At 72.3% G+C, this 54,591-nt stretch carries 59 protein-coding genes (2 of these 59 cut by a window edge); 25 read left to right on the top strand and 34 right to left on the bottom strand.

Annotated features, from left to right (window positions below; translation table 11 throughout):
- On the bottom strand, positions 1–327 hold the beginning of the coding sequence (locus tag ABFX46_RS32590) for an SDR family oxidoreductase (RefSeq protein WP_346047759.1). It extends 576 nt beyond the left edge of the window; only the first 327 of its 903 coding nucleotides appear in the window; the start codon lies at positions 325–327; its stop codon lies off the left edge, out of view.
- Positions 328–538: 211 nt separating this feature from the next.
- Between ABFX46_RS32590 and ABFX46_RS32585 the strand changes: the two genes are divergently transcribed.
- Positions 539–1,606, top strand: coding sequence for an NAD(P)H-dependent amine dehydrogenase family protein (locus ABFX46_RS32585; RefSeq protein WP_346047758.1), 1,068 nt, complete (start codon positions 539–541; stop codon positions 1,604–1,606).
- A gap of 13 nt (positions 1,607–1,619) precedes the next feature.
- Here the strand turns inward: ABFX46_RS32585 and ABFX46_RS32580 are convergent, their stop codons facing one another.
- Positions 1,620–2,285, bottom strand: a complete 666-nt coding sequence (locus ABFX46_RS32580; RefSeq protein WP_346047757.1) for a DedA family protein — start codon at positions 2,283–2,285, stop codon at positions 1,620–1,622.
- Positions 2,286–2,437: 152 nt separating this feature from the next.
- Here ABFX46_RS32580 and ABFX46_RS32575 point away from each other — a divergent pair, with 152 nt between their 5' ends.
- From ABFX46_RS32575 to ABFX46_RS32550, 6 genes are all read left to right on the top strand, one after another.
- Positions 2,438–3,346 (top strand): glutathione S-transferase family protein, encoded by a 909-nt coding sequence (locus ABFX46_RS32575; protein WP_346047756.1) that lies wholly within the window; start codon positions 2,438–2,440, stop codon positions 3,344–3,346.
- 99 nt (positions 3,347–3,445) lie between these two features.
- Positions 3,446–4,117, top strand: a complete 672-nt coding sequence (locus ABFX46_RS32570; RefSeq protein WP_131941859.1) for an AIM24 family protein — start codon at positions 3,446–3,448, stop codon at positions 4,115–4,117.
- Positions 4,118–4,237: 120 nt separating this feature from the next.
- A complete protein-coding gene (locus ABFX46_RS32565; protein WP_346047755.1) occupies positions 4,238–7,951 on the top strand; it encodes a multifunctional oxoglutarate decarboxylase/oxoglutarate dehydrogenase thiamine pyrophosphate-binding subunit/dihydrolipoyllysine-residue succinyltransferase subunit in 3,714 nt (1,237 codons plus the stop codon).
- 100 nt (positions 7,952–8,051) lie between these two features.
- A complete protein-coding gene (locus ABFX46_RS32560; protein WP_138638061.1) occupies positions 8,052–8,231 on the top strand; it encodes a DUF6104 family protein in 180 nt (59 codons plus the stop codon).
- Positions 8,232–8,291: 60 nt separating this feature from the next.
- Positions 8,292–9,155: a DUF4097 family beta strand repeat-containing protein gene (locus ABFX46_RS32555; RefSeq protein ID WP_346047754.1), complete on the top strand. Its 864-nt coding sequence runs from the start codon at positions 8,292–8,294 to the stop codon at positions 9,153–9,155.
- A gap of 3 nt (positions 9,156–9,158) precedes the next feature.
- Positions 9,159–9,881 carry a PadR family transcriptional regulator gene (locus ABFX46_RS32550; protein WP_346047753.1) on the top strand — a complete coding sequence of 241 codons (723 nt, stop codon included), beginning with the start codon at positions 9,159–9,161 and terminating at the stop codon, positions 9,879–9,881.
- A 31-nt stretch (positions 9,882–9,912) separates the two neighbouring features.
- Here the strand turns inward: ABFX46_RS32550 and ABFX46_RS32545 are convergent, their stop codons facing one another.
- A complete protein-coding gene (locus ABFX46_RS32545; RefSeq protein WP_346047752.1) occupies positions 9,913–10,881 on the bottom strand; it encodes a zinc-binding dehydrogenase in 969 nt (322 codons plus the stop codon).
- 88 nt (positions 10,882–10,969) lie between these two features.
- On the opposite strand from ABFX46_RS32545, the gene ABFX46_RS32540 reads away from it, so the two are divergent.
- Positions 10,970–11,533 (top strand): hypothetical protein, encoded by a 564-nt coding sequence (locus tag ABFX46_RS32540; protein WP_346047751.1) that lies wholly within the window; start codon positions 10,970–10,972, stop codon positions 11,531–11,533.
- Positions 11,534–11,546: 13 nt separating this feature from the next.
- Here the strand turns inward: ABFX46_RS32540 and ABFX46_RS32535 are convergent, their stop codons facing one another.
- Genes ABFX46_RS32535 through ABFX46_RS32525 form a run of 3 tightly spaced genes read right to left on the bottom strand, consistent with a single transcriptional unit; the run spans position 11,547 to position 14,204 of the window.
- A complete protein-coding gene (locus ABFX46_RS32535; RefSeq protein WP_428831333.1) occupies positions 11,547–12,368 on the bottom strand; it encodes an amino acid ABC transporter ATP-binding protein in 822 nt (273 codons plus the stop codon).
- Positions 12,365–13,288 (bottom strand): amino acid ABC transporter permease, encoded by a 924-nt coding sequence (locus ABFX46_RS32530; RefSeq protein WP_346047749.1) that lies wholly within the window; start codon positions 13,286–13,288, stop codon positions 12,365–12,367. The genes ABFX46_RS32535 and ABFX46_RS32530 overlap by 4 nt, the downstream gene beginning before the upstream one ends.
- A gap of 4 nt (positions 13,289–13,292) precedes the next feature.
- Positions 13,293–14,204, bottom strand: coding sequence for an ABC transporter substrate-binding protein (locus tag ABFX46_RS32525; protein ID WP_346047748.1), 912 nt, complete (start codon positions 14,202–14,204; stop codon positions 13,293–13,295).
- A gap of 359 nt (positions 14,205–14,563) precedes the next feature.
- Between ABFX46_RS32525 and ABFX46_RS32520 the strand changes: the two genes are divergently transcribed.
- The 3 genes from ABFX46_RS32520 (at position 14,564) to ABFX46_RS32510 (ending at position 17,098) form a co-directional block, all read left to right on the top strand.
- Positions 14,564–15,754 (top strand): NAD(P)-dependent malic enzyme, encoded by a 1,191-nt coding sequence (locus ABFX46_RS32520; protein ID WP_346047747.1) that lies wholly within the window; start codon positions 14,564–14,566, stop codon positions 15,752–15,754.
- Positions 15,755–15,968: 214 nt separating this feature from the next.
- Complete coding sequence (locus ABFX46_RS32515) at positions 15,969–16,532, top strand: CGNR zinc finger domain-containing protein (protein WP_346047746.1); 564 nt, start codon at positions 15,969–15,971, stop codon at positions 16,530–16,532.
- Between the two features lie 41 nt (positions 16,533–16,573).
- Positions 16,574–17,098, top strand: a complete 525-nt coding sequence (locus ABFX46_RS32510; RefSeq protein ID WP_346047745.1) for a GNAT family N-acetyltransferase — start codon at positions 16,574–16,576, stop codon at positions 17,096–17,098.
- Positions 17,099–17,161: 63 nt separating this feature from the next.
- Here the strand turns inward: ABFX46_RS32510 and ABFX46_RS32505 are convergent, their stop codons facing one another.
- A complete protein-coding gene (locus ABFX46_RS32505; protein ID WP_346047744.1) occupies positions 17,162–17,452 on the bottom strand; it encodes a hypothetical protein in 291 nt (96 codons plus the stop codon).
- A gap of 203 nt (positions 17,453–17,655) precedes the next feature.
- On the opposite strand from ABFX46_RS32505, the gene ABFX46_RS32500 reads away from it, so the two are divergent.
- Both ABFX46_RS32500 and ABFX46_RS32495 read left to right on the top strand, forming a co-directional pair.
- Entirely contained in the window at positions 17,656–18,510 is an 855-nt protein-coding gene (locus ABFX46_RS32500) for a helix-turn-helix domain-containing protein (RefSeq protein WP_346047743.1), read from the top strand.
- Entirely contained in the window at positions 18,507–18,755 is a 249-nt protein-coding gene (locus ABFX46_RS32495; RefSeq protein ID WP_346047742.1) for a DUF397 domain-containing protein, read from the top strand. Before ABFX46_RS32500 ends, ABFX46_RS32495 begins: the two co-directional genes overlap by 4 nt.
- A 14-nt stretch (positions 18,756–18,769) precedes the next feature.
- Here ABFX46_RS32495 and ABFX46_RS32490 read toward each other — a convergent pair whose 3' ends face one another.
- The 6 genes from ABFX46_RS32490 to sodX all read right to left on the bottom strand — a co-directional run bounded on the left by ABFX46_RS32490 (position 18,770) and on the right by sodX (position 23,474).
- A complete protein-coding gene (locus tag ABFX46_RS32490; RefSeq protein WP_346047741.1) occupies positions 18,770–19,423 on the bottom strand; it encodes a response regulator transcription factor in 654 nt (217 codons plus the stop codon).
- Complete coding sequence (locus ABFX46_RS32485; RefSeq protein WP_346047740.1) at positions 19,420–20,556, bottom strand: sensor histidine kinase; 1,137 nt, start codon at positions 20,554–20,556, stop codon at positions 19,420–19,422. The genes ABFX46_RS32490 and ABFX46_RS32485 overlap by 4 nt, the downstream gene beginning before the upstream one ends.
- The gene (locus ABFX46_RS32480) at positions 20,553–21,059 is read right to left on the bottom strand and encodes a hypothetical protein (protein WP_346047739.1); all 507 of its coding nucleotides are present in this window, start codon (positions 21,057–21,059) and stop codon (positions 20,553–20,555) included. Before ABFX46_RS32480 ends, ABFX46_RS32485 begins: the two co-directional genes overlap by 4 nt.
- A gap of 7 nt (positions 21,060–21,066) precedes the next feature.
- Positions 21,067–22,086: an ABC transporter permease subunit gene (locus tag ABFX46_RS32475; RefSeq protein ID WP_346047738.1), complete on the bottom strand. Its 1,020-nt coding sequence runs from the start codon at positions 22,084–22,086 to the stop codon at positions 21,067–21,069.
- Entirely contained in the window at positions 22,083–22,979 is an 897-nt protein-coding gene (locus ABFX46_RS32470; RefSeq protein ID WP_346047737.1) for an ABC transporter ATP-binding protein, read from the bottom strand. The genes ABFX46_RS32475 and ABFX46_RS32470 overlap by 4 nt, the downstream gene beginning before the upstream one ends.
- A gap of 84 nt (positions 22,980–23,063) precedes the next feature.
- Positions 23,064–23,474, bottom strand: coding sequence for a nickel-type superoxide dismutase maturation protease (gene sodX / locus ABFX46_RS32465; RefSeq protein ID WP_346047736.1), 411 nt, complete (start codon positions 23,472–23,474; stop codon positions 23,064–23,066).
- A gap of 184 nt (positions 23,475–23,658) precedes the next feature.
- Between sodX and sodN the strand changes: the two genes are divergently transcribed.
- Positions 23,659–24,060 (top strand): superoxide dismutase, Ni, encoded by a 402-nt coding sequence (gene sodN / locus ABFX46_RS32460; RefSeq protein WP_346047735.1) that lies wholly within the window; start codon positions 23,659–23,661, stop codon positions 24,058–24,060.
- A gap of 50 nt (positions 24,061–24,110) precedes the next feature.
- On the opposite strand, the gene ABFX46_RS32455 is transcribed toward sodN, so the two are convergent.
- Positions 24,111–24,581, bottom strand: coding sequence for a GNAT family N-acetyltransferase (locus ABFX46_RS32455; protein ID WP_346047734.1), 471 nt, complete (start codon positions 24,579–24,581; stop codon positions 24,111–24,113).
- A gap of 211 nt (positions 24,582–24,792) precedes the next feature.
- Between ABFX46_RS32455 and ABFX46_RS32450 the strand changes: the two genes are divergently transcribed.
- Positions 24,793–25,221, top strand: a complete 429-nt coding sequence (locus ABFX46_RS32450) for an ATP-binding protein (protein WP_163062446.1) — start codon at positions 24,793–24,795, stop codon at positions 25,219–25,221.
- A gap of 68 nt (positions 25,222–25,289) precedes the next feature.
- Positions 25,290–26,048, top strand: a complete 759-nt coding sequence (locus ABFX46_RS32445) for an RNA polymerase sigma factor SigF (protein WP_026401215.1) — start codon at positions 25,290–25,292, stop codon at positions 26,046–26,048.
- A 107-nt stretch (positions 26,049–26,155) separates the two neighbouring features.
- On the opposite strand, the gene ABFX46_RS32440 is transcribed toward ABFX46_RS32445, so the two are convergent.
- The gene (locus ABFX46_RS32440) at positions 26,156–26,668 is read right to left on the bottom strand and encodes a hypothetical protein (protein ID WP_346047733.1); all 513 of its coding nucleotides are present in this window, start codon (positions 26,666–26,668) and stop codon (positions 26,156–26,158) included.
- Positions 26,669–26,738: 70 nt separating this feature from the next.
- Here ABFX46_RS32440 and ABFX46_RS32435 point away from each other — a divergent pair, with 70 nt between their 5' ends.
- A complete protein-coding gene (locus ABFX46_RS32435) occupies positions 26,739–27,680 on the top strand; it encodes a diacylglycerol/lipid kinase family protein (protein WP_346047732.1) in 942 nt (313 codons plus the stop codon).
- 326 nt (positions 27,681–28,006) lie between these two features.
- The gene (locus ABFX46_RS32430; RefSeq protein ID WP_131940243.1) at positions 28,007–28,267 is read left to right on the top strand and encodes a WhiB family transcriptional regulator; all 261 of its coding nucleotides are present in this window, start codon (positions 28,007–28,009) and stop codon (positions 28,265–28,267) included.
- An 85-nt stretch (positions 28,268–28,352) separates the two neighbouring features.
- Here the strand turns inward: ABFX46_RS32430 and ABFX46_RS32425 are convergent, their stop codons facing one another.
- Positions 28,353–30,017 carry a sensor histidine kinase gene (locus ABFX46_RS32425; RefSeq protein WP_346047731.1) on the bottom strand — a complete coding sequence of 555 codons (1,665 nt, stop codon included), beginning with the start codon at positions 30,015–30,017 and terminating at the stop codon, positions 28,353–28,355.
- Positions 30,018–30,093: 76 nt separating this feature from the next.
- On the opposite strand from ABFX46_RS32425, the gene ABFX46_RS32420 reads away from it, so the two are divergent.
- The 3 genes from ABFX46_RS32420 to ABFX46_RS32410 all read left to right on the top strand — a co-directional run bounded on the left by ABFX46_RS32420 (position 30,094) and on the right by ABFX46_RS32410 (position 32,881).
- A complete protein-coding gene (locus tag ABFX46_RS32420) occupies positions 30,094–31,257 on the top strand; it encodes an 8-amino-7-oxononanoate synthase (protein ID WP_346047730.1) in 1,164 nt (387 codons plus the stop codon).
- Between the two features lie 112 nt (positions 31,258–31,369).
- Entirely contained in the window at positions 31,370–32,098 is a 729-nt protein-coding gene (locus ABFX46_RS32415; RefSeq protein ID WP_131940268.1) for a GntR family transcriptional regulator, read from the top strand.
- A 123-nt stretch (positions 32,099–32,221) separates the two neighbouring features.
- Positions 32,222–32,881 carry a Uma2 family endonuclease gene (locus ABFX46_RS32410; protein WP_346047729.1) on the top strand — a complete coding sequence of 220 codons (660 nt, stop codon included), beginning with the start codon at positions 32,222–32,224 and terminating at the stop codon, positions 32,879–32,881.
- Between the two features lie 94 nt (positions 32,882–32,975).
- On the opposite strand, the gene bioB is transcribed toward ABFX46_RS32410, so the two are convergent.
- Complete coding sequence (gene bioB, locus ABFX46_RS32405; RefSeq protein ID WP_346047728.1) at positions 32,976–33,971, bottom strand: biotin synthase BioB; 996 nt, start codon at positions 33,969–33,971, stop codon at positions 32,976–32,978.
- On the bottom strand, positions 33,968–34,699 hold the full coding sequence (gene bioD, locus ABFX46_RS32400; RefSeq protein WP_346047727.1) for a dethiobiotin synthase: 732 nt from the start codon (positions 34,697–34,699) through the stop codon (positions 33,968–33,970). The genes bioB and bioD overlap by 4 nt, the downstream gene beginning before the upstream one ends.
- A gap of 145 nt (positions 34,700–34,844) precedes the next feature.
- On the opposite strand from bioD, the gene ABFX46_RS32395 reads away from it, so the two are divergent.
- Positions 34,845–35,600, top strand: coding sequence for a hypothetical protein (locus ABFX46_RS32395; RefSeq protein WP_346047726.1), 756 nt, complete (start codon positions 34,845–34,847; stop codon positions 35,598–35,600).
- Here ABFX46_RS32395 and ABFX46_RS32390 read toward each other — a convergent pair.
- Complete coding sequence (locus ABFX46_RS32390) at positions 35,597–37,261, bottom strand: carotenoid oxygenase family protein (protein WP_346047725.1); 1,665 nt, start codon at positions 37,259–37,261, stop codon at positions 35,597–35,599. The genes ABFX46_RS32395 and ABFX46_RS32390 overlap by 4 nt on opposite strands.
- A gap of 172 nt (positions 37,262–37,433) precedes the next feature.
- On the opposite strand from ABFX46_RS32390, the gene ABFX46_RS32385 reads away from it, so the two are divergent.
- Positions 37,434–37,946, top strand: a complete 513-nt coding sequence (locus ABFX46_RS32385; protein WP_346047724.1) for a GNAT family N-acetyltransferase — start codon at positions 37,434–37,436, stop codon at positions 37,944–37,946.
- On the opposite strand, the gene bsaP is transcribed toward ABFX46_RS32385, so the two are convergent.
- From bsaP to ABFX46_RS32350, 7 genes are all read right to left on the bottom strand, one after another.
- Complete coding sequence (gene bsaP, locus ABFX46_RS32380; RefSeq protein ID WP_346047723.1) at positions 37,928–38,113, bottom strand: biotin synthase auxiliary protein BsaP; 186 nt, start codon at positions 38,111–38,113, stop codon at positions 37,928–37,930. The genes ABFX46_RS32385 and bsaP overlap by 19 nt on opposite strands.
- A 21-nt stretch (positions 38,114–38,134) precedes the next feature.
- Positions 38,135–39,475, bottom strand: coding sequence for an acetyl-CoA carboxylase biotin carboxylase subunit (locus ABFX46_RS32375; protein WP_346047722.1), 1,341 nt, complete (start codon positions 39,473–39,475; stop codon positions 38,135–38,137).
- Positions 39,476–39,621: 146 nt separating this feature from the next.
- On the bottom strand, positions 39,622–40,443 hold the full coding sequence (locus ABFX46_RS32370; RefSeq protein ID WP_346047721.1) for an SCO6745 family protein: 822 nt from the start codon (positions 40,441–40,443) through the stop codon (positions 39,622–39,624).
- 69 nt (positions 40,444–40,512) lie between these two features.
- Positions 40,513–41,247 (bottom strand): XdhC family protein, encoded by a 735-nt coding sequence (locus tag ABFX46_RS32365; RefSeq protein WP_346047720.1) that lies wholly within the window; start codon positions 41,245–41,247, stop codon positions 40,513–40,515.
- Positions 41,244–43,607 (bottom strand): aerobic carbon-monoxide dehydrogenase large subunit, encoded by a 2,364-nt coding sequence (locus ABFX46_RS32360; RefSeq protein WP_346047719.1) that lies wholly within the window; start codon positions 43,605–43,607, stop codon positions 41,244–41,246. Before ABFX46_RS32360 ends, ABFX46_RS32365 begins: the two co-directional genes overlap by 4 nt.
- Positions 43,604–44,092: a (2Fe-2S)-binding protein gene (locus tag ABFX46_RS32355; protein ID WP_346047718.1), complete on the bottom strand. Its 489-nt coding sequence runs from the start codon at positions 44,090–44,092 to the stop codon at positions 43,604–43,606. Before ABFX46_RS32355 ends, ABFX46_RS32360 begins: the two co-directional genes overlap by 4 nt.
- A complete protein-coding gene (locus ABFX46_RS32350) occupies positions 44,089–44,955 on the bottom strand; it encodes an FAD binding domain-containing protein (protein ID WP_346047717.1) in 867 nt (288 codons plus the stop codon). Before ABFX46_RS32350 ends, ABFX46_RS32355 begins: the two co-directional genes overlap by 4 nt.
- 115 nt (positions 44,956–45,070) lie before the next feature.
- On the opposite strand from ABFX46_RS32350, the gene ABFX46_RS32345 reads away from it, so the two are divergent.
- Complete coding sequence (locus ABFX46_RS32345; RefSeq protein WP_346047716.1) at positions 45,071–45,994, top strand: LysR family transcriptional regulator; 924 nt, start codon at positions 45,071–45,073, stop codon at positions 45,992–45,994.
- 40 nt (positions 45,995–46,034) lie between these two features.
- Here ABFX46_RS32345 and fusA read toward each other — a convergent pair whose 3' ends face one another.
- Positions 46,035–48,053, bottom strand: a complete 2,019-nt coding sequence (gene fusA / locus ABFX46_RS32340) for an elongation factor G (RefSeq protein WP_346047715.1) — start codon at positions 48,051–48,053, stop codon at positions 46,035–46,037.
- 107 nt (positions 48,054–48,160) lie between these two features.
- Positions 48,161–48,793, bottom strand: coding sequence for a GntR family transcriptional regulator (locus ABFX46_RS32335; protein WP_346047714.1), 633 nt, complete (start codon positions 48,791–48,793; stop codon positions 48,161–48,163).
- An 80-nt stretch (positions 48,794–48,873) separates the two neighbouring features.
- On the opposite strand from ABFX46_RS32335, the gene ABFX46_RS32330 reads away from it, so the two are divergent.
- Positions 48,874–49,635 carry an NAD(P)-dependent oxidoreductase gene (locus ABFX46_RS32330; RefSeq protein ID WP_346047713.1) on the top strand — a complete coding sequence of 254 codons (762 nt, stop codon included), beginning with the start codon at positions 48,874–48,876 and terminating at the stop codon, positions 49,633–49,635.
- A 10-nt stretch (positions 49,636–49,645) separates the two neighbouring features.
- On the opposite strand, the gene ABFX46_RS32325 is transcribed toward ABFX46_RS32330, so the two are convergent.
- The 6 genes from ABFX46_RS32325 to ABFX46_RS32300 all read right to left on the bottom strand — a co-directional run.
- The gene (locus tag ABFX46_RS32325; protein ID WP_346047712.1) at positions 49,646–50,593 is read right to left on the bottom strand and encodes a catechol 2,3-dioxygenase; all 948 of its coding nucleotides are present in this window, start codon (positions 50,591–50,593) and stop codon (positions 49,646–49,648) included.
- Positions 50,590–51,633: a 4-oxalomesaconate tautomerase gene (locus tag ABFX46_RS32320; protein WP_346047711.1), complete on the bottom strand. Its 1,044-nt coding sequence runs from the start codon at positions 51,631–51,633 to the stop codon at positions 50,590–50,592. Before ABFX46_RS32320 ends, ABFX46_RS32325 begins: the two co-directional genes overlap by 4 nt.
- Positions 51,630–52,328 (bottom strand): 4-carboxy-4-hydroxy-2-oxoadipate aldolase/oxaloacetate decarboxylase, encoded by a 699-nt coding sequence (locus ABFX46_RS32315; protein WP_346047710.1) that lies wholly within the window; start codon positions 52,326–52,328, stop codon positions 51,630–51,632. The genes ABFX46_RS32320 and ABFX46_RS32315 overlap by 4 nt, the downstream gene beginning before the upstream one ends.
- Positions 52,325–53,065, bottom strand: a complete 741-nt coding sequence (locus ABFX46_RS32310; RefSeq protein WP_346047709.1) for a PIG-L deacetylase family protein — start codon at positions 53,063–53,065, stop codon at positions 52,325–52,327. The genes ABFX46_RS32315 and ABFX46_RS32310 overlap by 4 nt, the downstream gene beginning before the upstream one ends.
- Before the next feature lie 51 nt (positions 53,066–53,116).
- Positions 53,117–54,217: an FUSC family protein gene (locus tag ABFX46_RS32305; protein ID WP_346047708.1), complete on the bottom strand. Its 1,101-nt coding sequence runs from the start codon at positions 54,215–54,217 to the stop codon at positions 53,117–53,119.
- A 133-nt stretch (positions 54,218–54,350) separates the two neighbouring features.
- Positions 54,351–54,591: the final stretch of a YncE family protein gene (locus tag ABFX46_RS32300; protein ID WP_346047707.1), read on the bottom strand. Its footprint extends 980 nt past the window's final position; the window shows 241 of its 1,221 coding nt (coding positions 981–1,221); its start codon lies beyond the right edge, outside the window; the stop codon is at positions 54,351–54,353.

Below are 54,591 nucleotides of genomic sequence, written 5' to 3'. Positions count from 1 at the left end.
CGACCTGTCGCGCAGGATGCCCGCGTTGTTGATGACGATGTCGACCTTGCCGAACGCGTCCAGCGCGCTCTGGATCACGGCCTGCGCGCCCTCGGGCGTCGCGACGTTGTCGGGGTTCGCGACGGCCTCGCCGCCGTTCTTCTTGATCTCGTCCACGACCTCCTGGGCGGGGCCGGCGGAGGCGCCGACACCGGACCGGTCGCCGCCGAGGTCGTTGACGACGACCTTGGCGCCGCGCGCGGCGAGCTCCAGGGCGTGCTGCCGGCCGAGGCCGTGGCCGGCCCCGGTCACGACCGCGACCCGGCCGTCGTAGCGCAGTTCCGACATTCCTTCTCCTCACATCGTGGGGCCCGCACCCCAGGAAATCATCCGGGGCTACCGAGTGGTACCACTAAACCGAATCTCGCTCGGGCGCGCGCCACCGGGGTCCGTCCCGCGTACGATGGAGCACGAGGGAAGTTGCGCCGAATGCCGCAAATGGCCGGGGCTGCCGCGTAGTCTCGGGCGAACCGCGAGGAGCAACGGAGGTCCCGCCCCGATGATCGCCGCCGACGTCCCGGCCGCCGGCCGCCGCCCGTACCGCGTCGTGCAGTGGGCGACGGGCGCGCTCGGACGCAGCGCGATCAGGGGCGTGCTCGACCGCGACGACATGGAGCTCGCCGGCGTCTGGGTGCACACCCCCGCCAAGGAGGGCGCCGACGCCGGGGCCCTCGCCGGCCGCGAGCCGATCGGGGTCGCCGCCACCCGCGACATCGCCGACATCCTCGCCCTGGACGCCGACTGCGTGATCTACGCGCCGAGCCCCGTCCACGACCGGCTCCGCGAACTCGACACGATCTGCGCGCTACTGGCGTCCGGCAAGAACCTGATCTCCCTCAGCGGGCTCGTCTACCCGTACGCGCACGGCCCGCAGTTCGCCGGCGAGCTGGAGCAGGCGTGCAAGCGGGGCGGGACGAGCGTGCACGGCAGCGGCGTCAGCGGCGGCTTCATGGCCGACGTCATGCCGCTCGTGCTGTCGCGGCTGTCCCGGCGGATCACCCACGTCTACGCCCGCGAGTGCACCGACTTCGCCCGGCACCCGTCCTGGCGGATGGTCCACGAGATGATCGGCTTCGGCAAGACCGAGGAGGCCTACCGGCGCGCGCTGCGGCCCAACCGCGCCGCGATGCGCGCGATGTTCGCCGAGAGCCTGCACCTCATCGCGGCGGGGCTCGGCGTCGACCTCGACGAGATCGACATGGACGTCGACTACCGGCTCGCCGGCACCGACCTCGTCACCGCCGCCGGGCCGATCCCGCACGGCACCGTCGCGGCGGCGCGCTGGACGTTCAGCGGGCTCGCCGCCGGGCGCCCCGTCATCACCGTCGAGGTGGTGCACAAGGCCAACGCCGCGCGGATGTCGGAGGAGTGGGGGCGCCCCGGGTACTCGCTCCGCGTGGACGGCCGCCCGTCGCTGACCCTCTCCGCCGACGAGGGCTGGGTGTCCGACGTGATCTCGGCGGCGTCCGCGCACGCGCTGAACTCCGTCCCGGCCGTGTGCGCCGCCGCCCCCGGGATCCGCACCTACCTCGACCTGCCGATGGTCAGCGGCCGCATGCACGTGTGACCGCCCGCGACCGCTACGGCAGGGTCCGCGCGGGCTCCCCCTCGGCGCCGGTCTCCGCCTCCGCCTCCTCGCGGGCCTCCCGGCGGCGCTTGCGGACGCTCCACACCACCAGCCCGGCGACCGCCGCCACCGCGAGCCCGATCGCGAGGCCCCGGCCCGCGAGCTTCGCCGCGTGCTCGAACGCCGTGCCCGCGAAGTAGCCGCCGAGCGTGAACGTCACCACCCAGGTCACGCCGCCGATGACGTTGAACACCAGGAACTTCGGATACGGCAGCCGGGAACTGCCCGCCAGCGCCGGCATCAGCGCCCGCAGCAGCGCGGTGAACCGCCCGATGAACACCGCGAACGCGCCCCGCCGCCGGATGAGGTCCTGCGCGCCGGCGACCTTGGCGCGGTGCTTGCGCATCACCCCGACGTCCAGCAGCCGCGGCCCGTACTTGCGGCCGATCTCGTAGCCGACGGAGTCGCCCGCGACCGCCGCGACGACCGCGATGGCGAGCAGCAGCGGCAGCGACAGGACGTCCTGGCTGGCGAGCACGCCGCCGACCACGATCGCGGTCTCGCCGGGGAAGACGAACCCGACGAACAGCGCGGCCTCGGCGAACACCAGCGCCGCGATGACGAGGTAGATCATCGCGGGTGGCAGCCCGTCCACCAGCGCGTTGAACTGTTCGAGCATGGACCCCCGCCATCTCGTTCCGGCCGGGACCGCCTCCGCGGCCGTTTCACCGTAGCTACCGACGGTTATGGTAGCCGCGAGGTTCCCTTGCCCGGATCGGCCGTTCGGACGATCATCGGGAGGGTCGGCGGAGTGACCGCGGGAGGCACGGCATGAGCGTCCAGGAGGTCGAGGGAGGCCGGTTCGTCCGGCAGGCGAACCGGTTCACCGACCGGATCACCGCCGACGGGTCGTCCGGGTTCCCCGCGGAGGCGGGCCGGTACCGGCTGTTCGTCTCCTACGCGTGCCCGTGGGCGCACCGCACGCTGATCGTGCGGCGCCTGCTCGGCCTGGAGGACGCGATCAGCGTCGCCGTGGTCGACCCCATCCGCGACGAGAAGGGCTGGCGGTTCCCCGACCGCGACCCCGTCACCGGCGCGGAGTTCCTGTCCGAGCTGTACCTCGCCACCGACCCGTCGTTCCAGGGCCGCTACACCGTCCCGTCCATCTGGGACACCGAGACCGGGCGCCTGGTCACCAACGACTTCCCGAACATCACCACGACGTTCGAGACGGAGTTCACCGCCCACCACCGGCCGGGCGCGCCCGACCTGTACCCGGAGGCCCTCCGCCCCGAGATCGACGAGCTGAACGACCTCGTCTACCGGACCGTCAACAACGGCGTCTACAAGGCCGGGTTCGCCACGTCCCAGGACGCCTACGAGGAGGCGTTCGACGCGCTCTTCGACACCCTCGACCGGCTCGAGGAGCGCCTCGCCGGCCGCCGCTACCTGTTCGGCGACGAGATCACCGAGGCCGACGTCCGCCTCTACCCGACGCTGGCGCGCTTCGACGCCGTCTACCACGGCCACTTCAAGTGCAACCTGCGGCGGCTGGCCGACTACGACAACCTCTGGGCCTACGCCCGCGACTTGTACGCGATCCCCGCGTTCGGCGAGACGACGAACTTCGACCACATCAAGCGCCACTACTACGTGACGCAGCGGAACATCAATCCGTCCGGCGTGGTCGCCAAGGGCCCCGCCGTCGACTGGACCGTCCCGCACGGCCGGGGCCGCTGACGGCGCCCGCCCGCGACGTCCGCCGACCGCGCCGACTGACGGTGACCCTCGTTATGCTGGCGCATCTCCATCAATCGGCACGAAAGGCATGACCCGACCATGCGCAGCCAGTTCTTCGGCAACCTCGACCAGGGCCAGCAGCTTCCCGGCCACTTCGCCCTCCAGAACTCCAAGATGCTCCGGGTCCATCTGAACGGGGACGTCCTGGCCCGGCAGGGCTCCATGGTCGCCTTCCAGGGCCAGATGGAGTTCGACTACGAGGGCTCGGGCGGCATCGGCAAGTTCATGAAGAAGGCGCTGACGGGCGAGGGCGTGCCGCTGATGCGCGTCAAGGGCCAGGGCCTGCTGTTCGTCGCGAACGACGCCGACGACATCCACCTCTTCTACCTGGAGAACGAGGGCCTCACCGTCAACGGCAAGAACATCCTCGCCTACGACTCGACGCTCCAGTCCGACATCCAGCGCGTCCAGGGCGCGGGCATCGCCGCCGGCGGCCTGTTCAACACCACCCTGCAGGGCACCGGCTGGGTGGCGCTCACCACGCACGGGACGCCCGTCATGCTCGACTGCGGCCGCGCCCCCACGTTCGCGGACGGCCAGTCCGCCGTGGCGTGGAGCACCAGCCTCCAGGTCGGCGTCAACCGCACCTTCAAGGCCGGCGCCCTGATCGGCCGCGGCAGCGGCGAGGCCATGCAGCTCGCCTACCAGGGGCAGGGCTTCGTGCTCGTCCAGGCCAGCGAGGGCCCGACCGTCCCGCAGCACACCCACTGATCTAGGAACCGGGCCCGGCGGCACTCTGCCGCATGCCGCCGAGCGCGGGGCGATAAACACGGTAGCCTGGGGTTCGTCTCAGAACTCACCTGCGAGCAGCGGAAGAGGGCGATCTCCGCCGTGTCGACAGAGTCGTCGCAAACAAGTGCCGACCCCAAGATCACAGATTTCGGCGCCAACGAGTGGCTGGTCGACGAGCTGTACCAGAAGTACCTCGAAGACCCGAACTCCGTTGACGAAGCCTGGTGGAACTTCTTCGCGGACTACCAGCCGGACAGCCGGCCGTCGTCCGTGACCCCCGCGTCCCCCCAGGCCACCACCGAGGGCGCGGCCCCGGCCGCGAACGGCACCGCGGCCGCCCCGCCGACATCGCAGCGGCCGACCGCGCCGCCGCCGGCGCCCGCGAAGGCGCCGAAGCCCGCCCCGAAGGCGGCGGAGAGGCCCGCTCCGCCGCCGGTGCCGGCGGGCGCCGAGGAGGTCCGGCTGCGCGGCGTCGCCGCCCGGACGGCCACCAACATGGAGGCCAGCCTCGGCGTGCCGACGGCGACGAGCGTGCGGGCCGTCCCGGCGAAGCTGCTGATCGACAACCGCATCGTCATCAACAACCACCTGAAGCGCGGGCGGGGCGGCAAGGTCTCGTTCACGCACCTCATCGGGTACGCGATCGTCAAGGCGCTCGCCGCCATGCCGGAGATGAACGCCGCGTTCACCGAGGTGGACGGCAAGCCGGTGCTGGTCCGGCCCGAGCACGTCAACTTCGGGCTGGCGATCGACCTGCAGAAGGGCGACGGCTCCCGGCAGCTCGTCGTGCCGAGCATCAAGGCCGCCGAGACGCTGGACTTCCGCCAGTTCTGGGCCGCCTACGAGGAGATCGTCCGCAAGGCCCGCGGCGGCAAGCTCACCCTGGAGGACTTCCAGGGCACCACGATCAGCCTGACGAACCCGGGCACCATCGGCACCGTCCACTCGGTGCCGCGGCTGATGCCCGGCCAGGGCACGATCATCGGCGTGGGCGCGATGGAGTACCCGGCCGAGTTCGCGGGCGCGTCCGGCGAGACGCTGTCGCGGATGGGGATCAGCAAGGTCATGACGCTGACCTCCACCTACGACCACCGCATCATCCAGGGCGCGCAGTCCGGCGACTTCCTGCGCCGCATCCACGAGCTGCTGCTCGGCGAGGACGGCTTCTACGACGAGATCTTCGAGGCGCTGCGCATCCCGTACGAGCCGGTGCGCTGGGTCAAGGACATCTCCGCGAGCCATGACGACGACGTCGCCAAGGTCGCCCGCGTCCACGAGCTGATCCACGCCTACCGGGTCCGCGGCCACCTCATGGCCGACACCGACCCGCTGGAGTACAAGCAGCGCCGCCACCCCGACCTCGACATCCTCAAGCACGGCCTCACCCTGTGGGACCTGGAGCGCGAGTTCGCGACCGGCGGGTTCGGCGGCAAGCCGACGATGAAGCTGCGCGACATCCTCGGCGTGCTGCGGATGGCGTACTGCCGGACGGTCGGCATCGAGTACATGCACATCCAGGACCCGGAGGAGCGCGCCTGGATCCAGGAGCGCGTGGAGGTCCCGCACGACAAGCCGTCGCGCGAGGAGCAGCTGCACGTGCTGCGCCGCCTGAACAGCGCCGAGGCGTTCGAGACGTTCCTGCAGACGAAGTTCGTCGGGCAGAAGCGGTTCTCGCTGGAGGGCGGCGAGTCGGTCATACCGCTGCTGGACTCCGTCATCTCGGCCGCCGCGAAGGACAACCTCGACGAGGTCGTCATCGGCATGGCCCACCGCGGCCGGCTGAACGTCCTCGCCAACATCGTCGGCAAGTCCTACGGGCAGATCTTCGGCGAGTTCGAGGGCAACCTCGACCCGCGCAGCGCGCAGGGCTCCGGCGACGTGAAGTACCACCTGGGCGCGTCCGGCGACTTCGTCGCCAGCGACGGCTCCAAGATCCACACCGAGCTGGTCGCGAACCCGTCCCACCTGGAGACGGTCGACCCGGTGCTGGAGGGCGTCGTCCGCGCCAAGCAGGACGTGCTGGACGTCGGCGAGGCCGGCTTCACCGTGCTGCCGATCCTGATCCACGGCGACGCCGCGTTCGCCGGGCAGGGCGTGGTCGCCGAGACGCTGAACCTGTCGCAGCTGCGCGGCTACCGCACCGGCGGCACCGTGCACGTCATCATCAACAACCAGGTCGGCTTCACCACCGCCCCCGAGTACTCGCGGTCCAGCGTGTACGCGACCGACGTGGCGCGGATGATCCAGGCGCCGATCTTCCACGTGAACGGCGACGACCCCGAGGCGTGCGCCCGGGTCGCGCGGCTGGCGTTCGAGTACCGGCAGACGTTCAAGAAGGACGTCGTCGTCGACATGGTCTGCTACCGGCGCCGGGGCCACAACGAGGGCGAGAACCCCTCGTTCACCCAGCCGCTGATGTACGACCTGATCGACGCGAAGCGCTCGGTGCGCAAGCTCTACACCGAGGCGCTGATCGGCCGCGGCGACATCACGGTGGAGGAGGCCGAGCAGGCGCTCCGCGACTACCAGGAGCAGCTGGAGCGGGCCTTCACCGAGACCCGCGAAGCGGTGAAGAAGCCGCTGGAGCCGGGCTCGGTCGTGAAGCCGGACGTCGAGGAGCGCATCCCGATCGACCATGGCAAGGCCGGCACGGCGATCCCGCAGGAGACCGTCAAGCGGATCATCGAGACGCAGGTCAGCCTGCCGGAGGGCTTCACCCCGCACCCGCGGCTCCAGCCGATCCTGCAGCGCCGCGCCCAGATGATCGAGGACGACGCGATCGACTGGGCGACCGGCGAGCTGCTCGCGATGGGCTCGCTGCTGATCGACGGCCGCCCGGTGCGGCTCGTCGGCCAGGACACCCGGCGCGGCACGTTCGGCCAGCGGCACGCGGTGCTGGTCGACCGCAAGACGGGCGAGGAGTACACGCCGCTCAAGCAGTTCGGGCAGGGCGTGTCGAAGTTCTACGTGCACGACTCGCTGCTCAGCGAGTACGCGGCGATGGGCTTCGAGTACGGCTACTCGATGACGCGGCCGGACGCGCTCGTCTGCTGGGAGGCCCAGTTCGGCGACTTCGCCAACGGCGCCCAGTCGGTGGTGGACGAGTACATCTCGTCCGGCGAGCAGAAGTGGGGCCAGCACTCCGGCGTCGTGCTGCTGCTGCCGCACGGCTACGAGGGCCAGGGGCCCGACCACTCGTCCGCGCGGATCGAGCGGTACCTGCAGCTGTGCGCGCAGGACAACATGACCGTGGTGTACCCGACCACGCCGGCGAACTACTTCCACCTGCTGCGCTGGCAGGTGCTGTCGGGCCGCAACAAGCCGCTGGTCGTGTTCACGCCGAAGTCGCTGCTGCGGCTGAAGGCGGCCACGTCGCCGGTGGAGCAGATCACCGACGGCGCGTTCCAGCCGGTGATCCCCGAGAGCGACCCGGCGATCGACCCGGCGGGCGTGCGGCGGGTGCTGCTCACCACCGGCAAGATCTACTACGACGTGGTGAAGGCCCGGCAGTCGGCGGGCGCGAACGACACCGCGGTCGTGCGGGTCGAGCGGCTGTACCCGCCGCCGGTCGACGAGATCAAGGCGGAGCTGGCCAAGTACCCGGCGGACGCCGAGGTCGTGTGGGTGCAGGACGAGCCCGCGAACATGGGCGCCTGGCCGTTCATGGCGCTGAAGCTGCCGCACCACATCGAGGGCCTGAAGATGTCGCGGGTGTCGCGCCCGGCGTCCTCGTCCCCGGCGGTCGGCTCGGCGAAGCTGCACCAGGCCGAGCAGGAGTCCCTGCTGGCGAGACTGTTCGGCGACCGCAAGTAGGCCGGACGGCGTAAGGAATCGACGAGACCCGAGGGCTCCGGTGCGTCGCGCCGGGGCCCTCGGCGTCCGACGCCATGAGCGAGAAGGAAGACGCCCGTACATGTACTTCACCGATCGGGGCATCGAGGAGCTGACGGACCGGCGCGGCGCGGAGGAGGTCAGCCTGACGTGGCTGGCCGAGCGGCTCCGCGAGTTCGTGGACCTGAACCCCGAGTTCGAGACCCCCGTCGACCGCCTCGCCACCTGGCTGGCCCGGCTGGACGACGATGACGACGACTAACTCCGCCCGCTAACACGACATGTCTTGACTTTCCGGGGACGCGACATATCGTGTCTAGTGATGGCGGAGCCGGACGAAGGGCACATCGCGATGTCGCGCTGGACGATCGAGGAACCGACCTCCCTGGACTTCGACGGCGTGGTCGCGCTGCGGGTCACGGTGATCGCGGGCAGCGTCTCGGTGCTCGCCTCCGACGAGCGGCCGTCCATCATGGTCGGCGACGTCCAGGGCCCGCCGGTGACGGTCACGCACGAGGCCGGCATGCTGACGGTCACGCACGAGAAGCTGTGGGAGGGCGTGCTGAGCTGGCTGCGCACCCACAACGTCCGCACGGCGGTCACGGTGACCGTCCCGCACGACTGCCCGGTCTCGCTGACCCTCGTGTCGGCGGACGCGGTCGTGACCGGCATGACGACCCGCACGTCCATCAAGAGCGCGACCGGTAACGTGACGCTGGACGGCGTCGCGGGCGCGATCGACGCCAACACCGTGTCCGGCGCGATCGAGGCGCAGGGCCTGGACGGGACGGTGTCGTTCACCTCCGTCTCGGGCGACCTCGCCCTCGCGGGCGCGTCCATCGACCGCCTCGGGGCCCGCACGGTCAGCGGCCGCATCGCGGCCGACGTCGACCTGTCCGGCGACGCCGCCGTGGACGTCAACACGGTGTCGGGCGAGGTCGCGTTGCGCGTTCCGGAGTCGGCCGACGCGCAGGTCTCGCTCAGCTCCGCCGCCGGCCGCATCGAGACGTCCTTCCCCGAACTCGGCCGCCAGGACCGCACCATCGCGCAGAGCGTCACCGGCAAGCTCGGCGACGGCGGCGGCCGGCTGACCGTCAACACCGTCTCCGGCGCGATCACCCTCCTCGGTCGCGACGACGACGCCCCCGAGATCACCACCGACACCGGCCCCCGAATGGAGAAGTGAGACGTGAGCCCCGTTTTCGGGCATGGGCGGCTGCGGCTGTACCTGCTGAAGCTGCTGGAGGAGAGCCCGCGGCACGGCTACGAGGTGATCCGGCTGCTGCAGGACCGGTTCCTCGGGGTCTACTCGCCCTCCCCCGGCACGATCTACCCGCGGCTCGCCCGGCTGGAGTCCGAGGGGCTGGTCACGCACGAGGTGGTCAAGGGCAAGAAGGTGTACTCGCTGACCGACAAGGGCCGCGAGGAGCTGGAGCGCCGGATGGACGAGCTCGCCGACCTGGAGGAGGAGATCTCCGCCTCGGCGCAGGAGTTCGCGCGCGGCGTGCAGGAGGACGTGCGGCAGACCGTCCGGACGCTGCGCGAGGAGCTGACCCAGGCCGCCCGGACGATGCGCGACCAGGGCAAGGCCACGTCCAAGGAGGCGTGGAAGGAGACCACCGAGCGCCAGAAGGACGAGTGGAAGCGGCAGAAGGAGTACTGGCGCGACCAGAAGCAGGCGTGGAAGGAGGAGTGGCGGCAGAACTGGGACGACGCGTGGAAGACGGCGACCGGCACCCGCGACGACGTCGCGCGCCTCAAGCTGGAGCGCCTGCTCCGCACGTTCGTCGAGGACGTCCGCAAGTCGGCGAAGAAGGCCCGGCTGGACGACGACGGCCTCGCCGCCGCGCAGGCGCTGCTGGACGAGACCCGGGAGCGCCTGAAGAAGGAGGTCTTCCGCAAGGAGCCGTGACCGGGGGCGTCCCGGCCACGGCCCCGCCGGCTCACGGCGTGAAGACGATCTTCCCGAAGATGTCGCCCTCGGCCATCGCGGCGAACCCCGCGCGGGCCTCGCTCAGCGGCAGCGTCCGGTCGATCTGCGGCCGGGTGCCGGTCTTGACCAGGAACCGGGCGAGCCGCTCCAGCTGCGCCCGCGTCCCCATCGTGGAGCCGACCACCGACAGCTGGAGGAAGAACACCCGGTTCAGCTCGGCGGGCGGCACCTGGCCGCTGGTGGCGCCGGACACCACGATCCGCCCGCCCGGCCGCAGCGACTTCAGCGAGTGCGACCAGGTCGCCTGGCCGACGGTCTCGATGACGGCGTCGACCCGCTCGGGCAGCCGCGCGCCCGTCTCGAACACCGCGTCCGCCCCGAGCTCCCGGGCCTTCTTGCGCTTGGCCTCGCTCCGGCTCGTCGCATAGACGCGGAACCCGGCGGCCGACGCCAGCGCGATCGCGGCCGTCGCCACGCCGCCCCCGGCGCCCTGCACCAGCACCGACGACCCGGGCTGCAGCCCGGCCTTGTCGAACAGCATCCGGTAGGCGGTGAGCCACGCCGTCGGCAGGCAGGCCGCCTCCTCGAACGACAGCTCGGCGGGCTTCGGGACGAGGTTGCGGCGCGGCACCGCGACCTTCTCCGCGAGCGTCCCCGGGTGGACCTCCGACAGCAGCGACCGCTTCGGGTCGAGGGTCTCGTCGCCGCCGCCCCGCTCCGGGTCGCCGATCACCGCGTGGACGATGACCTCGTTGCCGTCCTCGTCGACCCCGGCCGCGTCGCAGCCGAGGATCATCGGGAGCCTCTCGGCGGGGAGGCCGACGCCCTTCAGCGACCACAGGTCGTGGTGGTTGAGCGCGGTGGCCTTCACCGTGACGGTCGTCCAGCCGTCCGGTGCCTCGGGGTCGGGCCGCTCCCCCACCGTCAGCCCGTTCAGCGGATTGTCTGCGTCGATCTGTGTGGCTGTGACAGCGAGCATGCCCCCGACACTAACCGTCTCCGGGGTCCGGACGGCCGGTGGGGGCCGGTCCCTTCCGGCCGCGCGGTCGCTCCGCGACAATGCACCCATGCGGATCCGAGCGCTCCTCCTCGCCGGGCTGATGCTCACGTCGTCCTGCACGACAACGGACGGCCCGGAGAAGGCGGCCGGCCCCGCACGTCCCGCCGCAACGCCGGCCGGTCTCGCCAACCCGCGGATCATGGACTGCGCGAACCGCAACGCCTCGTTCCCGGAAGAACGCGACGGCCCCGTCAAGACCGGCCCCGGCGATCTCATCGTGGAACCGCTCATCATCAGCGGCCTCCGCACCTGGGCGGACGCCGACCCGATCGGCCAGGGGCGCGACGGCCGGTACAAGGTCGGCGTCGTCCTGCGCGCCGGGAAGACGGCCACGCTCTCGATCCCGGCGGAGTACCACGACGCCGCGGGCCTGCTCTACAGCGACGCCGTGCAGGACGCCCGCACCCCGGCGGAGGCCGACCACGCGATCACGTTCAGCGCCTGCCCCGACCACGACACCGTGTTCCCCGGATACCTGTTCGTGCCGCGCCGGCAGCACGTCCCGCTGGTCGTCCGCCCCGAGAGCGGCCCCGCGACCCGCGAAACGATCTCCTTCTTCGCGGGCCGCTGAGCCGGATCGCGCGTTACAGGACCTTGGAGAGGAAGTCCTGGGTGCGGGGGTGCTTCGGGTTCGTCAGGACCTCGCGCGGGGTGCCCTCCTCGACCACGACGCCGCCGTCCATGAAGACGAGCGAGTCGCCGACCTCGCGGGCGAAGCCCATCTCATGGGTGACCACGACCATGGTCATGCCGTCGAGGGCGAGTTGCTTCATGACCTCGAGCACCTCGCCGACGAGCTCGGGGTCGAGCGCGGACGTGGGCTCGTCGAACAGCATGAGCGCCGGCTCCATGGCGAGCGCCCGCGCGATCGCCACCCGCTGCTGCTGCCCGCCCGACAGCTGCGACGGGTAGCTCTGCGCCTTCTCGGCGAGCCCGACGCGTTCCAGCAGCGTGAGGGCCTGCTGCTTGACCTGGTCCTTCGGCAGCTTCTTGACCCACACCGGCGCCCCCATGACGTTCTCCAGCGCCGTCTTGTGAGGGAAGAGGTTGAAGCGCTGGAACACCATGCCGATATCACGACGCTGCGCGGCGACCTCCCGGTCGCGCAGCTCGTAGAGCTTGCCGCCCGACTGCCGGTAGCCGACCAGGTGGCCGTTCACCCACAGCCGGCCCGCGTTGATCTTCTCCAGGTGGTTCATGCAGCGCAGGAACGTGGACTTGCCCGACCCGGACGGTCCGACGACGCACATTACCTCGCCGGGCTTGACCTCCAGGTCGATGCCCTTCAGCACCTCCAGCCGCCCGAACGACTTGTGCACCCGCTCGGCCTTGACGACCAGGCCGGCGGCCTCGGCCGCGGTCTCACCGGTGGGCACGCCGCTCACGGTCCCCTCACCTCCGCTCATTGCCCGCCGCCCCTGGTGCGGAGGCGAAGCCACTGCCGGGCCTCGGACTCCTCGCCGTTGCTGCCGCGGACGCCCTTGCTGTAGTGGCGCTCCAGGTAGTGCTGGCCGACCATCATGATCGAGGAGAGCGCCAGGTACCAGAGGCAGGCCATCACCAGCATCGGGATGACCTTGTACGTGACGGCGGAGATCGTCTCCTGCGTGCGCGTCAGCTCCGCGTAGGGGATGGCGACGACCAGCGAGGTGTTCTTCAGTGTCGAGAGCGCCTCGTTCCCCGTCGGGGGGACGATCACGCGCATCGCCTGCGGCAGCACGATCCGGCGCATGGTCTGCGTGCGGGACATGCCGAGGGCGCTGGACGCCTCCTGCTGGCCCTCGTCCACCGAGAGGATCCCGGCCCGGATGATCTCCGCCATGTAGGCGGCCTCGTTGAGCGTCAGCCCCAGCGCCGCGGCGCTCGCGGCGTTGATCAGCGTCTGCGTCTGCCAGGTGTGGAACTCGGGTCCGAACGGGATCCCGATCCCGACCGTGGGGAACAGCGAGCCGATCGCGCCCCAGATGAGGAGCTGCGTGTAGAGCGGCGTACCGCGGAAGAACCAGAGGTAGAGCCAGGCGGCCCCGCTCAGCAGCGGGTTCGCGGACAGCCGCATCAGCGAGAGGACGATTCCGAGCAGCACACCGCCGGCCATCGCGACCACGGTGAGCCAGATGGTGTTCCGGACGCCCATCAGCACCGGCTTGGAGAACAGGTACTTCCACTGCTCCGACCATTCCAAAGACTTGCTGGTCAGCAGGAAGTGGACGAACATCGCGGCGAGCACCGCGATGACGGCGGCGGCCACCCAGCGGCCCGGGTGCCGCACGGGGACGGCCTTGATCGTTTCGGGCCGTCCCCCTTCGACGTCGGTGTCGACCGTCATTCGATCAGCTCTGCGCAGCGTTGATCGCCGGATCGGTGATCGCGCCGCTCTCCACGCCGTACTTCTCCAGGATCTGCTTGTAGGTGCCGTCGGTGATCAGCGCCTTGAGCGCACCCTGCACGGCCTCCTTGAACTGGCCGTTCTCCTTCTTGAAGATGAAGCCGTACGGAGCGGTGTCGTACACCTCGCCGATGAGCTCCAGCTTGCCGCCGGTCTGCTTCACCGCGTAGCCGGCGATCGGCGAGTCGGCCGCCATCGCCTGCACCTTGCCCGCCACCAGGTCGTTGGTGACCTCGGTCTGCTGGTTGCGGACGACGGTCTTGATGGCCGGCTTGCCCGCGTCGGTGCACTTCTTGCTCCGCGCCTCCAGGTCCTGGACCTGGACGGTGCCGTGCTGGACGCCGATGCTCTTGCCGCAGGCGTTGTCGGGGGTGACGCCGTCGGGGTTGCCCTTGAGCGCGGCCCACGACGTCCCGGCGGAGTAGTAGGTGACGAAGTCGACCGCCTTCTCCCGCTCCTTGTTGTCGGTGAAGGACGAGACACCGATCTCGTACTTGCCGGACTGGACGCCCGGGATGATCGTGTCGAAACCGGCGTTCTGGAACTCGGTCTTCAGGCCCAGCTTGCCCGCCACCGCCGTGAACAGGTCGACGTCCCAGCCGACGATCTTCTGCGACGCGGGGTCGACGGACTCGTTGGGCGGGTAGGACGCGTCGGTGCCGATCGAGATCTTGCCGTCGCTCTTGATCGCGTCCGGGACCATGGCCGCGAGCTTGCTGTCCACGCTCGTGTTCGAGGCGGTGCCGTTCGAGTCGCCAGAGTCGTCGCTGTCACCGCATGCGGACAGGGCGAGGGCGCCGGTCAGCACGAGAGCGCTCGCCGCGACGAGGCGGCGGCGCAGAGAACCGGTGGTCACTGGTCCCCCTCCAGATGGTTGCGTCGGATCACGTAGATCCGAAGGTCAGGTGCACAGTTTGGCGCACAACCTCCCTGATCTGGATAAAGGGTCCGAAACAATCACGCAACGAGGTAGCGCCGGAACGGCGCGCCGACCTCCCCGTTACGCACCGTGTGCTACCGGACCGCTACATGTGGCGACCGTCACGTGACGGTCAACACCCACCCCGGCCACCGGGGAGCCCGGACCCCGTGTGGCACAATCGGACAACGGGTGACCCCCGTACGTCGCGAGATGACCACCAGGTGTCCGGCCACCACGCCACCACCACCGCGGCGGCATCGCAAGAAAGCCAACTTTCACTGACAGGGGTCGCTGTGGCTGCTGAGCCCATTACCACCGAACCGCTCTCACTCGAAGACGATCCGGCCTTCCCGCTGCACCGCGGCGGCAAGCTGGAGATGCGATCGACCATCCCGGTCCGCAACAAGGACGACCTCTCGCTGGCCTACACCCCGGGTGTCGCCCGCGTGTGCACCGCCATCGCCGACAACCCCGAGCTGGCCTACGACTACACCTGGACGTCCAAGGTCGTCGCGGTCGTCACCGACGGCACCGCCGTGCTCGGCCTCGGCGACATCGGTCCCGCCGCGTCCATGCCGGTCATGGAGGGCAAGTCCCTGCTGTTCAAGGAGTTCGCCGACGTCGACTCGGTGCCGATCGCGCTGAGCTGCACGGGCGTGGACGAGATCGTCGACACGGTGATCCGGATGGCACCGAGCTTCGGCGGCATCAACCTGGAGGACATCAGCGCCCCCCGCTGCTTCGAGATCGAGGACCGGCTGCGCGCCGCGCTCGACATCCCCGTCTTCCACGACGACCAGCACGGCACCGCGATCGTCGCGCTCGCCGCGCTGAAGAACGCGGCCCGCTTCGTCGGCAAGCCCCTCTCCGAGCTGCGCGCGGTCGTCGCCGGCGCCGGCGCGTCCGGCATCGCCGTCTCCAGAATGTTGATCGAGGGCGGCATCGGCGACATAGCGCTGTCGGACAGCAAGGGCCTCATCCACGAGGGCCGCGACGGGCTGAACCCGGTCAAGGAGCGCATCGCCGCGATCACCAACCGGTCGCACCTGAAGGGCTCCACCGAGGAGGCGCTGCGCGGCGCGGACGTGTTCATCGGCCTGTCCGGCAGCACCGTCCACGAGTCCTGCGTCGCCACCATGTCGGAGAACGCGATCGTCTTCGCCCTCTCCAACCCGACCCCCGAGGTCCACCCGGAGGTCGCGCGCCGCCACGCCAAGGTCGTCGCGACCGGCCGCAGCGACTTCCCGAACCAGATCAACAACGTGCTGGCGTTCCCGGGCATCTTCCGCGGCGCGCTGGACGTCCGGGCGCACACCATCACCGAGGGCATGAAGCTGGCCGCCGCGAACGCGCTGGCCGACATCGTCGGCGACGACCTGACCGCCGACTACATCATCCCGAACCCGTTCGACGACCGGGTCGCCCCGGCCGTCACCGCCGCGGTCGCCGACCAGGCCCGCCGCGAGGGCGTCAACCGCGTCTGACCCGCCGCCTCCGGACGGCCCGTGCCCCCATCGCGGGGGCGCGGGCCGTTCGATTGGTCCATAAATCCGGCCCCCGGCGACCCGAATCCCGAAGAATTTCCTACCGCCATAGGGAACTGGGCCGCAGATTCTCCCTGAAATGCGTGTAATCCTCGCCACAGGGGAATAGACCCTGGCAATTCGTCCGATCCGGTCGAGTCCGTCGGGAGCGACAGTGAATCTGGCCTCGTACGCAGACCTGGCGATCGATCTCGTGAACACCCGCCGCCCCGACGGGGACGACCTGCGCGATCTCGACGGGCTGCGGGCCCTGCTCGCGAACCGGCCGCACTTCGGCGGACGCACCGCGCACCGCGACCTCGACGCCATGCGCGAACTGCGCGCGCAACTGCGCGCCATCTTCGCCGCGGCGGCGGGCGGCGACGAGGACGGCGCCGCCGACCGCCTCAACACGCTGCTCATCCACCATCCGGTGCACCCGAACCTCACCCGGCACGACGGCAAGGGCTGGCACCTGCACTTCAACGAGGCCGGTTCGATCACCGACCGCTACGCGGCCCGCGCCGCGATGGGCCTCGCCGCGAAGATCGCCTCGCACGGCCTGGACCGCCTCGGCACCTGCCGCGCGGACGGCTGCGAGCGGGTCTTCTTCGACACGACCGCGAACCGCTCCCGCCGCCACTGCTCCGACCGCTGCGCGGGCCGTCCGAGCGTGACCGCCGCCTGCCACCCGAACACCCCCCGGATAACCGTCCCCACCCCCGACCCGAGCCGCTGACGGGCACCGTCCTGGGGGCGCCGCGTGGCACTCTGCAGGTCATGGAGTTGAGAACCCCGCGGCTGCTGCTACGCGAGTTCCGCACCGGTGACCACGCGGCCGTCCACGCCTTCGCCGGCGACGCCGAGGTGACCCGCTACACCGACTGGGGACCCAACAGCACGGTGGACACCACCGCGTTCATGACCGAGGTCGTCCAGGACGCCGCCGCCCTCCCCCGGCACCGGTTCGGGCTCGCCGTGGCCGAACTGGAGCACGGCACGCTCATCGGATCGGTCGAACTCCAGGTCACCAGCACGTCCCACCGGCGCGCAGAGATAGGCTACGTCCTGCACCGCCAGTGGTGGGGACGCGGGTACGCCGGCGAAGCCGCCGCCGCGTTGCTCGACTTCGGCTTCGAAGAGCTGGGCCTGCACAAGATCACGGCCACCTGCGACCCGCGCAATACGGCGTCGGCCCGCGTCCTGGCCAAGATCGGCATGCGGCGCGAGGGCCATCTCCGCGACCACCTGTACCTGCGGGGCCGGTGGCACGACCGCCTGCTCTATGCGGCCCTGTCCCGATAGCCATCGTCCCCCAGACGAAGACCGACCCCGGAACCCGCGAGGTTCCGGGGTCTGCTCGTCTCCTCACTCCACTGGCGACAACCAGACCAGTTCCGCGGCCGACCGCCGTGACGCGCTCTCCGGGGTGAGCCATCGCCCGAACCCCCGTCCGCTCAGCGGCACGGTGGCGGCGGAACCGTCCGGCAAGGCGATCCCGTAGGCCAGGATCTCCTCCACGACCGCCTCGTCCTCACCGGACTCGTCGCGCACCAGCGCGAACAGCCGGGGCGCCACCCCGCCCCCGAGCGCGACGGCCCACTCCGCCACCTCCGCGTGGTAGACAGGCGTTAGTTCGGATTCGTGGACGTCATCCATCCGGATACTCCCTTCCGAGCCCCGGGCCGGGACGGCTCCGCCTCCACGCGATGACCCGTCCCGGCCCGCTCTTTGCTCGATCGCGACCACAGACTGTGACGCATGGTCTACAGTTTGCATACTCGCACCCGATCCGAAGACGAACAAGTTGTTCACCAAGATTCTTGCGGGAACGTGTCCCAGGGCGAGGAAGGGAGTCCGACATGGCCGAACGGCAGCGGGCGACACTGCGCTCCCAGTGGCTCGGACAGCAACTGCGCGAGTTGCGGGACGACAGCGGCCTGATGCTCAAAGAGGTCGCCGAGTACCTCCAACGGGATCCGGGAACCGTCAGCCGGTTCGAGTCGGGCTTCTACCCGATCCGCCGTCCCGACCTGATGGCCCTGCTGGACCTGTACGGCGTCTCGGACCGGCAGCGACGCGACGCACTCATGACGCTCAGCCAGGACGTCTGGCAGAAGGGCTGGTGGGACGGCTACGCCGCCGACGTCGTCGGCTCTTTGATCGACTACGCCTGGTTGGAGTCACGAGCCGACCTCATCCGCTCCTTCGCCGCCATCGTCGTCCCCGGCCTGCTCCAGACCCCGGAGTACGCGAAATCAGTGATCCGCGCCAACGACGCTGACGCCACGCACGACCAAATCGCCCGTTGGCACGAACTCCGAATGCATCGCCAGACGGTCCTGGAAGGCGATGACGCGACTCAAATCACCGTCGTCCTAGATGAAGCCGTCCTCCGACGCCAGATCGGCGACGCCAGGATCATGGCTGCACAACTCCAGCACCTCGTCCAATGCACGACCAGGCCCACCGTGGACATCCGTGTTCTTCCGTTCCGAGCGGGCACTCCGGCCAGCACCTACGGAACCTTCACGATCTTCAAGCTGCCCGAACCCTTCCCAGAGGTCGCATATACCGAGACAATGGCGGGCGCCGTCTATGCCGAACCTCCCCAAAGCGATCGCTTCGCCCAGGCGTATGTTGAACATGAACGTTTGGCGCTTGGACCGACCGAGTCCACCGCTCTGATCTCGAAGATTGCGGAGGAATGGAAGTGAGCCAGCCAGATTCCGACGACGCTCTCACATCACAGCAGCGCAGCGAGGTCGCCTGGCACATCAGCAGCTTCAGCCCCGACAACGGCGGTAACTGCGTCGAAGCAGGGCCGCTGGCGGACGGGACCGACCGCGTCGCCGTCCGGCACAGCCACCGGCCCGACGCGGAAGTCATCGTCTACACCCGCGCCGAGTGGGAAGCCTTCCTCGCCGGCGTCCGCAACAACGAATTCGACTTCTTCGTCTAGCGCCGTTTGGTGGGTCAGGACGGGTCCACCAGGCGGTTCTCCCATGCCCAGGTGACGATGCCGACGCGGTTGCGCACTCCTAGTTTGGTCTGGATGCCGGACAGGTGGCTCTTGACGGTGCTGAGGGAGATGAACAGCTCAGCGGCGATCTCCTGGTTGGTGCGGCCGCGGGCGAGGGCGCGGACGACTTCCAGTTCGCGGTCCGACAGGGGCGGTTGGACGGTGCGTGGTGGCGCCGAGGCGGCCGTCAAGTGCTGCAGGAGGCGGACGGTCACGGAGGGGGATACCAGCGCTTCGCCGTTGTGGGCGGCGCGGACCGCCTCCACCAGAAGCGCCGGCCCTGCGTCCTTGAGGATGAAGCCTGCGGCGCCGCCGCGCAGCGCCCCGTAGACGTACTCGTCAAGGTCGAACGTGGTGACCACGACGACACGCATCGGGTCGGTCGTCTTCGGGCCTGCCAGGGCGCGGGTCACTTCGATGCCGTCGAGCTTCGGCATCCTGATGTCGACCAGGCACACGTCCGGACGCAGCCTGCGCGCCAGGGCGACCGCCTCGGCACCGTCCGACGCCTCCCCGATGACCGTGATGTCGGGCTGGTCCTCCAGGATCAGCCTCAGCCCTCGGCGGACCATCGCCTGGTCGTCGGCGAGCAGAACCGAGATCGTCACCCGGGCTCCCCCGTGGGCAGCGTCGCGCGCACGGACCAGCCGCTGCCGGGGCGCGGCCCTGCCTGGAGTGAGCCGCCGAGCGACTCGACGCGTTCGCGCATGCCGATGAGGCCGTAGCCGCGATGGGGGTGCCGGGCCACGGGCGGCGGGGCGTCGTCGGCGACCTCGATGGTCACGCCCTGTGTGCCCTGGTCGACGGTGACCGTGACCGATCGGGCCTTGGGGGCGTGCCGCAGGACGTTCGTCAATGCCTCTTGCGCGACGCGGTACACGGTGGTGGTCACCTCCGGCGGCCATTCGTTCTCGTCCGGCATGGTCAACGTGACCTCCGGACCCTGGCGGCCGAAGCGCTCGATGAGTGCGCCGAGGCCCTCCGGCCCGGGGGACGCCGGTGCCGCGTCGTCGGTGTCGCGCAGCAGGCCGACCACCCGCCGCATCGCGGCCAGGGCGTCGGTGCCCGCGGCCTCCATCTCGCTGAGGTACTCGCCCACCTGCTCCGGGTGGCGCCGCGCGACCACCTGGGCGCCCTGCGCCTGGAGCACCATGCCCGTGATGTGGTGCGCCACGACGTCGTGCAGTTCCCGGGCCAACTCCAAGCGCTCCTCACGCCGGACCTGCTCTGCGGTCGCGCGCGACCGCGCGTCCAGTATCCGCAGCGATAGCCCGATGCCGACGGCGGCCAGCCAGATCGGGCCGTCCAGCACCGTCACCGCCGCGAGCTCCGACAACGGCGGCCGGGCGGCCAGCTGACCGGCGATGATCAGCACCGGTCCGGCGCCCGCGATGGCGGCGGCCGGGGCCACCGGGAGGGTTCGGAGGGCCGAGGCGGTCAGCACCGCCAGCCCCAGGGCCGTCGCCGGGCTGGGTTCGGCGGGGAGGTCGGAGCCGCTCAGCCGGGTGGTCGCGATGGCCGCCGCCGCGAGGACGAGCCCCGCGACCGCCGGCCAGAGCGGGCGCCGCAGCCCGATCAAGGCCGCGAGGCACACCGCCGCCGCGAGGGCGCAGCCCGGCGCCCAGTACCAGCTTCCCCAGCTCTGCGCGATGGCGGCGGCCTGCACGGTGATCGCCGTGAGGAACGCGGCGCCGAGCCCGGTCGCGGAGACGCCCCGGACCCATCCCGCCGGAACGGTCATGTCCCCCAGGCTATCGGCGCGCCGGACGGCCGGACGGGCGCGAGCACGCGCAGCAGCAGCCCACCGGCGAGCCCACAGGCCAGCAAGATCGTGGCGAGCAGCGTCACGGCGGACGGGCCGGAGAACCACGCGAGCCCGATCACGATGACGCCGCCCACGGCGACGCAGACGGCCGATGGCGCCGGTAGGGCTCTGAGGGCGGAGCCGATGAGGACAGCGAGGCCCAGGGCCGTCATGGGTGCGGGTTCCTGTGGCAGTTCCGTCGCCAGGGAGACGCCCACGGCTCCTGCCGCCACGGCCAGGCCCGCCGCCGTGAGCCACACCCTCCCGTGCCCTCGCAGCAGTGCCAGCCCGCAGACCACCACCGCGACGGCTGTGGTGAAGACCCAGGAGGCGCCGCCCCAACTGGCGGCGAGCATGAACGCCGTGAAGGCGATGCCCAGGGCGAAGACTAGCCCCAACCCTGTGTTGAGCAGTACGGCATTTCCTCGGTTGTTCTCCATGAGGTCCTCACACCCGCCTGATGCGGCGCAGGGCGACGGCGCTCAGGAGCACGCCGGTCAGCAGGTAGAGACCCGTCTCGGCCAGTTGGAAGTACCAGTAGCGGCCGCCGGGCTGGTACTCGATGTCGACGTGCAGGTCGAGCGCGGACAGGCACACCGCGGCGTCACCGAACGTCCCGCCGGCGCCGGTCTTGGACGGGGTGTCGAGACAGGCGCCGAACTTCTCCTCGCTGAGCGTCCGCCCGTCGGCGGTGCGCATCGGGCTGGTGTCGCTGACCCACGCGTCGGGTGCACCGGGTACCCGCAGGCCGCCGATGACCGGGGTGCCGGTGATGCTGCCGAGGTTCTTGGCCCCGTTGATCGCCTGGGCGGTCATCGGCAGCGTCGCCTTCTCCGCCGGCAGGAGGTGCGGACGCACCATGTTCGGCACCGTGAACTGGACGGCGAGGAAGACCACGCCCGTGATGGCCATCGCCGGGAGCGTCCGGCGGACGAGGAGCCCGATCGTGGTGCCGAGGGTGAAGGCGAGGAATGCGTAGCCGATCGGGGCGATGTTGCGGGCGCCGAACTCGATCGCCCCGAACCGGTCGGAGGCGACCTGGTCGTACGGGGCGGCCGCCCAGGTGAGCATTAGAGCGGCCAGGCCCGTGACGGTCATCGCGGCCAGGGCGGTGAACGCCATCCTGGCGATCAGCCATCGGCGGCGGGTCACGCTCTGGCTCCACACCAGCCGATGGGTGCCGAGTTCCAGTTCCCGGGCGATCAGCGGCGCGCCCCAGAACGCGCCGAGGACGACGGGGATCAGCCCCAGACCGGCGGCCATGAACAGCAGCGTGCTCCGGTAGGCGCCCTGGAACTGGCTTTCGGCCTGGGCGCACGCGTCGGGGTCGGCGCACCGCGACCGGTAGACGTCGTGCGCGTCCCGGATGTCCATGCCGAGGTACAGCAGGTAGGCCGCGATCAGGACGAGCCCGATGGCCGCGACGAGCGCGTGGAGGCGGAACTGCCGCCAGTTCAGCCAGATCATCGCGCGTCCTCCCCGGCCACGGCGCCGACCCGGGCGACGGGCGCGTCCGCCCGCGACATGTACGCGAGCACCAGCTCTTCGAGAGTGACCGGCCCGGCCTGCGCCGGAATCTCCGATGGCGGCAGGGCCGTGCGCACGATGGCCCCACCCTGCCCGGCCCGGACGACCTCGGCGCCCGCGGGCGGCCGGCCGAGATCGCCGGTCACCCGGTAGTGGCGGGCCAGCAGGTCGCGGACGTCCCCGGCGACCTGGATGCGCGCGTCGCACAGCACGATGAGGTAGTCGCAGACCTGCTCGATGTCGCCGAGCAGGTGCGACGACAGCACGGCACCGGCGCCGAGTTCGGCGACGAACTCCATCAGGCTCGCCAGGAAGCCCCGGCGCGCCAGCGGGTCAAGCGCGGCGGCCGGCTCGTCGAAGACCAGCAGTTCGGGACGCTTGGCGGCGGCGACCGTCAGCGCCAGTTGCGCGCGCTGGCCGCCCGACAGCCGTCCCGCCTTCTGGCCGGGGTCGAGCCCGACCCGGGCGATGCGCCGCTCGGCCATGCCCTGGTCCCAGGACGGGTTCAGGCGCGCCCCCAGACGCAGGTGGTCGGCCACGCTGAACGACGGGTAGACGGGGGTGTTCTGCGCGACGAACCCGACCCGGGCCAGGTGCGCGGCGCTCGCGGCCGGCGGGGACCCCAGCACGCGCAGCGACCCCGACGACGGCTCCAGCAGCCCGCAGGCCATGTTCAGCAGCGTCGACTTCCCCGCCCCGTTCGGCCCCACCAGGCCCACGACGCGTCCCGCCGGAACGCGCAGGTCGACTCCGCTCAGCGCCGCCGGCCGGCGGCCATACCGTTTCGTCAGCCCCTCGGCGTGCAGCATCGGGACCGGATCTTCATGTGGCATGACCGCATCGTCGCCAACGGCCCCGCCGCCGATCACCGGCCTAAAGGACGGTGCGCCCCCGAAGCGGTCGTACTTTCGGCCGGTTCATCGCCGTCCACGCCGGTACCGCCGCACGGGCTTCGGTGGGAGAGGCCGGTAGCGGGCCAGGACGCGTCCCGTCACGAGCGCGTCCGGGACGGCGCCGAAGTCCCAGCTGTCGCTGCGCCCGGGGGCGCGCTGGTTGTCGCTCTCCAGCCACCAGCCCTCATCGGTGCGGTGCGAGGCGCGCTTGACGATCAGGAGCCCGGGGCGCCGCGGATGCTCGGCGACGACGACGGCCCCCGGCAGGGGACGGGCCCCGGCGCGGACGATCAGCCAGTCGCCCGGACGCAGGCCCGGCAGCATCGACTCCCCGGTCACCTCGACCGTGCGCAGCCGCCGGGCCCCGGCCGCCGCGAGCACGGCGGCGCCGGCGAGGCCCCAGAGCACCGGACGGCGCGGCCTGCGGATCCGCATGCTCCTCCTCGTGCGTCCGCATACATCGGCGGACGGCGGTCATGACACTCCCCGAAGGGCTCCGGGCCGAGCGCGGCCCGGGTCTTAGGCCGAAATACCGAGCGCCCTGGCCGGACGTGCCCAGGGACACAAGGGTAATGTCGGTGCCCTGAGCATGATCCGCAACGAGGGAAGGGATTCGCAGGTGTTGCTCAAGCTTCTGCGCCCGAAGACTACGGTGTCCGCGCACTGCGACCTGCCGTGCGGCGTCTACGACCCGGCGCAGGCCCGGATCGAAGCCGAGTCGGTCAAGGCGATCTGCGAGAAGTACGCCGCCAACGAGGACCCGGAGTTCCGCGCCCGGGCGATCCTGATCAAGGAGCAGCGCTCCGAGCTGGTCAAGCATCACCTGTGGGTGCTCTGGACCGACTACTTCAAGCCGCCGCACTTCGAGAAGTACCCGCAGCTGCACCAGCTGTTCAACGAGGCCACCAAGCTCGCCGGCGCCGCCGGCACCAAGGGGAGCATGGACCCCAAGGTCGCCGATGACCTGCTCGGCAAGATCAGCGAGATCGACAAGATCTTCTGGGAGACCAAGCAGTCCTGACTCGGACGAACGGTGAGGCCCGACCTGCGGCTGGTCGGGCCTCTGCCGTCTCAGGAGCGGGCGGCCTCGGCGAGGGTGTCGCCGGTCAGGCGGTACGTCGTCCACTCGTCCTGCGGCCGGGCTCCCAGCGCCTCATAGAACGCGATGGCCGGTTCGTTCCAGTTGAGGACGGCCCATTCGACGCGTTCGTAGCCCCGGGCGTCGGCGATGCGGGTGAGCTCGGTGAGCAGGGCCTTGCCGTAGCCGTGGCCGCGGACGTCCGGCTCGACGAACAGGTCCTCCAGGTAGATGCCGTGCGTGCCGTTCCACGTGGAGAACGTCAGGAACCAGAGGGCGAAGCCGACGATCCGTCCCTCGTGCTCGACGACGTGCGCGAAGACCTTCGGGTCGTCGCCGAAGAGCCGCTCGCGCAGCTGGTCCTCGGTGGCCTTCACCTCGTGGAGGGCGCGCTCGTAGTCCGCCAGCTCGCGGATCAGCCGCAAGATCTCCGGGACGTCGTCCGGGGTCGCATACCGAATCACCCCGGAAGGGTATGCGAACGGGACGTATGGGGCGTGCGGAGGGGGCCCGGAGGGGCCGTGGGGGTGACTCACACCTCGCCCGCCGGAGGTTTGGAACGCGTCGGTTGAGGTCGGTGCCGCGTTCGTAAGAAAGCCACGCGCGCCGGAGTCTCCGACCAGGCCCCGCAGGCGGTAGTTTCGAAGCAGCGGGACCATCCTGCGAGGGAGTGACGTGACCGAGGAAACCGCTGCAATGCCGGCCAGTACGAAGTTGTCCGTCCGCGATGTGGTGACGGTGAAGCTGCCGGCCGCGAGCGCCTACCTGTCCGTGCTGCGGACGGCGACCGCGGGACTCGCGGCCAGGCTCGACTTCACGCTGGACGAAATAGAGGACCTGCGCATCGCCGTGGACGAGGCGTGCGCGATGCTGCTGTCCCAGGCCCTGCCCGGGACCGACCTGACATGCGAGTTCGAGCTGACCGGGGACGCCATGCGCATCTCCGTGTCGGTGCTCACCGTGGACGGGGAGGAGCCCAGCCGCGACACCTTCGCCTGGACGGTCCTGTCGTCCCTGGCGGGCGAGGTGGACGCCGAGGTGGGCGCCGACGACCGGGTCACCGTGACGCTGCAGAAGCGGCGCGGCGCGGCGGGGGCCCCGTGACGGAGAAGACGACGACGGAGGAGACGACCGCGGTCGCGGGCGCGAGCACCGAGCGGTCGGAGTCCGCGGTGCCCGACCGGGCCCGGGCGCGTGCCCTGTTCGAGCGCCTCGCCGAGCTTCCGGAGGGCGATCCGGAGCGCCAGCGCATCCGGGACCAGCTCGTCGAGCTGCACCTGCCGCTGGTGGAGTACCTCGCCCGCCGCTTCCGCAACCGCGGCGAGTGGCTGGACGACCTGATCCAGGTCGCCACCATCGGCCTGATCAAGTCGATCGACCGGTTCGACCTGGAGCGCGGCGTGGAGTTCTCCACGTACGCGACGCCCACGATCGTCGGCGAGATCAAGCGGCACTTCCGCGACAAGGGCTGGGCGGTGCGCGTCCCGCGCCGGCTGCAGGAGCTGAAGCTGTCGCTGACCAAGGCGATCAGCGACCTCGCGCAGCGCGAGGGCCGCGCGCCGACGGTGAGCGAGCTGGCGGCGCACCTGCAGATGAGCGAGGAGGAGGTGCTGGAGGGCCTGGAGTCGGCGAACGCCTACTCCACCGTGTCCCTGGACGCCCCCGACTCCGGTGACGAGGACGCCCCGGCGGTCGCCGACTCGCTCGGCATGGTCGACGAGTCGCTGGAGGGCGTCGAGTACCGCGAGTCCCTCAAGCCGCTGCTGGAGAAGCTGCCCGCGCGCGAGAAGAAGATCCTGCTGCTGCGGTTCTTCGGCAACATGACGCAGTCGCAGATCGCCGCGGAGCTCGGCATCTCCCAGATGCACGTGTCCCGGCTGCTCGCCCGCACGCTGGCGCAGCTCCGCGAGGGCCTCACCGCCGACGAGTGAGAACGCGCGAAGGGCCCCGGGTTCGCTCCTGGGGCCCTTCGGTGTTCGCGGCCGGTTCCCGGTCGTCCGGTTCCCGGTCGGTGCTGGGTCGGTCGGTTCCAGGTCGGTCAGTTCTTGGTGGGCTGCTCTTTGAGGCGGTCCATGAGCCGCCGGCCCAGCGAGCGGGGTTCCGCGGGCTCCGCCGGGGCCGCAGGCACGGGTTCGGCGACCTTCGGCGCGGCCTCGCCGGCGTCGTCGGCGTCGTGGTCCTCGATCAGCCAGGCGGTGCTCGGCGGGCTGAGGACGGTGATCAGCGCGAGCGCGGCGACCGCGCCCATCGGGATCGCGATGCCGGGGCGGTCGCTCTGCCACATCGACCAGGCGATCGGCAGCGCGAACAGCTGGGTGAGGACCGTGGGCGCGCGGCTCCACTGGTCGGCGCGCAGCAGGCCGCGGGCGCAGGCGAGCATGCCGATCCCGCCGGCGAGGGCGAGGACGGTGACGCCGATCGCGCTCGGGGGGTCGACGGCGGCGCCGATGGCCGTCTCCACACCGGTGTAGACGCCGAAACCGACGGCGGCGAGGCCCTCCGCGCCCTCCAGGGCGGCGGCGGCCTGCACGGTGCTGGGGCGCTTCCTCACACCCTGAACCCTACTCGTCCCGCTCACCTGCGCGTCCCCTCCCCTTCGCGCGTCCCCTACCCTTGCGCACGTGCGCGCCATGCTCATCGCCAACCCCAAGGCGACCTCCACCTCCCGGAGGGCCCGCGGCATCCTCATGCGGGCCTTCACCGGTGACCTCGACCTCGTGCTCGCCGAGACCGGCCACCGCGGCCACGCGACCGAGCTGGCCCGGCAGGCGGCCGCGGACGGCTACGACGCCGTGATCGCGCTCGGCGGGGACGGCACGGTGAACGAGGCCGTCAACGGCCTGCTCGCGGACGGCCCGTCCCCCGATCTCCCGGCGCTGGCGGTGCTGCCGTGCGGGAGCGCGAACGTGTTCGCCCGCGCGCTCGGGCTGCCGGACGACCCGATCGGCGCGACGACGGCGGTGCTGGAGGCGCTGCGGGCGGGCCGGCACCGGACGGTGGGGCTCGGGACGGCGTCGCTGCCGGACGGCGGCGAGCGGTACTTCACGTTCTGCGCGGGCGTCGGGCTGGACGCGGAGGTCGTCCGGGAGGTGGAGCGGCGGCGCGACGCGGGGGTCCGCGCGGACCCGTCACTGTATGTGCGGACCGCCGTCCGGCATTTCTTCTCCGGCACCGATCGGCGGCGTCCCGCGCTCACTTTGGAACGGCCCGGGCGCCCCCCGATTCCGGGGCTGTTCCTGGCGTTCGTCTCGAATACCTCGCCGTGGACTTTCATGGGCCGGCTGCCGGTGAATCCGAGTCCGAAGGCGCACTTCGGGCGCGGTCTGGACGTGTTCGGGATGCGCTCGCTGCGGGTCGGCCCGACGGTGGGCGCACTGGTCCAGATGCTGACCTCGCGCGCGCGTCCGCTGCAGGGACGGCAGGTCGTGAACGTCCACGATGCGGCCGAGGTCACGCTGCGCGCGGACCGCCCGGTGGCCTTTCAGCTGGACGGCGACTACCTCGGCGAACAGCGGAGCGTGACGTTCCGGTCGGTTCCGAAGGCGATACGCATCGTCATTTGAGTGGCGCTCCGCGGGTGCGGCGGGGAGTCATTCGCGGCGCATGGGCGGCCAGGTGAGAGCCAAGTAACACGTTCGTCCCACGGGTGTGACACATGCGACACCCATACTTTGAGAATCCTTTCTCAAAGGTCTTGCGTCGCCCCGCGCCGCCCTGACACGCTCAAAGTGCGCCCGCTGGACGGGGACCCCAACGCCGCCGGTCCCCCGCTCGCGGCGCCGCCGAACATTCACCCCTGGACCTGGTCACAGCCTCCCGGGAGTTCGCGACATGTGAAACCGTTCACAAAAGTGGAGTTTCTCCACCACCTGACGAAGGAGTGGACCGCATGGACTGGCGCCACCGCGCAGCCTGCCGTGACGTGGACCCCGAGCTGTTCTTCCCGATCGGCAACACCGGCCCCGCGATCCTGCAGATCGAAGAGGCCAAGCAGGTATGCCGCCGCTGCGACGTGACCGACGCGTGCCTGCGCTGGGCCCTGGAGTCCGGCCAGGAGTCGGGCGTCTGGGGCGGCATGGGCGAGGACGAGCGCCGCGCCCTCAAGCGCCGCGCCCGCGCCGGCCGCAGCGCCCTCAGCGTCCGCCGCTGACGAACCCTCATCGCGGCCGGTCGCTCCGGGTGCAGTAACGGGACACCGTACTGACGACACCGACTGACAGGTGACCGGCCGCCGATCAGGCCCGTCCCGGCCGGTGGTTGTGGTCCAAGGGGATGTCGACGACCACTTCGGTGCCCCCGCCGGGACGAGGACGGAAGTCCAGCCGGCCGCCCAGCTCCCCCACGATCAGCGTGCGGACGATCTGCAGGCCGAGGCTCGTCGCGCCCTCCACGTCGAAGTCGGCGGGCAGCCCGACGCCGTCGTCCGCGACCACCGTCACCAGCCGCCGCCCGGACATCCCCTCCCCGGTCTCCTCCTCGTGCGGGGCGCGGGGCTCGTGCGCCCCCGGCGCCGGCCACTCCCCCCAGACCTCCACCCCGCTCGGCTCGCGCCGCTTCTCCCCCTCGCCGTGCCGGCGCGCGACGACCTCCAGCGTCCCGAACCGGTTGGCGAGGCCGTGCTCCAGGGCGTTCTGCAGCAGCTCGGTGAGCGCCATCGCCAGCGGCGTCGCGATCTCGGCGGGCAGCACGCCGAAGCTGCCGGTCCGCTTCGGGGCGACCTTGGTCTCCGGCGTCGACACCTCCCCCGCCATCGTGATCACGCGGTCCGCGATGTCGTCGAAGTCGATCAGCTCGTCCGGGGTGTGCGACAGGGTCTCGTGCACGATGGCTATGGACCCGACGCGGCGGACGGCCTCGTCCAGCGCGGCGCGCCCCTCCGGGATGCGCAGCCGCCGGGCCTGCAGCCGCAGCAGCGCGGCGACCGTCTGCAGGTTGTTCTTCACCCGGTGGTGGATCTCGCGGATGGTGGCGTCCTTGGTCATCAGCTCCCGGTCCCGCCAGCGCAGCTCGGTGACGTCCCGGCACAGCACGATCGCGCCGATCCGCGTCCCGCCGACGACGAGCGGGATCGTCCGCAGCTGCATGATCGACCCGCGCGACTCGACCTCGACCTCGCGGGGCGCCCGGCCGGACAGCACGACGCTGAGCGCCTCCTCCATCGGCTCGCCGGTGTCGCACAGGTCCGCGGTGATCTGGCCGAGCGCCTCGCCGACGAGGTCGGTGGGGTAGCCGAGCCGCCGGTACGCCGACTGTGCGTTCGGGCTGGCGTAGGTGACCTTGCCGGACCGGTCCAGGCGCATCAGCCCGTCGCCGACGCGCGGCGAGCGGACCATGTTCGGCTCCTCGCCCGGCACCGGGAACCGGCCCTCGGCGATCATCGTGGCAAGGTCGCTGGCGCTCTGCAGGTAGGTCAGCTCCAGCCGGGACGGGGTGCGCGCCGAGCTGAGGTTCGTGCTGCGCTGGATCACCCCGAGGATCTTGGCGCCGCGCCGCACCGGGATCGACTCCTCCCGGACGGGGATGCCGCTGCCCCACTCGGGGTCGCCCTCCCGGACGATCCGGCGCTCCCGCCACGCCACGTCGATGAGGCCGCGGCGCCCCGTCCGGACGACCTTGCCGACGAGGTCCTCGGGGTAGGCGGTCGGGCCGGTCGTGGGGCGCATCTGCGCGATCGCCACCCAGCCGGGCACGGCGGCGCCGGTGTCCATCCGACCCCGCCGGCCGCGGGACGCCCCCTCGGCGGGCAGCGCGTCCGCCGACCGCAGCGGCACCCACAGCAGCAGGTCCGCGAAGGACAGGTCGGCGAGGAGCTGCCAGTCGGACACGAGCGCGTGCAGCCATTCCAGGTCGGTCTCGGTGAGATCGGTGTGATCACGGACCAGATCGGTCAAGGTAGGCACGCGACCATCATCGCCCATGCCCCTTGGTGCCGGGGCTGCTGCCCCGGCCCCCGCGCCACCTGGCAGGATTCCCGGCATGACCGCAGGACGAGACCCTCTGGCCAGGCTCCGGGACGCGGCGGCGCGGCGGGCCGGGGCCGGGCTGCGCCGGACGCTGCGCGCCCGTCCCGACAGGCTGACGGACCTGGCGTCCAACGACTACCTGGGCCTGTCCGGCGACCCCCGCCTGGTGGAGGGCGCGTGCGCCGCCGCCCGCGCGTGGGGCACCGGCTCGACCGGCTCGCGGCTGGTCACCGGCACGACGGAGCTGCACGCCGAACTCGACCGGCGGCTCGCCGCGTTCACCGGCAGCGCCGCCGGGCTGGTCTTCTCCTCCGGTTTCCTGGCGAACCTCGGCGCCGTGACCGCCCTGGCCGGGCCGGGCACCCTCGTCGTGTCCGACCAGGTCAACCACGCCTCGATCGTGGACGCGTGCCGGCTGTCGCGGGCCCGCGTCGCGATCGTCCCGCACCGGGACGCGGCCGCCGTCGAGGACGCCCTCGCCGACCGCGAGGAGGCGGACGCCATCGTGGTCACCGACGCGGTGTTCTCCGTGGACGGCGACCTCGCACCGCTGAACGCGCTGCACGCGGCGGCCCGGACGCACGGCGCGCTGCTGGTCGTCGACGAGGCGCACGCGCTCGGCGTCGTGGGCGAGCACGGCCGCGGCGCCGCGCACGCCGCCGGCCTCGCGGGCGAACCCGACGTCGTCCTGACGCTGACGCTGTCGAAGTCCCTCGCGTCCCAGGGCGGCGCGGTCCTCGGCGCGCCCGAGGTGATCGAGGCGCTGGTCGACACCGGGCGCTCGTTCATCTTCGACACCGGCCTGAACCCGCCCGCCGCGGGCGCCGCGCTCGCCGCGCTCGACGTGCTGGAATCCGACCCCGGCCTGCCCGTCCGCGCCCGTGACCGGGCCCTGCGGATCGCAAACCTCGCGGCCGGTTCCGGCCTGGAGACCGCCGCGCCGGCCGCCGCCGTCGTCCCCGTCTTCCTCGGCGAGCCGCACGCCGCGCTGCGCGCCGCCGAGATCTGCGCTGAGCACGGGCTCCGCGTCGGCTGCTTCCGTCCCCCGTCCGTCCCGAAGGGCCGCGCCTGCCTGCGCCTCACCGCCCGCGCCACACTGGACGAGTCGGACCTCACACGCCTCCGGACGGCCCTGGCGGAGGTCGCCTCTTCTACCGGCCGTAGTCTGCACGCATAACATCGGGGGAAACCGATGATGAACGTGAGGAGATGCCGTGACGGAGGTCAGGGGCGGGCCCCGGCACGGGGGCGGGTTCGAGCACGGGTTCGACCGGGCCGCGCTCGCGGGCATCGGTAAGCGGCACCCCAACCAGGCGCCGCGCATCCCCAAGTACTACAAGCTCAAAGAGCTGCTGGTGGAGCTGATCCAGTCGCTGCCCGCCGGCAGCCCGCTCCCGCCCGAGCGGACGCTCGCCGAGAAGTACGAGACGTCGCGCACCACCGTCCGGCAGGCGCTCGCCGAGCTCGTCGTCGAGGGGCGCCTCCAGCGCATCCAGGGCAAAGGGACCTTCGTCGCCAAGCCGAAGGTCGCGCAGGAACTCCAGCTCGTCAGCTACACCGAGGACATGCGGCACCACGGGCTGCGCCCCGAGACCCGCATCCTGGAGGCCGGCTACGTCAGCGCGGACGAGAGCCTCGCGACGCTCCTGTGCATCCGTCCGGGCGGCCGCGTCCTGCGCGTCCACCGGCTCCGCCTCGCCGACGGCGAGCCCATGTCGATCGACACGTCGCACCTCCCGGCCCGCCGCTTCCCCGGCCTGCGCCGCGAGCTGTCCCGCCACCACTCCCTGTACGAGACGCTCGCGACGGCCTACGACGTCCACCTGACCGAGGCCGAGGAGACGATCGAGACCGTCCTCGCCACCCCCCACGACGCCCAGCTCCTCGGCGTGGACGTGGGCCTCCCGATGCTCCTCCTCTCCCGCCACGCCTTCGACACCACGGGCCAGCCCGTCGAATGGGCCCAGTCCCTCTACCGCGGCGACCGCTACAAGTTCATCACCCGCCTGAGCCGCTGACCCCTCCGCGCCCGCCCACGGCCCTCAAGATTTTCGAGCACAAGTTCGAACGATTTGGCTACGCTGGGTACATCCCTTCTCTACGATGACCGGGAGCAGATCGTGAGGGAGGAGTCACAAAACGTGAAGACCTTGTCCAGCGAAGAAGTGTCGAGACTGCCCGATACGCCCTACAACCTGTGGGTGCGCGGTGAACTCGACGACCACGTCGACGCCCCCGAAGGATCCCGGATCGAGATCATCGGAGGAAAGGTCGTCGTGTCCCCGCCCCCAGGACTTTCCCATGGCGGCCCCATCCGGTTCATCACCCGGGCCTTCGAGAGGGCCGGGGACGCCGACTCCGAGTTCCCGTGGGCGGTGCAGCAGGTCGCCGGGGTACGGCTCGTCGGACTGGACGACGGTTACATCCCCGACCTCGTCGTCACGACCGAGGAGATCCTTCTCGCGAGCGAAAGGGCGCGGCTGCCCGAACTCGCCTCCGATGAGATCGAGATGGTCGTGGAGGTCACGTCCAGGTGGGGAGCCGACGGCGACCGGCCGCCGCGGCAGACTCCTCCGCGCGAGAAGAACAAGTGGACCGGCTATGCGAAGGCAGAGGTCCCCTACTACCTCCTCATCGACCGGGCGCCCAAGATCGCCAGATCGACGCTGTACTGCATCCCCGACCGGGCCACGGGCGCCTACCTGCACCAGGAGTCCTGGGCGTTCGGCGAGACGATCCACCTCCCCGACCCGTTCGATCTGGAGATCGACACCACCCACTGGATGACGTGGGAGAGCTGATCACGGCCGCGGCGAGGGCCACAGCGGCGGGGACGGGTCCGTCCTCCGGGCTGTGTGAGCGCGCGGCCGCCCAGTCCGCGCGCTCACAGCAGGGTCAGAGGGTCTGGGAGAGGGCCTTGATGGGCATGTGGAGGTCGGTGAGCAGGTCCAGGTCCTTTTGGGCCGGGCGGCCGAGGGTGGTCAGGTAGTTGCCGACGATGATGGCGTTGATGCCGCCGAGCATGCCTTCGCGTGTGCCGAGGTCGCCGAGGGTGAGTTCGCGGCCGCCGGCGTAGCGGAGGATGGTGCGGGGCAGGGCCAGGCGGAAGGCCGCGATCGTCTTCAGGGCCTCGGGGCCCTCGACCAGGGGGAGGTCGGAGAACGGGGTGCCGGGGCGGGGCGCCAGGAAGTTCAGCGGGACCTCGTCGGGGTCGAGGTCGGCCAGTTGCGCGGCGAACTCCGCGCGCTGCCCGAGGGTCTCGCCCATGCCGACGATGCCGCCGCAGCACACCTCCATGCCGGCGTCCTTCACCATGCGGAGGGTCTCCCAGCGCTCCTCCCACGAGTGGGTGGTGACCACGTTCGGGAAGTGGGAGCGGGCCGTCTCCAGGTTGTGGTTGTAGCGGTGGACGCCCATCGCGGCGAGCTCGTCCACCTGCTCCCGGGTGAGCATGCCGAGCGAGCAGGCGATGTTGATCTCGACGGCGTCGTTGATGGCCTTGACGCCCTCGCGGACCTGCGACATCAGCCGCTCGTCCGGGCCGCGGACGGCGGCGACGATGCAGAACTCGGTGGCGCCGGTCTTCGCGGTCTCCTTCGCGGCCTCGACGAGTTCGGGGATGTTCAGCCACACCGAGCGGACCGGCGACTCGAACGTGCCGGACTGGGAGCAGAAGTGGCAGTCCTCGGGGCAGCCGCCGGTCTTCAGCGAGACGATCCCCTCGACCTCGACCTCGGGGCCGCACCAGCGCATCCGGACCTCGTGGGCGAGTGCGAGCAGGTCCTCCAGCCGGTCGTCCGGCAGGGTGAGGACGTCCAGCACCTGCCGCTCGGACAGGCCCCTCCCCTCGTCCAGGACCTGGCGGCGGGCGGTTTCGAGGATGTCCGTCACGTGTTCTCCTTGTCGGGGCGGTGGCTGTCGCGGAAGGCGGCGGCGTCGAAACCGCCGCCGAGCGAGGGGGCCAGGCCGCGGTGCGCGGCCGGCAGGAACTCCGCCGGGTCCAGGGCGGCCGCGCCGGCGGGCAGCGCGCCCGACAGCGGGCGGGCCGCGATGGTCTCCAGGTCGCGGATGTTGCTGCGCATCGCGAGGTCCGGGTCGTCCGGCCACGCGCCGATCACCACCCCGGCGAGCTGCACGCCGCGGTGCGCCATCGCCTCCAGGGTGAGCGCCGTGTGGTTGAGCGTGCCAAGGTCGGGGCGGGTCACGACGAGGGCGGCGGCGCCGAGCCGGCGCGCGAGGTCGGCGATCGTGGCGCCCTCGTCGTCGTAGCGGACGAGGAGGCCGCCCGCGCCCTCGACGAGCACGAGGTCGTGCCGGTCCGCCAGGTCGCGGACGCGTTCGGCGGCCTCCGCGAGCCGGACGGGCGGGAGCCCGGCGCGGCGGGCGGCGGCGGCCGGGGACAGCGGGTCGGGGAAGCGGGCGAACTCGTGCCCGTCGCCGATCCCGGCGAGGCGGCGCACCTCGTCGAGGTCGCCGGGCTCGCCGTCGCGCACCCCGGTCTGGCCGGGTTTGACGACGGCGACCGACGATCCGCGGGCCGCGGCGACCGTGGCCAGCGCCGCGGTGACGACCGTCTTCCCCACACCCGTACAGGTCCCGGTGATCACGAGCACGCTCACAAGGCCGCACACTAGCGCGGGCCCGCGGCGGGGGCGCCCGCCGGATCCCACAGTCTTCGGCGGGCGTTTTTGTAACGGGCGGAACCGGGCGTCCGGGGCGGGGCGTCCAAGCTCCATGGCCGGTCCGTACACACGTTCCCGCTGGGTGCCGGCTCTCGCCTGCGCGGCGCTGACCGCCTGCGCGGCGGCCGCCTGCGGCGACGGCTCCGGAGAAGCCGGGCCCACGCCGCCCCCCGCACCCGCCACGTCCACGACCTCGTCCCCCGCCAAGGACACCCCCGCCGGCGAGCACCTCGTGCTGCGCCGGCGCAAGACCGGAGGCATCGCCGGCCTCGGCGGCCCCGGCTCCGTCCCCGACTTCTCCCTCTACTCCACGGGACGCGCGGTGGCCGCGTCCCGAGACGGGCTGACCGAGTACCGCCTGAGACCGGAGGCGCTGCGGCGGCTCCTGGACGAGGCGCGCGCGGCGGGCCTCGACCGCTCGCACACGGTCGGCTCCGACCGGATCGCCGACGCGATCATCGCGGTGGTCACGATGGGCGGCGCCACGACCCGCATCATCCAGCCGGAGTCGCAGACCGGCCCGGAGGGCCGCTTCCTGACGAGGCTCGACCCGGCCGGGTGGGCCGCGTCCGACCAGTCCGCGGAGCCGAAGCCGTACGCGCCCGAGAAGACGGCGGTGCTCGCGGGCGAGATGGCGGGGAGCGGCGCGGCCGAGGAGTGGCCGCTGGAACCGCTCGGCGACGGGGTGCCGGTGGCCGGGGCCGTCTGCACCCTGGCGCCGTCGGGGAAGGTGCCCGACACGGAGCCGGGCACCTCCTGGCGCAGTGGCGGGAAGACCTACTCCGTCCGCCTCCGGCCGCTGCTCCCCGGCGAGTCGTCCTGCCGGGACCTGGGTTAGCGGGCGTCCAGCTCGGCGGCGACCTCGCGGGCCGTCGCGGCCAGGTCGGGGTCCAGCCGGTCCAGGCGGGAGTCCAGGTCGTCGGCGAAGCGGAGCCGTTCGACGTCCGGCGCCGGGACGGCGTGGGGCATCCAGGCCGAGTGGATCAGGAACGGGACCGTGGTGCCGTTCGGCGGCGCCAGCACGGCGACGGGGCCGCGCCCGACATCGGCGGCGTCGAAGAGCTCGACGCGGAAGCGGTCGTCGTTGTGGACGGCCACGACCAGGTAGCCGTCGTGGCCGCCGGGCTCCGCGCCCGCGTAGCGGCTGCCGCCGCGCCCGCGCGGGACGAAGGACGGCGAGGTCGGGTAGTCGTCCAGCGCGAACGTCCACTCCGCGAGGGCCTTCAGGTCCTCGCGGCCGTGGCTCACCAGGACGGCCGGGGTCTCCTCGGCCGGGAACAGCGACGGGTCGACGCGGCCCGCGTAGTTGCGCAGGGCGCGGCGGTTGACCGCCTCCGGGTGGAAGCCGAGGTAGACGAGGTGGTGCCGGGTCGGGGCGGTCTGCCCCTCGATGCTCCAGTCGATCGCCGACAGCTCGGCCTGCCACCAGCGCTCCGGGTCGCGGGCGCGGGCGCGCTCGGTGATCCGGCCGGTCTCCGGGTCGAACCGCAGGACGGTCGTGAGCGCGGGCGCCATGCCGTGGCAGTACATGCCGCGCAGGGCCGGGTCGACCGGGCGGCCGTGGAGGTCGACGTCGTCCTCGCGGAGGTACATCCCGATGTCCACGCCCTCGCCGTGCTCCATGACGACCTCGATGCTGTCGGAGTCGTCGTAGCGGGCGTAGAAGTGGTTGACCTCGGGGGCCAGATGGAACTCCGTGCAGGGGGCGGAGCCCCGTCCGGGGACCAGGTCGTCCTTGCGGATCAGCAGGACGGGGCCGCCCGGGTTGTTGGGGGCGGTGCGGTCCCCGCCGAAGATCTCCTCGACCTCGATCTTGTAGGCGGTGTCGGCCAGGACGAGCCAGTCGCGGGTCTGGGTGATGGTGTGGGCGGCCTGCGGGAGCGCCGCGCCCTCGACGTCCCAGCGGTGGACGCGGGTACCGGTCCCGTCGTAGCGGATCACGGAGACGGCGCCGGTCAGCACGTCGCGGCTGACGCTCCACAGGCAGCCGCGCTCGGGGTCGACGACCGGGTGGGCGGTGGTGGAGATCAGCGGCAGGACGGGGTGGTCCATGGCGGGCTTCCAGTCGTCGCGGTGCCCGACCTCGGCGACGAAGTCCAGCGTGACCGGGTCGACCTCGACGGGGCGCCCGGCGTCCCAGGTGGCGAAGAGCCGGTCGCCCCACGGGAGCGGCGCGGTGTTGGCGGCGTTGACGAACCCCCACGGCGAGTCGGTGCCGACCGGCCCGGCGGTGAACAGGTCGGGGCGCCTGCCGCGCAGCCGGACGGACGGGGTGCCGATGACGCGGGCCCGCCAGGGGAAGCGCCCGTCCGGGCCGGGCCGGAGCGGCATCCGCGCGATGATCCCGTCGCCGAAGAACGCGTGCCGGGGGCGGGTCCGCTGGTCGGAGGTGCTGACGACGTAGTGGCCGCGCACGTCGTCCGGCCAGGCGCCGGCGACGACCTCCAGGTCCATGTCGGTGGCGTCCTGCGCGCCGAGGATGGAGCGGGGAACCGGCATCAGCCCTCCCAGGGTTATTGGCTCCACGCCAATCAACAGGCCGGTGCGCGGCACCGTCAAGAGTGCGGCGTCTTCGAGCAGAGTGCGGCGTCTTCGACCGCGATGCATGCCAATACCCTGGTTCGGCACGGCCCGCCGGCCGTGGCGAGACGCGGAGAAACAGGCGATGCGCATGGAGGCCGGACCAGCGGTGTCCGAGGACGTGGTCGTGCGGGTGGCACGGCCCGAGGAGTACGACCTCGTCGGTGAGCTGACCGTGGAGGTCTACGTGCACGGCGGGCTCGTGTCGCCCGAGTCGTCGTACGTGAAGACGCTGTGGGACGCCGGTGACCGGGCCGCCAAGGCCGAGCTGCTCGTCGCGGAGGTCGGGGGCGAGGTCGCCGGGGCCGTCGCCTACTGCCCGCCCGGCAGCCCCTACGCGGAGCTCGCCGGGCCCGACGAGGCGGAGTTCCGGATGCTCGCCGTCCGGGAGAAGGCGCGCGGGAAGGGCGCCGGGCGCGCCATGGTCGTGGCGTGCGTCGAGCGGGCGCGGGCGGCCGGGCTGCGCGGGCTGCGGATCTCCACGCAGCACAACATGGGCGCCGCGCATCGGATGTACGAGCGGCTCGGCTTCGTGCGGACGCCGGAGCGCGACTGGGCGCCCGCTCCGGGCGTGGACCTGCTGACCTACGCGCTGTCGTTCTGAAGGACGCCGTGCTCGGCGCACCGGGCCGTCCAGCCGAGCGGGGTCACCTGGACGATCATCCGGCGGCGGCAGTGCGCGCAGTAGCGGGGCGGTTCCATCTCGCGGGCGGAGCGGCACGTGGCGTGGTCGCCCTCGGCGGCGGGCTCGCCGCAGCGGTCGCAGTACACGGCCCTACTTTATGACGGCCGTCATCGCGCCGGACGCATGCGGCCCACGAGCCCGGTGTCGTAGGCGCCGTCGGTGAACTCGGGGCGGTCCAGGAGTTCGCGGAGGAAGGGCAGGTTCGTCGGCGGGCCCTCGATGCGGAAGGCGTCGACGGCGGCGCGGGCCCGGGCGAGCGCGTGGGCGCGGTCGTCGCCGCGGACGCCGAGCTTGGCGAGCAGCGGATGGTAGGCCGGGGTGACGGTGGTGCCCTCGGCGTAGCCGGCGTCGATGCGGATGCCGTCGCCGACGGGCTCCTCCCACACCTTGATCTCGCCGGAGCCGGGCAGGAACTCCCGCGGGTCCTCGGCGTGGACGCGGAACACGATGGCGTGGCCGCGCGGGGCCGGGTCGGTGAACGAGACGGGCTCGCCGCCGGCGACGCGGAACTGCTGCTCGACGAGGTCGATGCCGGTGGTCATCTCGGTGGCGACGTGCCCGGACGGCAGCCGGGTGCACATCTCCAGGAACGCGAACTCCCGCGCGGCCGGGTCGACGAGGAACTCGACGCTGCCGATGCCGCGGTAGCCGACGGCCTCCCCGGCGCGGACGGCGGCGGCCAGCATCCGGTCGCGGAGGGCGGGGTCGAGGCCCGGCGACGGGGTCTCCTCGACGATCTTCTGGTAGCGGCGCTGGACCGAGCAGTCGCGCTCGCCGAACGCGACGACCGTCCCGTCCGGGAGGCCGAGGATCTGCACCTCGATGTGCAGGGCGCCCGGCACGTACCGCTCCAGCAGCACCTCGCCGTGCCCGAAGACGCGGTCGGCGGCGGCGCGGGCCGTCTCGTAGGCGGTGCGGAGCGACGGCTCGTCGTGCGCGACGGCCAGGCCGACGCCGCCGTCGCCCGCGGCGGGCTTCACCATGACGGGGTAGCCGATGCGCTCGGCCTCCTCGGCGGCCGTGCCGGCGTCCGGGACGGGCTCCCACACCCCGTGCCCGACCGGGACGCCCGCCTCCCTCATCAGGTTCCGGGAGTTGATCTTGTCGTTCATCCGGGCGATGGCGAGCGGCGGCGGGCCGACCCAGACCAGGCCGCGCTCGGCGGCCTGCCGGGCGAGCGAGGCATTCTCGGCGAGGACGCCGTCGCCGGGGTGGATCGCGCCGGCGTTGGTGCGGTGCGCCGCCTCCAGGATCGCGGGCACGTTCAGGTAGCTGCGGCCCGGGTCGGCGGGGCCGATGAGGACGGCCTCGTCCGCCTCGGCCACGAACGGCAGGTCGGCGTCGGCGTCGGAGTACACGGCGATGGCCTTGAGGCCCATCGCGCGGGCGGTGCGCAGGATCCGGCCCGCGATCTCCCCGCGGTTCGCCACGAGCACGGACTCGAACACTGCGGACTCCTCACCGGCATGCGGGACCGGGCGTCCCGTCCGCCCCGAGACTAGTGCTCATCGTTGACCTGCGGCGTGTTGTTGTTATGCGGCCGCTCATAACAACAACACGCCGCAGGTCAACGAGACGGGTGGGGTGGGGTGGGTTAGGCGAGGGTGAATAGGCCGGCGTCTACTACCGCTCTGCCGAAGGGGCGGGCCAGTTCGGCTAGGCGTTCGCAGTCGTGCTCGCCTAGGGCTGCGTAGGCGGGCAGGGCCAGCTCGTCGGTGCGGTCCTCGATGCGGTGCCGGAACGCCTCGCCCTCCGGGGTGAGGGATTCGCCGTCCAGCAGGCCCCGGGCGCGGAGGCGCTCCGCGGTCGCGTCCCACTGCTCGGCGGGCCAGGCCCGGGTCCCGGTGAGGAACGACTTGGGCATGGTGCCGGTGGCCGCGTGCAGGACGAGCGCCTCGATCGGGGCGACGCCCTCGGCGGTGAGGACGGCGATGTGGCCGTCGCCGCGGAACTCGCGCAGGAGGGTCTGCGCCCACCAGAGTTGGAGGAGCGGCTCGTCCGGCCAGGGCAGCGAGGCGTGCGCCGCGAAGAGCGGCCGGCCCTGCACGTGGTCGGCGGCCGCCTCGGCGGCGCGGCGGGCGAGGGAGGCGGTCTCCTCCAGGTCCGGCAGCCGGTCGATGCCCGCGCGGCGGAGCGCGGCGCCGGCCGCCTCCTCCCGGGCGGCGAGCACCTGCTCCGGGGCCGCCTTCTCCCAGGCCGCCGGAAGCGCGGTGCGGACGACGGCGGGGCTGAAGTTGTAGAACGTCGCGATCACGAGCTCGGCGGAGGCGCGCCCGAAGGCCGCCGAGCGCGAGGCGAAGTAGGCGGTCCGCGGGTCCAGGCCGAGGGCCGCGTACCGCTCGGGCGCCTCCGGCACGAAGTAGATCATCGCGTGCACCGGTTCCAGCCGCCGCCATGCCCGCCGTGCAGCTCGCATCCGCCCGCCTCCCTGTCGCCGACCGATCGGGAACCGAATCTAATTCGGGCGGGGACGGGGCGTCAACGTTCAGTGGCGGCACCCCTCCGTCTCCGCGGCGGGGCCCGGCTCCGGCGCCGGGGCCGGGCGGGGACGCAGCGAGAGGATCTCCGCCAGGACCGACAGCGCGATCTCGGGGGCGGTTCGGGCGCCTATGTCCAGGCCCGCCGGGGTGCGGACGCGTTCGCCGCCGTCCAGGGCCGAGACCACTGATGAACCTCGTTTCCGGCTCGCGATCAGACCTATGTAGGGGACCCCGGCGTCGAGTGCCGCCCGCAGGACGGTCTCCTCGTCGCGGCCGTGGGCGGCGACGACGACCGCCGCCGCGTCCGGAAGGGGCGGGCCGGCGGCCATGGGCCGGACGTCGAAGCCGGCCGCGCGGCCGACGTCGGCGAGCGCCCGCGCGACCGGCCCGTCCCCGTGCACGTGGAGCAGCGCGGGCGGGATCACCGCTTCGAGGAACACGTCGACCGTCCCGCCGGACAGGCACGGGTTGCTCACCGTCACCAGGCCGTCCAGCGGGTCGCTCTCGGCGCCGGGCGTGATGCGCAGCAGCGTCGACTCGCCCGATGCGAGCAGCCGGAGCGCCTGGTCGCGGACCGCCGACTCGGCGCAGTGGCCGCCGACGAACCCCTCCATCGTCCCGTCCGGCAGGACGAGCGCCCGGTCGCCGGCCCTCGCGCTCGTCGGACGCTCCGCCCGCACCACCGTGGCGAGGACGTAGGGCGTCCGCTCGCCGCGCAGTCGCTCGGCCCGGCCGGTCACGGGATCGCCAGGTCCGTGCGGAACGGCCGCCCCTGGATGACGCGCCAGACGTTCGCCGGGGTGAGCGGCATGTCGGCGTGCCGGACGCCGTAGGGCGCGAGCGCGTCCACGACCGCGTTGACGATCGCGGCGGGCGAGCCGACCGTCGCCGACTCGCCGACGCCCTTCGCGCCGAGCGGATGGTGCGGGGACGGCGTGACGGTCTCGCCCAGCTCCCACGACGGGCACTCCATCGAGGTCGGCAGCAGGTAGTCCATGAACGAGGCGCCGAGGTGGTTGCCGTCCTCGTCGAACGCCATGACCTGCATGAGCGCCATCCCGACCCCGTCGGCGAGGCCGCCGTGCACCTGCCCCTCGACGATCATCGGGTTGATCCGGACGCCGCAGTCGTCCACCGCGACGAACCGCCGGACGGTGACCTTGCCCGTCCCCGGGTCGACGTCCACGACCGCGATGTAGGCGCCGAACGGGTAGGTCAGGTTCGGCGGGTTGTAGACGGTCGTCGCGTCGAGGTGGCCTTCGACGCCCTCGGGGAGTTCGAGGCTGCCGTGCGCGGCCATCGCGATCTCCCGCATGGTCGCGCCGGACGCCGGGTCGCCGCGCACGACCCAGCGTCCCGGCGTCCATTCGAGGTCCTCGGGGGCGGCCTCCAGCATCGCGCCCGCGACGATCCGGGCCCGCTCGCGCACCTTCCGCGCGACGACCGCCGTCGCCGCGCCCGACACCGGGGTGGAGCGCGACCCGTAGGTGCCGAGGCCGAACGGCGTCTGGTCGGTGTCGCCGTGGACGACCTCGACGTCGTCCACCGGTATGCCGAGTTCGTGCGCGACGATCTGCGCGAACGTCGTCTCGTGGCCCTGCCCCTGCGTCTGGACGGAGATCCGCAGCACGGCCTTGCCGGTGGGGTGGACGCGGAGTTCGGCGCCGTCCGCCATGCCGAGCCCGAGGATGTCCATGTGCTTGCGGGGGCCGGCGCCGACCGCCTCGGTGAAGAAGCTGATCCCGATGCCCATCAGCTCGCCGCGCTCGCGCCGGCCGGCCTGCTCGGCGCGCAACTCGTCGTACCCGGCGATCTCCATCGCCTTGCGCAGCGTGCGCGGGTAGTCGCCGGAGTCGTACTCCCAGCCGGTCGCGGTCGAGTACGGGAACTGCTCGGCGTGCAGCAGGTTGCGGAGCCGCAGCTCGGCCGGGTCGACGCCGAGTTCGGCGGCGAGCATGTCCATCATGCGCTCGACCAGGTAGGCGGCCTCGGTGATGCGGAACGAGCAGGCGTAGGCGACGCCGCCCGGCGCCTTGTTGGTGTAGACGCCGGTGACGGCGCAGTGCGCGGCCTCGATGTCGTACGAGCCGGTGAACACGTGGAAGAACCCGGCGGGGAACTTGGTCGGCTGCGCGGTCCCGTTGAACGCGCCGTGGTCGGCGAGCACCGTCACCCGCAGCCCGCGGACGCGGCCGTCCCGCGTCGCGGCGATCTCGCCCCGCATGTGGTAGTCGCGGGCGAACGAGGTCGTCATCAGGTTCTCCGACCGGTCCTCCGTCCACTTGACCGGGCGGCCGGTGACGATCGACCCGACGATCGCGCAGACGTAGCCGGGGTAGATGCCGACCTTGTTGCCGAAGCCGCCGCCGATGTCCGGCGACACGACCCGGATCTTGTGCTCGGGCAGCCCGGCGACCAGCGCGTACACGGTGCGGTGCGCGTGCGGGGCCTGGGTGGTGGTGTGGACGGTGAGCTTGCCGGTCACCTTGTCCATGTCGGCGACGATCCCGCACGTCTCCAGCGGGGCCGGGTGCACGCGCGGGTACAGGACGTCCTGCGCGACCACCACGTCGGCCTCGTCGAAGACCCGGTCGGTCTGCTCGGCGTCGCCCGCCTCCCAGTCGAAGATGTGGTTGTCGGTGCGCCCTTCGAGGTCGTCGCGGATGACGGGCGCGCCGTCGTCCAGCGCGGTGCGGGCGTCGATGACCGGCGGCAGCGCCTCGTAGTCGACGTCGATGAGTTCGAGCGCGTCCCGCGCCGCGTAGTGGGAGTCGGCGACGACGAACGCGACCTCCTGCCCCTGGAACCGCACCTTGTCGGTCGCGAGGACCGCCTGGACGTCGCCGGACAGCGTCGGCATCCAGGCGAGGTCCAGCCCGGCGAGCGTCTCGCCGGTGATGACGGCCCGCACCTGCGGGTGCGCCTCGGCCGCGCTCGTGTCGACGGCGGCCAGCCGCGCGTGCGCGTGCGGGCTGCGCAGGATCGCCCCGTGCAGCATCCCCGGCAGCTTGATGTCGTCGACGTAGGTGCCCTTGCCGCGGATGAAACGGGCGTCCTCCTTGCGCGGCACCCGCCCGAACCCGTGCCCGTTCTCGCTCATCGCGCCACGTCCTCGGCGGCGTCGCGCGCGGGGTGCTCGGCCGCCCAGCGCACGGACCGGACGATGTTCTCGTATCCGGTGCACCGGCAGATCTGCCCCGACACCGCCTCCCGGATCTCCGCCTCGGACGGGTCCGGGTTGCGGTCCAGGAGCCAGCGCGACGTCATCATCATCCCCGGCGTGCAGAACCCGCACTGCAGGCCGTGGCACTCGGTGAAGCCCTTCTGGACGGGGTCGAGCTCCCCGTCCCGTTCGAGCCCCTCCACGGTGCTGACCTCCTTGCCGGCGGCCATCACCGCCAACACGGTGCACGACTTCACCGGCACGCCGTCCAGCCAGACGACGCAGGCGCCGCAGTTGGACGTGTCGCAGCCCCAGTGCGTCCCGGTGAGGTCCAGTTCGTCCCGCAGGAAGTGGACGAGCAGCAGCCGCGGCTCGACGTCCCGCGTGTACGGCCGCCCGTTGACGGTCACGGTGATGTTCACGGCAGGCACCTCTCGTAGGCGCGGCGCAGCGCGCGGGTGGTCAGCTCACCGGCCAGGTGGCGCTTGTAGTCGGCGGGGCCCCGCTGGTCGGAGCCGGGGTCGCAGTGCTCGGCGGCGACCCGCCCCGCCTCGGCGAAGACCTCCTCGGACGGGACGGCGCCGCGCAGCACGTCCTCGGCCTCGGCGGCGGCGAAGTGCTCGGCGCGGACGGCCGTCAGCCCGATCCCGGCCTCGGCGATGCGGCCGTCCGCCAGCCGGAGCACGGCCCCGGCGGCGGCGAGCGGCCAGTCCCCGGCGCGCCGCTCGACCTTCACATAGGCGCTCGACCCGCCGGGCCGGATCGGAACGCGCAGCTCGGTCAGCAGCTCCCCCGGCTCGACGACCGTCTCGTACGGGCCGGTGTGGAACTCGCGGAGCGGCACGACCCGCTCCCCGTCCGGCCCGCGGATCACCGCCGACGCGCGCAGCGCGCCGAACGCCGCCGACAGGTCCTCCGACGGGTCGGCCTGGCAGAGCGAGCCGCCGACCGTCCCCCGGTTGCGCACCACCGGGTCGGCGATCACCCGCTCCGCGTCGTGCAGGATCGGGAAGTGCTCGCCCGCCACGGCGGAGCCGAGCAGCTCCGCGTGCCGCACGAGCGCGCCCACGCACAGGTCGCCGCCGTCGATCCGGATGCGGGACAGCTCCGCCACGTCGTTGATGTCGATCAGCGCGTCCGGCTGGGCGAGCCGCAGCTTCATCATCGGGATGAGGCTGTGCCCGCCGGCCACGACGCGGGCCTCCTCGCCGTGCCGCGCGAGCAGCGCGAGCGCCTCCTCGACCGTCGTCGCCTTCGCGTACTCGAAATTCGCGGGGACCTGCACGGCGCCCTCCCTGAGGCGGGGATGTGCGCGGATTCTCACCCCGCCCGCGCGGGCCCACAACAGCCGGATAAGCGAAGGCTTAACGCGGGCGGCGGAACGGCGCACACTGGTCGGCATGACGCTGACGCAGCTCGGCGCGTTCATCCTCGTCGCCCGGCTCGGCTCGGTGAAGGAGGCCGCGCGGGCGCTGGACGTGAGCGAGCCCGCCGTGTCGCAGGCGCTCACCGCGCTGCGCCGGCACCTCGGCGACCCGCTGCTGGTCCGCGGGCCCGGCGGGATGACGCTCACCGAGGGCGGCGCCCGGCTGCTGCCGGTCGCCTCGCAGATGGTGGTGCTGGGCGCCGAGGCGGAGGGCGCGGTCCGCGCCGCGCGGGGCGCGCCCGAGACGCTGCGGGTCGTCGCCGTCCCCGCCGTCGCCGAGTTCGTCGCGACCCCGCTGCTGGAGGCGTTCGCGGCCCGCTCCCCGCGCGAGGTCGAGGGCGGCGCCGGTGTCGCGGCCGGTCGGGAGATGGCCGTGCTGCTGCACAACCGCCTCGCCGACGTCGCGCTCGGCCCGCACCTCGCGGACGGCGAGGGCCTGGTCAGCGAGCCCGTCTTCCGGGCCCGGCTGGTCGCCGTCGGCACCGCCCCGGCCCCGCGCCCGCGCTGGCTGGTGGACCCGTCCGGGACCGATCCGTCCAGCGAGACGTCCCGGCTGCTGCGCCGGCTGAAGGTGCCCGAGGACCGGGTCCGCGTCTACCCGAACCAGACCGCCGCCTGGGCGGCCGCGGCCGACGGCGACGGCCTCGCGGTCGCGATCGCGCACCTGGTGGCGCCGCGGGTGCAGCGCGGCGAGCTGCGCGTCATCGGCACGCCCGCGACGCCGGCGGAGATCGCCTGGCACGCGACCACGCTGGCCCCCGACCGGCGCCCGCCGCTCGCGAGCGGGTTCCGCCGGTTCCTCGCCACGGCCGAGGCCCTGCACATCATGCGCTCCCCCGGCTCGGGCGTCCCCCCGTCCCGGTTCCGCCCCCCGGTCTACGTGACGATCTGGAGCTGAACCGGGGCCGCACGCTCCCGTGCGGCCCCGGCTCCGGGCGTCAGCTGCCGATGATCTTCGCGGCGGTCGCGGGCGGGACCTCGGCGTGCGTCGCGAACCGCATGGTGAAGACTCCTCGGCCGGACGTCATGCCGCGCAGATCACCGACGTAGCCGAACATCTCCGCCAGCGGGACGAGGGCCCGGACGACCCGGGCGCCGGAGCGCTCGCCCGTCCCCTCGACCCGGCCGCGGCGGCCGTTGAGGTCGCCGATGACCGCGCCCAGGTGATCCTCGGGGGTGGTGACCTCGACGGTCATCACCGGTTCGAGCAGCACCGGGGACGCGCGCCGGACCGCCTCCTTGACCGCCAGCGAGCCGGCGATCGTGAAGGCGAGCTCGGACGAGTCGACCGGGTGGAAGTCGCCGTCGGTGAGGACGACCCGCACGCCCGTCATCTCGTACCCCGCGAGGAAGCCGGCCCGCAGCGCCTCCTGGCAGCCCGCGTCCACCGACGGGATGAACTCCTTCGGGATCCGCCCGCCGGTGACCCGGTTGACGAACTCGTACCCGTCCTCGATGGGTTCGAGGGAGAGCTGCACCTTCGCGTACTGGCCCTTGCCGCCGGTCTGCTTGCGGTGCGTCAGGTCGACGCGCTCGACCGCCCGCCGGACGGTCTCGCGGTAGGCGACGCGGGGACGGCCCACGTTGGCCTCGACATGGAACTCCTCCTTCAGGCGGTCGACGAGGACCTCCAGGTGGAGCTCTCCCATGCCGCCGATGACGGTCTGCCCGTCCTCGTCGCGGACCTGGAAGGACGGGTCCTCCTCCGACAGCCGGTGGACGGCCGCGCCCAGCCTCTCCCCCTCGCCCCGCGACCGCGGCTCGATCGCGACCTCGATGACCGGGGCCGGGAAGTCCATGGACTCCAGGACGACCGGGTGCGCGGCGTCGCAGAGCGTCTCGCCGGTGGTCGTCTGCTTCAGGCCCATGACGGCGACGATGTCGCCCGCGCCCGCCGACGCGATCTCCACCCGCTTGTCCGCGTGGACGCGGTAGATCTTGCCGATCCGCTCCTTCCGCCCCTTGACGCTGTTGAGCACCGCGGCGCCCGACTCGAGCCGCCCGGAGTAGATCCGGACGAAGGTGAACCGGCCGAGGTGCCGGTCGGTCATGACCTTGAACGCGAGCGCGGACAGCGGCGCCTCGTCCGACGCGTCCTCAACGTCGAGGGGCGACGGCAGGTACCGCACGACCGCGTCCAGGAGGGGCTGGACGCCCTTGTTCTTGAACGCGCTGCCGCACAGCACCGGCGTCGCGGCCGACGCGACCGTCAGCCGGCGGATCGCCGCGTGGAGCTGCTCCTCGGACGGCTCGATGCCGTCCAGGTACAGCGCCATGACCTGCTCGTCGTGCTCGGCGACCGTCTCGACCAGCGTGCGCCGCCACCGCCGGGCGTCCTCGGCCAGGCCGGCCGGGACGTCGACGACCGTGTGGCGCTCGTCCGGCCAGAGGTGGGCCCGCATGGCGACGAGGTCGACGACGCCCGCGAACCCGGCCTCGGACCCGATCGGCAGCTGCACGACCAGCGCGACGGCGCCGAGCCGCTCGCGGATCATCGCCGCGCACCGGTGGTAGTCGGCGCCGGCCCGGTCGAGCTTGTTGACGAAGCAGACGCGCGGCACGCCGTACCGGTCGGCCTGCCGCCACACCGTCTCCGACTGCGGCTCGACGCCCGCGACGCCGTCGAACACGGCCACGGCCCCGTCGAGGACGCGCAGGCACCGCTCGACCTCGATGGTGAAGTCGACGTGGCCCGGCGTGTCGATGAGGTTGATCGTGTGGCCGTCGCCCTCGACGGCCCAGTGGCAGGTCGTCGCGGCGGACGTGATCGTGATGCCCCGGTCGCGCTCCTGCTTCATGTAGTCGAGCGCGGCGGCGCCGTCGTGCACCTCGCCGATCCGGTGCGAGACGCCGGTGAAGTACAGGATGCGCTCGGCGGTCGTCGTCTTGCCGGCGTCGATGTGCGCCATGATCCCGATGTTGCGGACCTTGGCGAGGGCAAGGGCGGTGGTTGTCATCGGGATCCTCCTTTTCGCTCGATGACGACCGCCGCCGGACAAGATCGTCCTGGCGGCATGCGCGACGGTAACCGCCGGGGCCGTGCGGGCGCCAAGGGTTTTCCGCGTCAGGGGGCGAGGCCGGGGTCGACCTCCGGGAGGGTCTCGATGACGCTGCGCAGGTGGGCGCGGGCCGCGCGCTCGGCGGCCTCCGCGTCGCCGGCGGCGATCGCGTCGATGATGGCGGTGTGCTGCGGCAGCGACGCCTGCGGGCGGCCGGGGTGCACGGCCAGCCGGAACTGGTGGCGGACGTTCTGCGCGCGCAGCCGCTCGAGGACGCCCGAGGCCGTCCGCTGCCCGCTGATCTCGCGGACGCGGCGGTGCAGGCGCTCGTTCAGCCGGGAGTAGCCGAGCACGTCGCCGGACGCCACGGCGGAGCGCATCTCCTCCCCGATCTCCCGCAGCTCGGCGGCGTCGGCCGCGGTGGCGCGCTCGGCGGCCTTGGCCGCGCACAGGCCCTCGACCACCATCCGGACCTCGGAGATCTCGACGGCCTCGGCGAGGGAGACCGCGCGGACGCGGGCGCCGCGGTTCTGCACGCGCTCGATGAGGCCCTCGTTGGCCAGTTCGGCGAGGGCCGCGCGGACGCCGGCGCGGCTGGCGGCGAACTGCTCGGACAGGTCCGCCTCGATCAGCCGCTGGTTCGGCACGAACCGGCCGCTCAGGATCGCCTCGCGGATCCCGCTCACCACGTCGCTCACCGGCACTCCCGAATTGTCGCCATTTTTGTCGCTGATCTAGGGTAGCCGGAGCGGGAGGTCGAGCGAGGGAGGGCAACGGCATGCCGGTCATCGCAGTGCTGGGACTGGGCGAGGCGGGCGGCGCCATCGCGGGCGGCCTCGCCGCGGCGGGCGCCGTCGTGCGCGGCTACGACCCGGCCGTCCCGGCGGGGGACGGCATCGTCGGCTGCGGCGGCGAGGCCGAGGCCGCGGCCGGAGCCGACCTGGTGCTGAGCGTCAACAGCGCGCACGACGCGGCCGCCGCGCTCAAGGCCGGCGCCGGGGCCGTCGGCGACGGCGCCGTCTGGGCCGACCTGAACACCGGCTCCCCCGGCCTCAAGCGCGAGCTCGACGCGATCGCGGCGGAGCGGGGCGTCCGGTTCGCCGATGTGGCGATCATGGCGCCGGTGCCGGGGCGCGGGCTGCGCACGCCGCTGCTGGTCAGCGGCGGCGGTGCCGCGCGGGTCGCGGAGATCCTCGCCCCGCTCGGCGCCGAGGTCCGGGTGATGGACGGCGCCGCCGGCCTCGCCGCCGAGCGCAAGCTGCTGCGCAGCGTGTTCTTCAAGGGCCTCGCCGGGTCGGTCGTCGAGGCCCTCGAAGCGGCGCGGGCCGCCGGCTGCGAGGACTGGCTCCGCGCGAACATCGTGGCAGAGCTGGCCGCGGCCGGCGAGCACACCGTGGACCGGCTCGTCGGCGGCACATACAAGCACGCCGTCCGGCGCGCCGCCGAGATGGAGGCCGCGGCGACCATGCTGGAGGAACTGGACGTCCCGCCGGCGATGGCCGCCGCGAGCCGCGACCTGCTGCGGCGCCTGTCCGGCTGACCGGCCCCGCCTACTCGACGGGCGGCGTGCCATGGGTGTGGAACGACTCGATCGTCTTCAGGCCCCACGCCTGGCCCTTGGCGCGCTCCGCCTCCGTCCAGGTGATCGTCTTCCAGTCCGGCGCGAGGACGAGCCGGGCGCACGGGTTGCACAGCTCGATGCGGTTGCCGCCCGGCTCGTAGACGTAGAGGAAGAACGTCTGCTGGATCGCGTGCTTGTGCGGGCCCGTCTCGATGAAGACCCCGTGGTCGAGGAAGATGTCGGCGGCGCGGAGGATGTCCTCGCGGGTATCGGTCGCGAACGCGATGTGGTGGAGGCGGCCGTTGCTGCCCGTCCAGTCCCGCGTGTAGACGAGGTCGTAGGACTTGTTGGTGAACGTCATCCAGCGCGCACCGATCGTGCCGTCGTCCAGCCGGATCTGCTCGGTGGCGTGCCCGCCGAGGACGTCCCGCAGGAAGTCGGTGCTCGGCACCACCTCGGCGGCCAGGAAGTTGACGTGGTCGAGGCGGCGCACGCACACGCCCATCGCCGGGTACGCCTGCGCCTGGTTCTTCAGCGACGGCGCCAGCTCCGGCGGCGCCTCGAACCACTCCGACTCCCAGTAGATCTCCATCTCGTGGCCGTCGGGGTCGCGGAACACGTAGGTCGGGCCGAGGCCGGGGTCGCCGTCCCGCCAGCCGATGCCGAGCCCGGCGTCCTCGATCGCCGTGACGCGCCGGTCGAGGGCCTCCTGGGAGGACGCGCGCAGCCCCGTGCGCCGGATGCCGGACGTGCTGTGCGCGGTGAGCTTGAGCGTGTGGTGCTCGTAGTCGTCCCACGTCCGCAGGTACACCGAGTCGCCCTCGGTGCCGACCTCGGTGAGGCCCATGATCCGGGTGAAGAACCACAGGCTCTTCTCCGGCTCGGGCGTCAGCAGCTCGACGTGCGCGACGTGGGCGATCTCGTGCTTGAGGGTCATCGGGAACTCCGGGGGAAGACGGTGCCGTCGAAGAGTCTGCGGGCCGTGCGGACGATGCTGGCGCGCCGGACGGACGTGCCGTCCAGCTCGACCACCACGTCGAGGCGGCCGGCCGGGTGCTCGATGCTCATGGGCTCACCCGGCGGCGGGACGTCCGCGAGGTCGTGCCCCACGGCGCCGTCGAGCAGCAGCGCGGTGGCGACGCTGACCGCGCCAAGAACGCCGATCGAGGTGTGCATGCGCAGCGGGATGAACGTGCGGGTGCAGATCATGCCGCCGTCGCGGGGCGGCGCGACGAGGGTCGTCTTCGGCACCGAGGCGGCCGCGACGTCGCCGAGCCCCATCAGCCTGCCGGCGGCGAGCCGCAGCGACTGGATCCGGTCCCGCAGGTGGGACAGGTCGGTCTCGTGGCCGGTGACGCCGAAGTCGGACGCGGCGGCGACCACGACCGGCATGCCGTTGTCGACGCAGGTGACGTCGATGCCGTCGATCCGGTCGCGGGGACGGCCGGTGGGAAGCAGCGCGCCGCAGGAGGACCCTTCCGTCCCCGCGAAGTCCAGATCGATCCGCGCCGCCGTTCCCGGGACGCCGGAGACGGCGGTGTCGCCGTCGTAGTCGACCGCCCCGCCCGGCGTGGGGAACGCGGCGGTGGCGATGCCGCCGGAGTTCACCATCCGGATGCGGACGCTCGTCCGGTCGCCGCCCGCGGGCACGAGCCCGCGCTCGACGGCGAACGGGCCGATGCCGGCGAGGACGTTCCCGCAGTTCTGCCGGTCGGAGACCGTCGGCTCCTCCACGCCGAGCTGAAGGAACAGGTAGTCGACGTCGGCCGCGCCGTCGGCGGACGGCGACACGACCGCGACCTTGCTGGTCAGCGGGTGCGCACCGCCGATCCCGTCGATCTGCCGCGGGTCGGGGCTGCCCATGATCCGCAGCAGCAGGTCGTCGCGTTCGGCCGGGTCGGACGGCAGGTCGGCGGCGAGGAAGTACGCGCCCTTGGACGTGCCGCCGCGCATCAGCATGCAGCGCACGCCGGTCATGACCCGGTGTATTCCGTGTAGGGGACGTACTCGATGCCCATCCCCGGGAGCCGGTCGCGCAGCCCGTACCGGTCGAGGCCGAGTTCGCCCTTCCGGAACGCGGCGCGGGTCGCGGCCTCCTTCTCCTCGCGGGCCCGCGCGGCCCGCACCGCCTCGGCCGCCGACTCCCGCTCGACGCGGACGACACCGTCATCGTCGGCGAGGATCACGTCCCCGGGCCGGATGAGCTGCCCGCCGATCGCGACCGGCACGTTCACCGCGCCCGGCGTGGCCTTCACCGTGCCCTGCGCGCTGACGGCCGCCGACCACACCGGGAAGCCCATCGCGTGCAGTTCCGCGACGTCCCGCACGCCGGCGTCGATGACGAGCCCGCGCACGCCCCGCTGCTGCAGCGCGGTCGCGAACAGCTCCCCGAACATGCCGTCGGTGGACGGCGACGTGGTGGTCACCACCAGGACGTCGCCGGGCCGGCACTGCTCGACCGCGACGTGGATCATCAGGTTGTCGCCCGGCCAGGACAGGACGGTCACCGCCGTCCCGGCGATGCGCGACCCGAGGTGCACCGGCCGGATCGCCGGGCCGAGGAACCCGGTCCGCCCCATGGCCTCGTGGACGGTCGCGACGCCGTACCCGGCGAGGGAGTCGACCGCGGCTGCGTCGGCGCGCGGCGGGCCGGTGACGACGACCGTCCTCATGACAGCTCCCCGGTGGTCTGCGGGTACAGCCGGACGAACGCCTCGGCCCGCGTGTCGTGCGGCAGCCCGAGGTTCGGGCCCGCGTTGCGCTTCAGCTGCACGCCGCGCCGCTTGGCGAGGTCGGTGTAGTAGTCCCACATGTGGACCTGCGCGGGCAGGCATTCCATCGCGGCGCGCTTCTTGTCGAACACGGAGGTGATGTCCAGCAGCACGTCGGGCTTGAAGTCGCACTGCTCGGGCTGGTGCGGCTCGAAGAAGAATACCGGCGGGGCGCCGAGCGGCTCGCCGGGGGCGTCGTAGCCGATCGCCTGCGCGAGCACGCGGGCCTGCAGCGCCATCCGCGCCGCCGCCGGATGGTCGCCGTTGTAGGGGTCGGCGAGCGTGTGGGTCAGCACCACCGCCGGCTCGAACTCCCGGTAGATCCGGACGAGCCGGTCGACCAGCTCCGGCGACTCGGCGAGGGGGTAGTCGCCGGCGTCCAGGAACTCGATCTCGGCGCCCAGCACCGCCGCGGCGGCCTCGGCCTCGCTCCGCCGCAGCTTCTTGATCTCCTCCAGCCGCCTGCCCTCGCGCCAGGCGCGGGCGGACTCGCCGCGCTCGCCGTAGCTCAGGCAGACCACCTTGGCGCGGTCGCCGCGCGAGGCGGCCAGCGCGATCGCGCCGGCGGCGCGCCAGACGAAGTCGCCCGCGTGGGCGCTGACGACGAGCAGGGGGCTGGGAGCGGCGGATGTGCTCATGCCGGTACCCTTCACCTTGTCACCCAAATTGTCAACAATTCTGCCGACAGGTTAGCGGCGGGGATCGCAGACACTGTCCAGCAGCAGCCGGCTGAGGCGCAGGACCTCCTTCTGCGGGTCCCACAGGCCGGGCGCGTCCGTCCCGGCGCCGAGATGCGGTTCCTCCAGCTCGCGCTGGATCCGCTCGGCCTCGGCGCACGCCTCTTCGGCCGGCGCGTCCGGCAGGTCGCCGACGATGGCGCCGAACCGGCGGAGCAGGCCCGCGTAGGCGTGCCGGAACTCGGGGGTCAGTGCGGGGCCGCGCTCCTCCTCGCCGTCCCCGTCGAGCTGGCGCAGCGTCCCGGCGATCGAGCGGACGTACGCCGCCGCGTGGTCGATCGTGTTCATCTGGCGCGGCGCCGGCCACCGGCCGAGGGCGCCCTGCCAGCGCAGCGGGTAGCCCCGCAGCCTCGCGCGCGGGTTGGCGCGCAGCGTCTCCTCCCCCTGCTCCAGCGCGTACCGGGCCTGCTCCTGCACCCGGGCCAGCCGCGATTCGCGCTCGTCCCAGCGCGACCGCCCGTCCTCGGCCCCGGCGACCTCGTCGGCGAGGGCGTCCAGCGCCTCGGTGAGCGCGTCCCGCACCTCCCGGACGGCGTACTCGCCGCGCCGCAGGTACAGCGGCGGGAACAGCACCGCGTTCACGATCAGGCCGACGGACAGCCCGATCGCGACGTCGGCGAGCCGCGGCAGCGTGTAGCCGACGACCTGGTGGCCGCCCACCAGCAGCGCGAACAGCCCGGTGAAGGCGACCTGGGACGACTGGCCGCCGAGCCGCCGCCACCCCGACACCATCATCGTCAGGACGACGACGATCGCGATCCCGAGTGCCGTGGGTCCGACCGTCAGGCCGACCGGTATCGCGATGCCCGCGCCGAGGACGAACCCGGCCCCGTAGGTCACGCTCTCCCGGACGGACCGGACGACGGTCGGGTACACGCCGAGCAGCGCGGCCAGCGGCGCGAAGTACGGCTGCTGGTGTCCGACCGGGTATTTGGCGATCAGCCAGGCGATGACCGCCGCGACGACGGCCTTGAGGGTGAGCCGGGCGCGTTCCTCCCAGTAGCGGCGCCCCGCGAAGGGCATCAGGTGCTTGCGCAGTCCTCCGGTCGGCACCGCATGGCCGTTCCCGCAGGTCGTGGTTCCAACCATGGGACGGCAAACAGATGGCCACCGCGCGGCCCGCCGGGATGTGGGTGGCGGCGGGCCTCGCGGTGGCCGGTTCGCGGGGCCGGCGAGCTCCGGGCGGTCAGCCCTTGGCCGGGTCCAGGGACGCGACGGCCTCGGGGGTGAGCCGGGCGGCGCGCTCGCGCTGCGGGAAGCGGCCGACGTCGATCCGGGCGACCTCCTTGGCGGTCCGGTAGTCGACGACGGAGATCTGGTCGTCCTCGGCGAGGGAGACGAAGCAGTCGCGGCCGTTCGGGCTCGTCTGCGTCCAGTAGGGCAGGGCGTCGGTCGCGTAGGTGACGGTGCCGTCGGTGGTCAGGCCG

It is taken from the genome of Actinomadura chokoriensis, assembly GCF_039529475.1.
Classification (GTDB): domain Bacteria; phylum Actinomycetota; class Actinomycetes; order Streptosporangiales; family Streptosporangiaceae; genus Spirillospora; species Spirillospora bangladeshensis.
The sequence above is the reverse complement of the archived record's forward strand: the minus strand, read 5'-3'. Positions and strand labels throughout refer to the sequence as shown.

What these genes read in the sequence shown, in the direction of transcription:
- ABFX46_RS32315 (WP_346047710.1), bottom strand. Translation starts at nt 52,328, where the DNA reads ATGAGGACGGTCGTCGTCACCGGCCCGCCGCGCGCCGACGCAGCCGCG.
- ABFX46_RS32345 (WP_346047716.1), top strand. Translation starts at nt 45,071, where the DNA reads ATGACGCTGACGCAGCTCGGCGCGTTCATCCTCGTCGCCCGGCTCGGC.
- ABFX46_RS32320 (WP_346047711.1), bottom strand. Translation starts at nt 51,633, where the DNA reads ATGACCGGCGTGCGCTGCATGCTGATGCGCGGCGGCACGTCCAAGGGC.
- ABFX46_RS32485 (WP_346047740.1), bottom strand. Translation starts at nt 20,556, where the DNA reads ATGACCGTTCCGGCGGGATGGGTCCGGGGCGTCTCCGCGACCGGGCTC.
- ABFX46_RS32330 (WP_346047713.1), top strand. Translation starts at nt 48,874, where the DNA reads ATGCCGGTCATCGCAGTGCTGGGACTGGGCGAGGCGGGCGGCGCCATC.
- ABFX46_RS32530 (WP_346047749.1), bottom strand. Translation starts at nt 13,288, where the DNA reads ATGACGGTCGACACCGACGTCGAAGGGGGACGGCCCGAAACGATCAAG.
- ABFX46_RS32540 (WP_346047751.1), top strand. Translation starts at nt 10,970, where the DNA reads ATGCGGATCCGAGCGCTCCTCCTCGCCGGGCTGATGCTCACGTCGTCC.
- ABFX46_RS32580 (WP_346047757.1), bottom strand. Translation starts at nt 2,285, where the DNA reads ATGCTCGAACAGTTCAACGCGCTGGTGGACGGGCTGCCACCCGCGATG.
- ABFX46_RS32385 (WP_346047724.1), top strand. Translation starts at nt 37,434, where the DNA reads ATGGAGGCCGGACCAGCGGTGTCCGAGGACGTGGTCGTGCGGGTGGCA.
- ABFX46_RS32360 (WP_346047719.1), bottom strand. Translation starts at nt 43,607, where the DNA reads ATGAGCGAGAACGGGCACGGGTTCGGGCGGGTGCCGCGCAAGGAGGAC.
- ABFX46_RS32570 (WP_131941859.1), top strand. Translation starts at nt 3,446, where the DNA reads ATGCGCAGCCAGTTCTTCGGCAACCTCGACCAGGGCCAGCAGCTTCCC.
- ABFX46_RS32470 (WP_346047737.1), bottom strand. Translation starts at nt 22,979, where the DNA reads ATGCCACATGAAGATCCGGTCCCGATGCTGCACGCCGAGGGGCTGACG.
- ABFX46_RS32545 (WP_346047752.1), bottom strand. Translation starts at nt 10,881, where the DNA reads ATGCTCGCTGTCACAGCCACACAGATCGACGCAGACAATCCGCTGAAC.
- ABFX46_RS32510 (WP_346047745.1), top strand. Translation starts at nt 16,574, where the DNA reads ATGGAGTTGAGAACCCCGCGGCTGCTGCTACGCGAGTTCCGCACCGGT.
- ABFX46_RS32535 (WP_428831333.1), bottom strand. Translation starts at nt 12,368, where the DNA reads ATGAGCGGAGGTGAGGGGACCGTGAGCGGCGTGCCCACCGGTGAGACC.
- ABFX46_RS32325 (WP_346047712.1), bottom strand. Translation starts at nt 50,593, where the DNA reads ATGACCCTCAAGCACGAGATCGCCCACGTCGCGCACGTCGAGCTGCTG.
- ABFX46_RS32560 (WP_138638061.1), top strand. Translation starts at nt 8,052, where the DNA reads ATGTACTTCACCGATCGGGGCATCGAGGAGCTGACGGACCGGCGCGGC.
- ABFX46_RS32500 (WP_346047743.1), top strand. Translation starts at nt 17,656, where the DNA reads ATGGCCGAACGGCAGCGGGCGACACTGCGCTCCCAGTGGCTCGGACAG.
- ABFX46_RS32370 (WP_346047721.1), bottom strand. Translation starts at nt 40,443, where the DNA reads ATGCGAGCTGCACGGCGGGCATGGCGGCGGCTGGAACCGGTGCACGCG.
- ABFX46_RS32555 (WP_346047754.1), top strand. Translation starts at nt 8,292, where the DNA reads ATGGCGGAGCCGGACGAAGGGCACATCGCGATGTCGCGCTGGACGATC.
- ABFX46_RS32420 (WP_346047730.1), top strand. Translation starts at nt 30,094, where the DNA reads ATGACCGCAGGACGAGACCCTCTGGCCAGGCTCCGGGACGCGGCGGCG.
- ABFX46_RS32480 (WP_346047739.1), bottom strand. Translation starts at nt 21,059, where the DNA reads ATGGAGAACAACCGAGGAAATGCCGTACTGCTCAACACAGGGTTGGGG.
- ABFX46_RS32585 (WP_346047758.1), top strand. Translation starts at nt 539, where the DNA reads ATGATCGCCGCCGACGTCCCGGCCGCCGGCCGCCGCCCGTACCGCGTC.
- ABFX46_RS32310 (WP_346047709.1), bottom strand. Translation starts at nt 53,065, where the DNA reads ATGAGCACATCCGCCGCTCCCAGCCCCCTGCTCGTCGTCAGCGCCCAC.
- sodX (WP_346047736.1), bottom strand. Translation starts at nt 23,474, where the DNA reads ATGCGGATCCGCAGGCCGCGCCGTCCGGTGCTCTGGGGCCTCGCCGGC.
- ABFX46_RS32505 (WP_346047744.1), bottom strand. Translation starts at nt 17,452, where the DNA reads ATGGATGACGTCCACGAATCCGAACTAACGCCTGTCTACCACGCGGAG.
- ABFX46_RS32390 (WP_346047725.1), bottom strand. Translation starts at nt 37,261, where the DNA reads ATGCCGGTTCCCCGCTCCATCCTCGGCGCGCAGGACGCCACCGACATG.
- ABFX46_RS32575 (WP_346047756.1), top strand. Translation starts at nt 2,438, where the DNA reads ATGAGCGTCCAGGAGGTCGAGGGAGGCCGGTTCGTCCGGCAGGCGAAC.
- ABFX46_RS32475 (WP_346047738.1), bottom strand. Translation starts at nt 22,086, where the DNA reads ATGATCTGGCTGAACTGGCGGCAGTTCCGCCTCCACGCGCTCGTCGCG.
- fusA (WP_346047715.1), bottom strand. Translation starts at nt 48,053, where the DNA reads ATGACAACCACCGCCCTTGCCCTCGCCAAGGTCCGCAACATCGGGATC.
- ABFX46_RS32430 (WP_131940243.1), top strand. Translation starts at nt 28,007, where the DNA reads ATGGACTGGCGCCACCGCGCAGCCTGCCGTGACGTGGACCCCGAGCTG.